This is a genomic window from Parasulfitobacter algicola (assembly GCF_013315265.1).
Lineage (GTDB): Bacteria > Pseudomonadota > Alphaproteobacteria > Rhodobacterales > Rhodobacteraceae > Parasulfitobacter > Parasulfitobacter algicola.
Genome location: NZ_JABUFE010000002.1, coordinates 225357 through 283027 on the forward strand (window position 1 = coordinate 225357; position 57671 = coordinate 283027).

60 protein-coding genes and 1 tRNA gene (1 of these 61 only partly in view) are annotated in these 57671 nt (G+C 52.6%); 28 read left to right on the forward strand and 33 right to left on the reverse strand.

Features of this window, described 5'->3' with window-relative positions; genetic code table 11:
• Positions 1-48 precede the first annotated feature (48 nt).
• The 3 genes from HRQ87_RS04885 to HRQ87_RS04895 all read left to right on the forward strand — a co-directional run bounded on the left by HRQ87_RS04885 (position 49) and on the right by HRQ87_RS04895 (position 1373).
• Positions 49-249: an HWE histidine kinase domain-containing protein gene (locus HRQ87_RS04885; RefSeq protein ID WP_174135837.1), complete on the forward strand. Its 201-nt coding sequence runs from the start codon at positions 49-51 to the stop codon at positions 247-249.
• 24 nt (positions 250-273) lie between these two features.
• Complete coding sequence (locus HRQ87_RS04890) at positions 274-891, forward strand: leucine-rich repeat domain-containing protein (protein ID WP_174135839.1); 618 nt, start codon at positions 274-276, stop codon at positions 889-891.
• A gap of 62 nt (positions 892-953) precedes the next feature.
• Entirely contained in the window at positions 954-1373 is a 420-nt protein-coding gene (locus HRQ87_RS04895; RefSeq protein ID WP_174135841.1) for a hypothetical protein, read from the forward strand.
• A 22-nt stretch (positions 1374-1395) separates the two neighbouring features.
• Here HRQ87_RS04895 and HRQ87_RS04900 read toward each other — a convergent pair whose 3' ends face one another.
• On the reverse strand, positions 1396-2040 hold the full coding sequence (locus HRQ87_RS04900; RefSeq protein ID WP_174135843.1) for an outer membrane protein: 645 nt from the start codon (positions 2038-2040) through the stop codon (positions 1396-1398).
• 254 nt (positions 2041-2294) lie between these two features.
• Here HRQ87_RS04900 and petA point away from each other — a divergent pair, with 254 nt between their 5' ends.
• Genes petA through HRQ87_RS04915 form a run of 3 tightly spaced genes read left to right on the forward strand, consistent with a single transcriptional unit; the run spans position 2295 to position 5090 of the window.
• Positions 2295-2873 (forward strand): ubiquinol-cytochrome c reductase iron-sulfur subunit, encoded by a 579-nt coding sequence (gene petA / locus HRQ87_RS04905; protein ID WP_174135845.1) that lies wholly within the window; start codon positions 2295-2297, stop codon positions 2871-2873.
• A 3-nt stretch (positions 2874-2876) separates the two neighbouring features.
• On the forward strand, positions 2877-4223 hold the full coding sequence (locus tag HRQ87_RS04910) for a cytochrome b (protein WP_174135847.1): 1347 nt from the start codon (positions 2877-2879) through the stop codon (positions 4221-4223).
• Between the two features lie 15 nt (positions 4224-4238).
• Entirely contained in the window at positions 4239-5090 is an 852-nt protein-coding gene (locus tag HRQ87_RS04915; RefSeq protein WP_174135849.1) for a cytochrome c1, read from the forward strand.
• A gap of 125 nt (positions 5091-5215) precedes the next feature.
• On the opposite strand, the gene uvrA is transcribed toward HRQ87_RS04915, so the two are convergent.
• Positions 5216-8074 carry an excinuclease ABC subunit UvrA gene (gene uvrA, locus HRQ87_RS04920; RefSeq protein ID WP_174135851.1) on the reverse strand — a complete coding sequence of 953 codons (2859 nt, stop codon included), beginning with the start codon at positions 8072-8074 and terminating at the stop codon, positions 5216-5218.
• Positions 8075-8163: 89 nt separating this feature from the next.
• Positions 8164-9342, reverse strand: coding sequence for an MFS transporter (locus HRQ87_RS04925; protein ID WP_174135854.1), 1179 nt, complete (start codon positions 9340-9342; stop codon positions 8164-8166).
• Between the two features lie 52 nt (positions 9343-9394).
• On the opposite strand from HRQ87_RS04925, the gene HRQ87_RS04930 reads away from it, so the two are divergent.
• The 3 genes from HRQ87_RS04930 to HRQ87_RS20430 all read left to right on the forward strand — a co-directional run bounded on the left by HRQ87_RS04930 (position 9395) and on the right by HRQ87_RS20430 (position 10683).
• Complete coding sequence (locus HRQ87_RS04930; protein ID WP_174135857.1) at positions 9395-9760, forward strand: DUF6152 family protein; 366 nt, start codon at positions 9395-9397, stop codon at positions 9758-9760.
• On the forward strand, positions 9757-10197 hold the full coding sequence (locus HRQ87_RS04935) for a hypothetical protein (protein ID WP_174135859.1): 441 nt from the start codon (positions 9757-9759) through the stop codon (positions 10195-10197). The genes HRQ87_RS04930 and HRQ87_RS04935 overlap by 4 nt, the downstream gene beginning before the upstream one ends.
• A 234-nt stretch (positions 10198-10431) precedes the next feature.
• Positions 10432-10683, forward strand: coding sequence for a Hint domain-containing protein (locus HRQ87_RS20430; RefSeq protein WP_343035140.1), 252 nt, complete (start codon positions 10432-10434; stop codon positions 10681-10683).
• 126 nt (positions 10684-10809) lie between these two features.
• On the opposite strand, the gene HRQ87_RS04945 is transcribed toward HRQ87_RS20430, so the two are convergent.
• The 3 genes from HRQ87_RS04945 to HRQ87_RS04955 all read right to left on the reverse strand — a co-directional run bounded on the left by HRQ87_RS04945 (position 10810) and on the right by HRQ87_RS04955 (position 12225).
• Entirely contained in the window at positions 10810-11499 is a 690-nt protein-coding gene (locus HRQ87_RS04945; RefSeq protein ID WP_174135863.1) for a hypothetical protein, read from the reverse strand.
• Positions 11492-11845: a hypothetical protein gene (locus tag HRQ87_RS04950; protein WP_174135866.1), complete on the reverse strand. Its 354-nt coding sequence runs from the start codon at positions 11843-11845 to the stop codon at positions 11492-11494. The genes HRQ87_RS04945 and HRQ87_RS04950 overlap by 8 nt, the downstream gene beginning before the upstream one ends.
• A gap of 179 nt (positions 11846-12024) precedes the next feature.
• Entirely contained in the window at positions 12025-12225 is a 201-nt protein-coding gene (locus HRQ87_RS04955; RefSeq protein ID WP_174135868.1) for a hypothetical protein, read from the reverse strand.
• Between the two features lie 362 nt (positions 12226-12587).
• Between HRQ87_RS04955 and HRQ87_RS04960 the strand changes: the two genes are divergently transcribed.
• Positions 12588-13253 (forward strand): hypothetical protein, encoded by a 666-nt coding sequence (locus tag HRQ87_RS04960; protein ID WP_174135870.1) that lies wholly within the window; start codon positions 12588-12590, stop codon positions 13251-13253.
• Positions 13254-13359: 106 nt separating this feature from the next.
• Here HRQ87_RS04960 and lpdA read toward each other — a convergent pair whose 3' ends face one another.
• Positions 13360-14757, reverse strand: a complete 1398-nt coding sequence (gene lpdA, locus HRQ87_RS04965) for a dihydrolipoyl dehydrogenase (RefSeq protein ID WP_174135872.1) — start codon at positions 14755-14757, stop codon at positions 13360-13362.
• A gap of 185 nt (positions 14758-14942) precedes the next feature.
• Here lpdA and HRQ87_RS04970 point away from each other — a divergent pair, with 185 nt between their 5' ends.
• Together HRQ87_RS04970 and HRQ87_RS04975 are read left to right on the forward strand one after the other, a co-directional pair.
• Positions 14943-15572, forward strand: a complete 630-nt coding sequence (locus HRQ87_RS04970) for a LysE family translocator (RefSeq protein ID WP_174135873.1) — start codon at positions 14943-14945, stop codon at positions 15570-15572.
• A 162-nt stretch (positions 15573-15734) separates the two neighbouring features.
• The gene (locus HRQ87_RS04975; RefSeq protein WP_174135874.1) at positions 15735-16952 is read left to right on the forward strand and encodes a hypothetical protein; all 1218 of its coding nucleotides are present in this window, start codon (positions 15735-15737) and stop codon (positions 16950-16952) included.
• A gap of 240 nt (positions 16953-17192) precedes the next feature.
• On the opposite strand, the gene HRQ87_RS04980 is transcribed toward HRQ87_RS04975, so the two are convergent.
• Entirely contained in the window at positions 17193-18560 is a 1368-nt protein-coding gene (locus HRQ87_RS04980) for an aminotransferase (protein ID WP_174135875.1), read from the reverse strand.
• A 116-nt stretch (positions 18561-18676) separates the two neighbouring features.
• Between HRQ87_RS04980 and HRQ87_RS04985 the strand changes: the two genes are divergently transcribed.
• Entirely contained in the window at positions 18677-19621 is a 945-nt protein-coding gene (locus HRQ87_RS04985) for a LysR family transcriptional regulator (RefSeq protein ID WP_174135876.1), read from the forward strand.
• A gap of 100 nt (positions 19622-19721) precedes the next feature.
• Here HRQ87_RS04985 and HRQ87_RS04990 read toward each other — a convergent pair whose 3' ends face one another.
• The 6 genes from HRQ87_RS04990 to HRQ87_RS05015 all read right to left on the reverse strand — a co-directional run bounded on the left by HRQ87_RS04990 (position 19722) and on the right by HRQ87_RS05015 (position 25686).
• Entirely contained in the window at positions 19722-20822 is a 1101-nt protein-coding gene (locus HRQ87_RS04990) for a serine hydrolase domain-containing protein (RefSeq protein WP_174135878.1), read from the reverse strand.
• Between the two features lie 3 nt (positions 20823-20825).
• Positions 20826-21377 (reverse strand): polyhydroxyalkanoate synthesis repressor PhaR, encoded by a 552-nt coding sequence (gene phaR / locus HRQ87_RS04995; RefSeq protein ID WP_174135880.1) that lies wholly within the window; start codon positions 21375-21377, stop codon positions 20826-20828.
• A 490-nt stretch (positions 21378-21867) separates the two neighbouring features.
• Positions 21868-22365, reverse strand: coding sequence for a hypothetical protein (locus HRQ87_RS05000; RefSeq protein ID WP_174135882.1), 498 nt, complete (start codon positions 22363-22365; stop codon positions 21868-21870).
• Positions 22366-22437: 72 nt separating this feature from the next.
• Entirely contained in the window at positions 22438-22977 is a 540-nt protein-coding gene (locus tag HRQ87_RS05005; protein ID WP_174135884.1) for a DUF2147 domain-containing protein, read from the reverse strand.
• 308 nt (positions 22978-23285) lie between these two features.
• Positions 23286-23723 carry a phasin family protein gene (locus HRQ87_RS05010; protein ID WP_174135887.1) on the reverse strand — a complete coding sequence of 146 codons (438 nt, stop codon included), beginning with the start codon at positions 23721-23723 and terminating at the stop codon, positions 23286-23288.
• 133 nt (positions 23724-23856) lie between these two features.
• The gene (locus HRQ87_RS05015) at positions 23857-25686 is read right to left on the reverse strand and encodes a PHA/PHB synthase family protein (RefSeq protein ID WP_174135889.1); all 1830 of its coding nucleotides are present in this window, start codon (positions 25684-25686) and stop codon (positions 23857-23859) included.
• Between the two features lie 105 nt (positions 25687-25791).
• Between HRQ87_RS05015 and phaZ the strand changes: the two genes are divergently transcribed.
• The 3 genes from phaZ (at position 25792) to HRQ87_RS05030 (ending at position 28833) form a co-directional block, all read left to right on the forward strand.
• Positions 25792-27063 carry a polyhydroxyalkanoate depolymerase gene (gene phaZ, locus HRQ87_RS05020; RefSeq protein WP_174135891.1) on the forward strand — a complete coding sequence of 424 codons (1272 nt, stop codon included), beginning with the start codon at positions 25792-25794 and terminating at the stop codon, positions 27061-27063.
• Between the two features lie 246 nt (positions 27064-27309).
• Positions 27310-28296 carry a cobaltochelatase subunit CobS gene (cobS, locus tag HRQ87_RS05025; protein ID WP_174135894.1) on the forward strand — a complete coding sequence of 329 codons (987 nt, stop codon included), beginning with the start codon at positions 27310-27312 and terminating at the stop codon, positions 28294-28296.
• 162 nt (positions 28297-28458) lie between these two features.
• A complete protein-coding gene (locus HRQ87_RS05030) occupies positions 28459-28833 on the forward strand; it encodes a hypothetical protein (protein WP_174135896.1) in 375 nt (124 codons plus the stop codon).
• Positions 28834-28838: 5 nt separating this feature from the next.
• Here the strand turns inward: HRQ87_RS05030 and HRQ87_RS05035 are convergent, their stop codons facing one another.
• Positions 28839-29531 (reverse strand): D-lyxose/D-mannose family sugar isomerase, encoded by a 693-nt coding sequence (locus HRQ87_RS05035; RefSeq protein ID WP_174135898.1) that lies wholly within the window; start codon positions 29529-29531, stop codon positions 28839-28841.
• An 81-nt stretch (positions 29532-29612) separates the two neighbouring features.
• Between HRQ87_RS05035 and nthA the strand changes: the two genes are divergently transcribed.
• The 6 genes from nthA to HRQ87_RS05065 all read left to right on the forward strand — a co-directional run bounded on the left by nthA (position 29613) and on the right by HRQ87_RS05065 (position 34775).
• Positions 29613-30221 (forward strand): nitrile hydratase subunit alpha, encoded by a 609-nt coding sequence (nthA, locus tag HRQ87_RS05040; RefSeq protein WP_174135900.1) that lies wholly within the window; start codon positions 29613-29615, stop codon positions 30219-30221.
• A complete protein-coding gene (gene nthB, locus HRQ87_RS05045; RefSeq protein ID WP_174135902.1) occupies positions 30218-30877 on the forward strand; it encodes a nitrile hydratase subunit beta in 660 nt (219 codons plus the stop codon). Before nthA ends, nthB begins: the two co-directional genes overlap by 4 nt.
• Positions 30867-31199: a nitrile hydratase accessory protein gene (locus HRQ87_RS05050; RefSeq protein WP_174135904.1), complete on the forward strand. Its 333-nt coding sequence runs from the start codon at positions 30867-30869 to the stop codon at positions 31197-31199. The genes nthB and HRQ87_RS05050 overlap by 11 nt, the downstream gene beginning before the upstream one ends.
• Before the next feature lie 2 nt (positions 31200-31201).
• Entirely contained in the window at positions 31202-32350 is a 1149-nt protein-coding gene (locus HRQ87_RS05055; RefSeq protein WP_174135906.1) for a YARHG domain-containing protein, read from the forward strand.
• 84 nt (positions 32351-32434) lie between these two features.
• On the forward strand, positions 32435-34312 hold the full coding sequence (gene cobT, locus HRQ87_RS05060; protein WP_174135908.1) for a cobaltochelatase subunit CobT: 1878 nt from the start codon (positions 32435-32437) through the stop codon (positions 34310-34312).
• Between the two features lie 7 nt (positions 34313-34319).
• Positions 34320-34775, forward strand: coding sequence for a GNAT family N-acetyltransferase (locus HRQ87_RS05065; protein WP_174135910.1), 456 nt, complete (start codon positions 34320-34322; stop codon positions 34773-34775).
• A 108-nt stretch (positions 34776-34883) separates the two neighbouring features.
• On the opposite strand, the gene HRQ87_RS05070 is transcribed toward HRQ87_RS05065, so the two are convergent.
• Positions 34884-35258 carry a hypothetical protein gene (locus tag HRQ87_RS05070; protein WP_174135912.1) on the reverse strand — a complete coding sequence of 125 codons (375 nt, stop codon included), beginning with the start codon at positions 35256-35258 and terminating at the stop codon, positions 34884-34886.
• A gap of 308 nt (positions 35259-35566) precedes the next feature.
• Here HRQ87_RS05070 and HRQ87_RS05075 point away from each other — a divergent pair, with 308 nt between their 5' ends.
• Both HRQ87_RS05075 and HRQ87_RS05080 read left to right on the forward strand, forming a co-directional pair.
• Positions 35567-37357 carry an aminopeptidase P family protein gene (locus tag HRQ87_RS05075; protein WP_174135914.1) on the forward strand — a complete coding sequence of 597 codons (1791 nt, stop codon included), beginning with the start codon at positions 35567-35569 and terminating at the stop codon, positions 37355-37357.
• A 49-nt stretch (positions 37358-37406) separates the two neighbouring features.
• Complete coding sequence (locus HRQ87_RS05080; RefSeq protein ID WP_174135916.1) at positions 37407-37745, forward strand: DUF427 domain-containing protein; 339 nt, start codon at positions 37407-37409, stop codon at positions 37743-37745.
• Here the strand turns inward: HRQ87_RS05080 and HRQ87_RS05085 are convergent.
• The 15 genes from HRQ87_RS05085 to ftsW all read right to left on the reverse strand — a co-directional run bounded on the left by HRQ87_RS05085 (position 37742) and on the right by ftsW (position 53612).
• A complete protein-coding gene (locus HRQ87_RS05085) occupies positions 37742-39430 on the reverse strand; it encodes a chloride channel protein (RefSeq protein WP_174135919.1) in 1689 nt (562 codons plus the stop codon). The genes HRQ87_RS05080 and HRQ87_RS05085 overlap by 4 nt on opposite strands.
• A gap of 120 nt (positions 39431-39550) precedes the next feature.
• A complete protein-coding gene (gene recN / locus HRQ87_RS05090; protein ID WP_174135921.1) occupies positions 39551-41200 on the reverse strand; it encodes a DNA repair protein RecN in 1650 nt (549 codons plus the stop codon).
• Between the two features lie 25 nt (positions 41201-41225).
• Positions 41226-42062, reverse strand: coding sequence for an outer membrane protein assembly factor BamD (locus HRQ87_RS05095; RefSeq protein ID WP_174135923.1), 837 nt, complete (start codon positions 42060-42062; stop codon positions 41226-41228).
• A 129-nt stretch (positions 42063-42191) separates the two neighbouring features.
• Positions 42192-43112, reverse strand: a complete 921-nt coding sequence (gene lpxC / locus HRQ87_RS05100) for a UDP-3-O-acyl-N-acetylglucosamine deacetylase (protein WP_174135925.1) — start codon at positions 43110-43112, stop codon at positions 42192-42194.
• A gap of 211 nt (positions 43113-43323) precedes the next feature.
• Positions 43324-44838 (reverse strand): cell division protein FtsZ, encoded by a 1515-nt coding sequence (ftsZ, locus tag HRQ87_RS05105; protein WP_174135927.1) that lies wholly within the window; start codon positions 44836-44838, stop codon positions 43324-43326.
• Positions 44839-45011: 173 nt separating this feature from the next.
• The gene (gene ftsA, locus HRQ87_RS05110) at positions 45012-46346 is read right to left on the reverse strand and encodes a cell division protein FtsA (protein WP_174135929.1); all 1335 of its coding nucleotides are present in this window, start codon (positions 46344-46346) and stop codon (positions 45012-45014) included.
• A complete protein-coding gene (locus HRQ87_RS05115; RefSeq protein WP_174135931.1) occupies positions 46343-47236 on the reverse strand; it encodes a cell division protein FtsQ/DivIB in 894 nt (297 codons plus the stop codon). The genes ftsA and HRQ87_RS05115 overlap by 4 nt, the downstream gene beginning before the upstream one ends.
• Positions 47224-48102 carry a D-alanine--D-alanine ligase gene (locus HRQ87_RS05120; RefSeq protein ID WP_174135933.1) on the reverse strand — a complete coding sequence of 293 codons (879 nt, stop codon included), beginning with the start codon at positions 48100-48102 and terminating at the stop codon, positions 47224-47226. The genes HRQ87_RS05115 and HRQ87_RS05120 overlap by 13 nt, the downstream gene beginning before the upstream one ends.
• A gap of 99 nt (positions 48103-48201) precedes the next feature.
• Positions 48202-49125 carry a UDP-N-acetylmuramate dehydrogenase gene (murB, locus tag HRQ87_RS05125; protein WP_174135935.1) on the reverse strand — a complete coding sequence of 308 codons (924 nt, stop codon included), beginning with the start codon at positions 49123-49125 and terminating at the stop codon, positions 48202-48204.
• Complete coding sequence (locus HRQ87_RS05130; RefSeq protein ID WP_174135937.1) at positions 49112-49432, reverse strand: hypothetical protein; 321 nt, start codon at positions 49430-49432, stop codon at positions 49112-49114. The genes murB and HRQ87_RS05130 overlap by 14 nt, the downstream gene beginning before the upstream one ends.
• Positions 49410-49667 (reverse strand): DUF2484 family protein, encoded by a 258-nt coding sequence (locus tag HRQ87_RS05135; protein WP_174135939.1) that lies wholly within the window; start codon positions 49665-49667, stop codon positions 49410-49412. The genes HRQ87_RS05130 and HRQ87_RS05135 overlap by 23 nt, the downstream gene beginning before the upstream one ends.
• Complete coding sequence (locus tag HRQ87_RS05140) at positions 49664-49951, reverse strand: DUF2484 family protein (RefSeq protein WP_217430382.1); 288 nt, start codon at positions 49949-49951, stop codon at positions 49664-49666. The genes HRQ87_RS05135 and HRQ87_RS05140 overlap by 4 nt, the downstream gene beginning before the upstream one ends.
• Entirely contained in the window at positions 49915-51312 is a 1398-nt protein-coding gene (gene murC / locus HRQ87_RS05145) for a UDP-N-acetylmuramate--L-alanine ligase (protein ID WP_174136305.1), read from the reverse strand. Before murC ends, HRQ87_RS05140 begins: the two co-directional genes overlap by 37 nt.
• Positions 51313-51329: 17 nt before the next feature.
• Complete coding sequence (gene murG / locus HRQ87_RS05150; protein WP_174135941.1) at positions 51330-52436, reverse strand: undecaprenyldiphospho-muramoylpentapeptide beta-N-acetylglucosaminyltransferase; 1107 nt, start codon at positions 52434-52436, stop codon at positions 51330-51332.
• Between the two features lie 9 nt (positions 52437-52445).
• Entirely contained in the window at positions 52446-53612 is a 1167-nt protein-coding gene (gene ftsW, locus HRQ87_RS05155) for a putative lipid II flippase FtsW (RefSeq protein ID WP_174135943.1), read from the reverse strand.
• Positions 53613-53745: 133 nt separating this feature from the next.
• Between ftsW and HRQ87_RS05160 the strand changes: the two genes are divergently transcribed.
• Together HRQ87_RS05160 and HRQ87_RS05165 are read left to right on the forward strand one after the other, a co-directional pair.
• Entirely contained in the window at positions 53746-54942 is a 1197-nt protein-coding gene (locus tag HRQ87_RS05160; protein WP_174135945.1) for a BaiN/RdsA family NAD(P)/FAD-dependent oxidoreductase, read from the forward strand.
• Positions 54943-55069: 127 nt separating this feature from the next.
• A tRNA-Gly gene (locus tag HRQ87_RS05165) sits at positions 55070-55144 on the forward strand.
• A gap of 138 nt (positions 55145-55282) precedes the next feature.
• On the opposite strand, the gene HRQ87_RS05170 is transcribed toward HRQ87_RS05165, so the two are convergent.
• Entirely contained in the window at positions 55283-55594 is a 312-nt protein-coding gene (locus HRQ87_RS05170) for a hypothetical protein (protein WP_174135947.1), read from the reverse strand.
• Between the two features lie 485 nt (positions 55595-56079).
• Between HRQ87_RS05170 and hisB the strand changes: the two genes are divergently transcribed.
• Together hisB and hisH are read left to right on the forward strand one after the other, a co-directional pair.
• Positions 56080-56667, forward strand: coding sequence for an imidazoleglycerol-phosphate dehydratase HisB (gene hisB / locus HRQ87_RS05175; protein WP_174135949.1), 588 nt, complete (start codon positions 56080-56082; stop codon positions 56665-56667).
• A 4-nt stretch (positions 56668-56671) separates the two neighbouring features.
• Positions 56672-57310, forward strand: coding sequence for an imidazole glycerol phosphate synthase subunit HisH (gene hisH, locus HRQ87_RS05180; protein ID WP_174136307.1), 639 nt, complete (start codon positions 56672-56674; stop codon positions 57308-57310).
• Positions 57311-57367: 57 nt separating this feature from the next.
• Here hisH and HRQ87_RS05185 read toward each other — a convergent pair whose 3' ends face one another.
• Positions 57368-57671, reverse strand: the 3' portion of a protein-coding gene (locus HRQ87_RS05185) for an imm11 family protein (RefSeq protein WP_174135951.1). 305 nt of this gene lie beyond the right edge of the window; 304 of the gene's 609 nt are visible here — the last part of the coding sequence; its start codon lies off the right edge, out of view; the stop codon is at positions 57368-57370.

Sequence of the window (57671 nt, forward strand, 5' to 3'; positions counted from 1 at the left end):
GAAAGCGTCACAAACAGCATCAAAAATCGAGAATTGCGCAATACCCTGATGGTGGAATTACAACACAAAGTTAGCAATCTGTTCGCTGATGTCGGGGATGTCGAACGGCAAACCGCCAGGGCAACAGGGGATATTCCCAGTTTTCTGTCAGCGCTTGAAAATCGCATTGCATCCTTCGTAAAGGTGAACCGGCATTTGACTGGCGATGTCGACGAAAGTGAACCCATACAATCGATACTTGATCATTAACTTTCGATTTTTGCGAAAGATGTATTGGATCGCATACACATCGATGGGCCCGATTATTCGCTTTCGATGCTTCAGGCCCAAGCGATTTCAATGGCCGTTCATGAGTTGGGAATGAATTCGACAAAGTACGGCGCAATTAGCCGTGCGAACGGAAAGCTGTCGATACTTGGAATATGTTGCCAAACGGCGGGTGCCTGTTTCAATGGCAGGAAATCGGCATCCCTGGGCAGCCTTGAATACCTGGATATGCAAGAATTGCGCGGCGATGGCGTTCTTGATCTGTCGCCGCTTGCCAATCTGAAAAACCTGCGTCATCTGGACATATACGACAATGCCATCACGGATATCTCGGCACTGGCCGCTTTGGATGAACTAGAAACCCTGAACGCATTCGGAACCGATATCACCGACCTGAGCCCACTTCAAAACATAACGGCATTGAACACCATACACATTCAGGCAACGCCCGTTTCTGATGTGACCCCCTTGGCGCAAATAACAAGCCTGACGGCCGTGTATCTGAACGGCACAGATATCAAAGACATCTCGCCTCTGATCGGTCTGCCAAGGCTGAGTTTCCTTGACCCGCCCAGTGGCCCTGGCATTGTGGGCCATGAAAATATTCAGAACTTTCTGCGATAGCACCGATGCGGTGCCAATAAAGTCCTGTATAATTGATCTGAAACATATCGAGTGTAATGCATATGACAAAACCTATTTTTAAAGTCATCAGCGGCCCCAGCCCAACAATGGACGGCATCGCCAAGGCAATAACCTGGGGGCTGGCGCCCGTTTTATCTGCGGGAAGTAAAGCCGCAGATCAGTTACCACATGACAGCGAAGGTCTGTTGCAAATCCTGCACTTTCGCAATCAGACTGCAAAGTCTGCGCACCAAAGAAGTGGCTGGATTGGCGGAAGACTGTTCAATAAATTTTCCGGTGAAGACGCCAATTATATTCCAATATCAGGAATGCATCTGCGCCAAACACTGACCGTTGTCGGAATCGAACCGCCGGATTTTGTTATATCATCTGGCCAATATCAACTTCGCACAGATATCTCACAGGATGCAGTTGCAATTCTGTCTAAGGTACTCAACATATCGATGCCAGCACAGCCATAGGAAATTGGCAAATGATGCTTGCTTAGAAATTAAAGCTTAGACCCAGATTAAGCGCGTTGGTGACAATATCAGTCTGCAAATCACCCCCGCCATCAAGATCGACGGTGTTTGACGAAAAGCTGCCTTTGTATTCGCCAAATACAGACCACGTATCAGTGATCTCATAATTGACGCCCGCCATTGCAACAACCGCAGGCCCGGTGATCTGATATCCGAATGTGTCATTGGACCCGACCTGAATATCCACATGTGGAATAGCCAGGCCAACCCCTGCCCCAACATAAGGCGTCCAGCGGCTGTCGTCCTGTTGCCAGCGGCGAAAACCGTTAATTGTTACCAGATTAAGACCATCGGTAAATTCAAGATCGGTAAATCCGCTGTCGCGCAAAGTGTCATCATCGGCATAAACCTTGGCATGGTTCATTTCGACGCCATAGCCCCATTTTTCGTTTTGCCACCACGTCAGTCGCAATCCGTAATAAGGTGGCGCATCACCTGAACGACCTTCCCATTCGACGCCAAAGTCGAATGGCACACCGTTATTATTGCCTTCAACACTGCTGTGCGGGGCTGTTTGAACACCGGTATATACGCTTATCTCTAATTCGGCCAAAGCCGGGCTTGCCGCCAAAAACATAAGCGCTGCCAAGGGCATACGAAAAGACATCTATAAAACCTGTGAAACTGCGATAGGATATTTTTACTGTTAACCTTTACGTAGGGATACGACCCAAAATCGTAAAGAGGGGGCCGTTCAACTATCTGCGACAAACTTGTCAAATTCGCGATATGCGCGAATGTCTGCTGGACGCGGGGCACGTTGGGGGCTAAATACCCGCAAAAGGCCATTTTCAAATGGTGAGTAGCCTGTGTGGACATCAAACATGGTTCGCACGCAAAATCCGAGAGGAGATGTCACTCGTGTCTCATGCAGACGATCATGAAAGCACCCGCCGCGATTTTATCTATTACGCGGCCGCAGGTGGCGGCGCAGTTTTGACCACAGTGGCCGTTTGGCCATTGGTTAACCAGATGAACCCAAGCGCCGACGTTCTGGCTTTGGCCTCAATTCGTGTTGATGTCAGTGGCATTGCGCCGGGTACACAGCTGACACAGTTGTGGCAGGGCAAGCCTGTTTTCATCCGCAGACGTACATCTGCCGAAATCGAAGAAGCACGTGCGACCGATGTCAGCACACTGCCCGATCAGGTTGCCCGTAATGCGAATACCGGCGAAGACGTCATTGCAACCGATGAAAACCGTTCCATCGGGGAAGATGGCGAATGGCTGGTCATGATGGGTGTCTGCACCCATTTTGGCTGTGTGCCACTGGGTGACGCTGGTAACTTTGGCGGCTGGTTTTGCCCCTGCCATGGATCGCACTATGATATTTCCGGACGTATTCGCCAAGGCCCGGCACCAGAAAATATGCATGTTCCGGTGGCAAAATTCGTGGATGAAACGACCATCCTAATCGGTGAAGAAGAAGAGGAGGCCTAGACAATGGCTGGAATCCCACACGATCACTACGAACCCACGTCAGCCAAGGAAAAATGGCTGCATCAGCGTCTGCCTATCGTTGGTTTGATGTATGACACGCTGATGATCCCCACACCCAAGAACCTGAACTGGATGTGGATCTGGGGCATCGTTCTGACCTTCACGCTTGTGCTGCAAATTGCCACCGGTATCGTTCTGGTTATGCATTATGTACCGCATGTAGACATGGCCTTTGCCAGTGTTGAACACATCATGCGCAACGTAAACGGCGGTCACATGATCCGCTATGTGCACATGAATGGCGCATCCCTGTTCTTTGCAGCCGTCTATGCGCATATTTTCCGCGGTCTTTACTATGGCTCATACAAAGCCCCACGCGAAGTGACGTGGATCATCGGTATGCTAATCTATCTTCTGATGATGGGTACGGCCTTTATGGGTTATGTACTGCCTTGGGGTCAGATGTCATTTCACGGCACCGCGGTGATCACCGGCCTGTTCGGCGCGATCCCGGTTATCGGCGAATCGATCCAGACCTGGTTGCTGGGTGCCTCTGCCGTTGGACAGCCTGCGCTGAACCGCTTCTTTTCGCTGCATTATTTGTTGCCCTTCATCATTGCAGGTCTTGTGATCCTGCATATCTGGGCCTTTCACACGACTGGTAACAACAACCCGACCGGTGTCGAAGTGCGCCGCACATCCAAAGAAGAAGCCGAACGCGATACTTTGCCCTTCTGGCCCTATTTCGTGATCAAAGATCTGTTCGCGTTGACGATCATTTTGCTGATCTTCTTTGCAATCGTGGGCTTTATGCCAAACTATCTGGGCCACCCCGATAACTATATCGAGGCAAACCCATTGGCGACCCCTGCACACATCGTGCCCGAATGGTACTTCCTGCCGTTCTACGCGATCCTGCGTGCGTTCGATGGGGATGTCTGGCTGGTGATCATCGTAGACTTCATCACATTTGGTTTCGTTGACGCGAAATTCTTTGGGGTATTGGCCATGTTTGGCGCGATTGCGGTGATGGCACTGGCCCCGTGGCTGGACACGTCATCTGTCAGATCAGGCCGATATCGCCCCATGTTCAAATGGTGGTTTGCAATACTGGTGGTGGACTTCTTTGTCCTGATGTGGGCGGGCGCCATGCCAGCCGAAGGCATCTATCCCACCATCGCCTTGATCGGATCATCCTATTGGTTCGCCTACTTCCTGATTATCTTGCCACTGCTTGGCATCATCGAAAAGCCGACGAAACCGCCGGCAACCATCGAAGATGACTTCAAGGCAATGTATAAAAAAGATCGCAGCGCATCGGGTACGCCCGCTGTGTCGCCCGCAGAATAAAAGGGATAAAGGTTAATGCTAAAAAAACTATCACTCTCTGCGGCCTTGACCCTTGGCTTGTCGGCAACAGCGGCGTTGGCCGCTGGCGGCGCTGGCCACGTCGAGGATTATGACTTTTCCTTCGAAGGCCCATTCGGAACATTTGACCAAAACCAGCTGCAACGCGGATTGAAGGTTTACACCGAGGTCTGCGCAGCATGCCACGGTCTGAAGTTTGTTCCAATTCGGACCCTTGGGGATGCAGGTGGGCCTGACCTGCCTGCAGATCAGGTGCGCGAATATGCCAAGCTGTACGAAGTCTATGACGAAGAGCTGGAAGATTTTCGCGAAGCCAAACCAGTTGATCATTTTCCAGAGTCAGCTTTGGAAAATGCGCCAGACCTTAGCCTGATGGCAAAAGCCCGCGCTGGCTTTCATGGCCCTTATGGCCTTGGCATCAACCAGCTGATGAAGGGCATGGGCGGACCGGAATATATCGCGTCACTCATGACCGGTTATGTTGATCCCCCGGCCTGTGCGCCTGATGACTTCGATGGATATTACAACCGTGCCTTCACGGCAGGTGGTATTCCGGCGGAATGCAAAGACGAAAACGGGTATTCCAAAATCGAAGGCAGCTGGATTGGTATGGCGCCGCCGCTTGATGATGGATATGTCGAATTTGACGATGGTCATGAAAACGATCTGGAAAATCTGTCTAAGGATGTTTCCGCATTTTTGATGTGGACAGCAGAACCCAAGATGATGGCCCGTAAACAGGCTGGTCTGACGGGCGTGTTGTTTCTGACTGTTCTGGCCGTTCTGCTTTATCTGGCCAACAAACGTCTGTGGGCACCGATTAAACAGCGCGCCAAAGACGAAGAATAAAATTGATAAACTGAAAAAGCCGCCCAGTGGGCGGCTTTTTTGTTTAATCGTGTCGCTTAATCAAACCCTGTACGGGTTTTCTTCGCGAAGAAGGCCGGTAAGGGCCTGTTAAGCGCGTTGAAAAATTATTCCGCAGCGACTCGCTTTACCTGCAACATAGGTTTCAGATAACGGCCTGTATGGCTGCCCTCAACTTCAGCCACCTTTTCGGGTGTGCCTTCCGCCACCACAGTTCCCCCCCCATCGCCACCCTCGGGGCCGATATCGATGATATGATCTGCGGTTTTCACGACATCCAGATTGTGTTCAATCACAACGACCGTGTTACCGCCTTCGACCAATTCATGCAGCACCTCAAGCAGCTTGCGCACATCTTCGAAATGCAAACCCGTGGTCGGTTCATCCAGAATATACAGCGTTCGGCCCGTCGACCGTTTGGCCAGTTCCTTTGACAGCTTCACGCGCTGCGCTTCGCCGCCGGATAACGTTGTCGCCTGCTGGCCAACCTTGATATAGCCAAGCCCCACACGCATCAGCGCATCCATTTTGTCGCGGATGGACGGGACGGCCTTAAAGAATACCTGCGCGTCCTCGACTGTCATATCCAGCACATCCGCGATAGACTTACCCTTGAATTTGATCTCAAGTGTTTCGCGGTTATAGCGCGCACCATTGCAGGTTTCGCAAGTCACATAGACATCTGGCAAAAAGTGCATTTCGATCTTGATGACACCGTCACCCTGACACGCCTCGCACCGCCCACCCTTGACGTTGAAACTGAACCGCCCAGGCTTATAACCGCGCGTCTTCGATTCAGGCAAGCCTGCAAACCAGTCGCGGATCGGTGTGAACGCCCCCGTATAGGTCGCCGGGTTTGATCGCGGCGTCCGTCCGATGGCACGCTGGTCAATGTCGATGACCTTGTCCAGATGCTCCAACCCCTTGATCGTCTCACATGGCGCGGGCGTCTGCCGTGCACCGTTCAACCGCATGGACGCCGTTTTGAACAGCGTTTCAATTGTCAGGGTCGACTTTCCGCCTCCCGAAACGCCCGTAACACAAATAAACTTACCCAGTGGAAAATCAACGCTCACGCCCTTCAGGTTATTGCCAGTGGCTTTCTTGACCGTCACCTTTTTCTTATTCCCCTTGCGCCGCGTCGCGGGCACTGCGATTTCGCGCGCGCCAGTCAAATATTGCCCGGTGATCGATGCAGGATCAGCCGCAATTTCAGCAGGCGTACCCTTTGCCACCACCTGCCCACCATGAACGCCAGCACCGGGGCCGATATCAAAGACATAATCTGCCTCGCGGATCGCTTCTTCGTCATGTTCAACGACAATCACCGTATTCCCCTGATCCCGCAGATTTTTTAGTGTCGTCAGTAGCCGGTCATTATCGCGCTGATGCAGCCCAATCGACGGTTCATCCAGCACATAAAGCACTCCCGTCAGGCCTGATCCGATCTGACTGGCCAAGCGGATGCGTTGGCTTTCGCCGCCCGACAACGTGCCCGCATTGCGACTAAGGGTCAGATACTCCAGACCTACATTGTTCAAAAACCCAAGCCGTTCGCGGATTTCCTTCAGGATCGCCTTTGAGATTTCGTTCTTCTGCTTGGTCAACGTGTCCGGCACCGTTTCGCACCAGTTGAACGCTTCTTTGATCGACATCTGAACGACCTGTCCCACGTGCAGCCCTGCGATTTTCACCGCCAAAGCCTCTTCCCGCAGCCGGAAACCATGACATGTGCCGCAGGACCGGTTGTTCTGATAGCGTTCAAATTCTTCGCGCACCCAGCTTGAATCTGTCTCGCGATAGCGGCGTTCCATGTTCGGCACGACGCCTTCGAACGTGCGCGTCACCTGATAAACGCGGCCCCCTTCGTCATAGCGAAACTGGATTTCTTCGTCACCGGAACCATACAGGAAAACCTGTTGCACATGGGCGGGCAGATCCTTCCAGCGGGTGTTTCTGTTAAATTCGTAATGCTTGGCAATCGCTTCAATCGTTTGTAGAAAATAAGGCGATTTGCCCTTGCGCCAGGGTGCAATCGCGCCATCACTGATCTTTAGCGTGGCATCCGGCACCATAAGGCGTTCGTCAAAAAACAACTCAACCCCAAGTCCATCACAGGACGGGCACGCACCAAAGGGCGCGTTGAACGAAAACAGGCGCGGCTCAATTTCAGGGATGGTAAAGCCGCTGACCGGACAGGCGAAATTTTCGCTGAATGTCATCCGCTCAGGCTCACCCTCGGTCGGGGCCGTTTCCAAAATCGCAATGCCATCGGCCAGATCAAGTGCGGTGCGAAAACTGTCGGCCAGACGCGTTTCAAGACCTTCGCGCACAACAATTCGGTCCACTACAACGTCGATGTCATGGCGAAATTTCTTGTCCAACGTGGGCGGTTCATCCAGTTCATAAAACTGACCGTCAACCTTGACGCGCTGAAACCCTTGCTTGCGCAGTTCCAGAAATTCTTTGCGGTATTCACCCTTGCGATCGCGAATGATCGGGGCCAGCAGATAGCCGCGCGTGCCCTCCTCCATCGTCATGATGCGATCAACCATGTCCTGCACCTGCTGCGCCTCAATCGGCAGGCCGGTCGCAGGGCTGTAAGGCGTGCCCACGCGCGCGAACAGCAACCGCATATAGTCGTAAATCTCGGTCACAGTGCCGACAGTCGACCGTGGGTTTTTAGAGGTTGTCTTTTGTTCAATCGAAATCGCAGGACTTAGACCGCTGATATGATCCACATCGGGCTTTTCCATCATGTTCAGAAACTGCCGCGCATAGGCCGACAGCGATTCCACATAGCGCCGTTGTCCTTCTGCATAGATCGTATCAAACGCCAAAGATGACTTGCCCGATCCCGAAAGCCCCGTGATCACCACCAGCTGATCACGTGGAATATCCACATCAATTGACTTTAGATTATGTTCGCGCGCGCCGCGGACTTCGATATTTTTCAACTCTGGCATGGCAGCCCTCATTAACAGATGGATAAGAGATAGCGGTCATCGCCCAAAGGGCCAACCGAAAAATGGAACATTTACGGAACATTCGCGATTTATTCGCCCATGCGCACGATCTTTTTGCGGATAATCACTAGGCACAGAATACCAGCTACACACAAAACTGTCGTCAGCACCGTCAAACCCGGAAATCCAAAGTCCGCAATCACAAGCGCATATATAGGTGTGCCTGTGCTGGTTCCAAGGTTACCCAGCTGTGCCATCGCACCGTTCGCCCGCGCAACATCGGTTTGCGTGTGGTTATAATAAGGAATGCTGGCAAAACTGGCCCCCGGCAACAGCCCGATCACGAAAAACGCAGGCAAGATGATCCATAGACTGCCGCCACTGATGCCCATCAGCACCGCCGTTCCCACAAATGAAATCACGGCGATCTGATCGGGCCGGATATAGCGGGTCAGAAACCCCACACTGAAAGTGCCGCACAGCGCAATCAACGGCAAAGCTGTTGCGACCCACGGCATATCACTGATCAGATCCGGCAAAAACGTCAAAAGCGCCACAAACATCAGGGTGTGCCAGAAAAATCCAAACGCAGGCGCAATCACTCGCGGATTGCCATACAGTGAAAGATGCAGCGCGATCCAGTTCAGCGGGATGTCTTCGCGTGCAGCCCGTGGCAATAACGGCCACAAGACCAGCGCCAGCGTCGCCATCCCGGCTGCATGTACCGCGAAAATCGCAGGCACACCACCGACGCCGTAAATCCCCGGCAAGACATAGGCCGTGGCTGCAAATCCAACACCGAAAAACATCCCCCAAAGCCCCATGACAATGGAATAATGTCGCGGCGCGCTGATCTGGATCATCAGCGTCGGGATCGCGACGACCAGCACCAGATGTGACACGCCTTCGATCAGGCGACTGACGAAAAAGATCGGTAAGGGCGGCAGGGCCGACTGCAGCAGCGACATCAGCGCCCCAAGCCCAAGCGCAAATAAAACCGCGCGCCGTGCGCCCTGACGTGCCACCAGAATACCAACGACCGCACCGAAAATAACGCCAATAACCCCCATGACAGAGACCGCAAGCGACAGCATCGTTTGCGTTTGTGCGTATACGACCGACACTTCGGCCAGCGCCAATGATATCTTGCCGAACTGCGCCGCAGCCAACAGCCCCGCCGCCCAAAGGATCAGGATCAAAATCCAATTCGTTTTAACATAGCACGTCATGGGATCTGCAGACCTGATCGTACAAGGGGCGTCAACCATCTTCTTGTCCAGGGCGTTAAAGGACCTATTTTCCTTGGCAGGAGGAATAATCATGCACCTGATCAAATACGCCGTTTTATCCCTTTTGCTGGCCGTCGTCGCCTTGCCTGCGCTTGCCCATCACGGCTGGCGCTGGACAGACAGCGGCGATTTTGAACTGACCGGAGTGATCGCAGACGCCCGTCTTGGCAACCCGCACGGAATTGTAACCATCACAGCAAATGGCGAAACCTGGACGGCCGAGGTCGGCCAACCCTGGCGCAACGAACGCGCAGGCCTGACAGATGCCATGTTTGCAACCGGGACAGAGCTGACAATTCTTGGCGAACGATCCGCCGATCCTGCGCAACTGGTCGTCAAAGCCGAAGCGATTATAATCGCTGGCGAAACCTATCTGCTTTATCCTGAACGCATGTGACCGAATTTTTCGCGGCGATCGAAGCAACCACTCTGGCCGAATACCTGCGCCGCTCGCGTTGGGTCTATCCGCTGATCAACGCCAGCCACATCCTTGGTATCGCGCTGCTGGTCGGCACCATTGTCGCGATGAACCTGCGCCTGATCGGCATTACACGCCTGTCGTCCCCGGATGATGCCATCATCCTTTTGCGGCCCGTCGCCATCGCCGGATTGCTGATCGCGCTGATCACAGGCGCTTTGCTGTTTATTGTCCAAGCGACTGAGTATGCAGCCAATCGCTGGTTTCAGGTCAAACTTCTGCTGATCATATCCGCCATTGCACATGCCATGTGGCACATACGCCTGCCGCCCGAACGCCTAAGGCTGGCCGCGACCGTATCACTTATCATATGGCCCGCCGCCCTGATCTGCGGACGTATGATTGCTTACAGCTGATGCCCTGAACAACCTATGGACAGCGGTAGGGTCAATAAGCCACGCTTGGATTTAGAACCATGGTCATCTGTGTTAGCTTCAACAGGATATAAGGAATTTTGATGCCTGATTTTGTTCTGCAGTGGGTGTATTATCCGGAAGATTTTAACACAGCCGGCCCCTTGGATGCAGTCCCAAACGAACAAGGTGCGCAGACTCATGGCAGCTTGCCTTGGCAATTACAGCTGAATGCAGGTGGTGCCCAGTCAAACCTATGAATTCACAAGCGAAGGAAATATCCGCGATAACAGTCGACCTTATGCGCAATTTGCCTGCTTTACGCTTAGAATGATGATTGCGACACCGCAGGGCAACCGGCGGATTGAAACACTGACGCCCGGTGACTTGGTCACGACACGTGATCATGGCGATCAGCCCGTCCGTTGGATAGGGCAACGCACGGTTCCGGCGATCAGACTTTGGATAATCTTGACGATGATCAGCTGAGTGAAGTGCTCGACCTTTTCCCATGCCTTATACAGTCAGATCAGGAAAGGCTCGCGTGCTGGCCGACATGATTTAGGTCAGTCGTCCATTTGGCCCAACCACGCATACCGAGGGAAACTTTGATAGCTATTCAAAGATCAGCTTCAGAACATCCACGCTTTTGTTGCGATCCGTGCATGCGGGGGCATAGGCACCAAAGATCAGCACAGCCTCAAGCCCACTTTCGATCAATCCCTGACCCGCGCGTATGTCATAAATCGTATCGATGGATACCGTCACCGTCTGATCTGATATACGGGTAAAGCGCTGATCGCTAAAAGACGCATGAGACGTCAGATCGCTTAGTAGATCGTATTCGTCCGAAACGATCAGCTCACGTTGATCATGTGCGCCCGATGCGGCCCCCGTCGCCGGCGGGAAAAGTGTGTTATGCGGGTCATCAAGGCGGGCCTGTGGTGCCGCATTAAACATCATCGCCATTAAAACCTGTGCCCGTTCGCCAACCTCGGTCCGGATGGCCAGCCCTGTGTCCGCAAGATCCACCCGATTGTCCGGCGTCCACCCACATTGCATGCGTGGAATGACCAGATCAAAGCCATCGGCCTGCAATGTCGCCTCGGCGTAATAAGGTGATCCGGGGTTGCGGCGCAGTGATACCTGTTGGCCATATTGAAATACCGACACACCATAGCGCCCCGTGCCGCCCGGGGTCGCACCCGACACTGTACCAGATTGATCGGGGCCGGGCATTGCGGTCAGAACAAATCCCGCCAGCCCCACCACTGCGACATAGGCAATCATGATATATTTAATCAAACGCCTGAACCTCGTCATTGCGACCTGTGAAAATCGCTGTCATTGCGGGCGGCACACCGAACCCGATCCAGCCAAGAATGCACAAAATACAAACCCAAGGACGCATCAGGCTTTGTTCAAAGGGCGGCAGATCATTCAGTAAAGCCGCGGCATCGTTGGCTTGCGCTGCAGGCACCCGCAAAACGGCCCCACCCATCGCCAGACTGTAATTCGCCATCACCTGATCAGTATGAAATCCATGGGCAAAAACCGGAACATCATGGGCATCCAGAAACCCCATTATATACGCCATAGGCCCCGCGCCATGCACCCGGCCAATCGTGACAAGACTATCCATTTCAGCCATGTTTACAAAACCCTGTAACACCTTGATGGGATTGAATGTTCATATTTAAAACCAGCCTTTTAGCACCAATCGAGATGATGATATCTGCCCAGTATTCGCTGAAATCCGCAAAGATACAACTGCGCTATCAGACGACACTGTAAAGCAACCTGTGTTCGTCTTAAAACATTTAGATCTAATTATGATGAACCGGCGATCCGCCAGGTCATCCAGCCAAATCCAACACCAAAAAAAACCGCGAACAAAAGCGTGATGATGTAATCGCAGGTACCGAAAACCCCATAACTGCAGCCCATAAAAAACGTCTCAAGCCCAAGCCCGAAAAACCAACCGACCACAACACCAAAACAAAATAGAACCAGGGTCAAAATAATACGCATTCAACTTACAAACCTTATCTATAATAATTATTAATCCCGTAAGTTAAGGCCCATTGGCGTTATCATCAACCTTTAAGGTTTGCCGATAAAGCCTACTCAAGCATCTTCAAGAATGCGTCGGGCAGGGCTTCAAGCGCAAAGGCGACCTGTTACAATAATCCCAAAACGGCTTCTCTCACTTTGAAATGTCTGTTTTCAATGGCGAAGTCGCGTTCTGTATATGCGATGTTGAAAGCTTGTCCGGGCGTATCCAGCCCCCATGACATACGCCATAGGTCCCGCCCCATGCACCCAGCCAATAGTGACAAGACTATCTGTTTCAGCCATGCTGACAAAATCCTGTCATGTCCTGGTGGTACTGAATGTTCAAATTTAAAACCAATCTCTTCGCTGCAATCGCAATGGCGATATCTGATCCAGTATTTGCTGAAATCCCCAAAGATACAACCGCGCGCTATCAGGTTGCACTTTACCAAAATGGCCAGAAAATTGCCCTGACCCCTGATGCTGATCATCCCTTCATCGTCCAGGGTAATCTGCAAGCTGATGCATTTGAGCTGATCATGCCCCGCTTTCAATGTGCCACAAATGATAAGTCAGACATTGATGTTGTCAAAGCAGCAGTCGGCATTCGCACTGAGACCGATGAACGGGCCAGAATTTTAAAACATATTCTGACCTCAACCGACCCCAAGATCAGGCTGAATAATCCTGACGCCACTCTTTTTCACGGCGCCACAGGCGCACCATGGTATCAAACCCCACAAACCCATCTTGTGAACCTTGAGCAATATGACCTGCTTGAACCTACCATCCACGCCTATTTCATTGATGATCGTTTTGCCAAAGCCAACGACGAAACCGCAACCATTTTGATAAATTCGATCATTCATTTCGAAGATTATTCCCAACAGGAAACCGAACTTTTGCGTCCAGGTTTGACAGCCACGCTTTTCATCAAGGTCCATGACGACCAGTGTATCAGAACTGATAAAACTGTGGATATTCTGATACTTACCTTCAGATAAATCTGATACATCTGTTTACCTGAATATATCGATCTGAAGCTCCACAAAATTTCAGCAAAAGACGTTAGACCTTTGTGAAACCACCATCACAACGCGCATGGAACCCCTAAAAATGGATCGCACGCCCATACGCATCCAATACACTTTCATGCATCATTTCTGACAAAGTCGGGTGTGGGAAAACGGTGTTCATCAGGTCTTCCTCGGTCGTCTCAAGCGTACGGCCGACGACATAGCCCTGGATCAGCTCGGTCACCTCGGCCCCGACCATGTGTGCGCCCAGCAGTTCACCCGTCTTTTCATCAAAGATCGTCTTCACCATCCCCTCGGGTTCGCCCAAGGCAATCGCCTTGCCGTTACCGATGAACGGGAACCGCCCCACCTTGATCTTATAGCCCAGCTCTTTCGCCTTAGCCTCAGAGTACCCCACGCTGGCCACCTGCGGATGGCAATAGGTGCAGCCCGCGATGCTTTCGGGTTTGACCGGGTGCACGTTGTTCTTGCCCGCGATCAGTTCGGCCACCATGACGCCTTCGTGACTGGCCTTGTGCGCCAACCACGGGGCACCCGCAATATCGCCGATCGCATAGATACCTTCGACGCCCGTGCGGCAGTATTCATCTGTGACGACATGGGTGCGGTCGACCTTGACGCCCAAGCCTTCCAGCCCCAGACCTTCAGTATTCCCGACGATGCCAACGGCACTGATCACCGTGTCAAAATCGTGCTTTTCGACCTTGCCGCCCGTTTCAATATGGGCCGTCACTTTGCCCTTGCCCCGGTCAAGCTGCTTGACCATGGCCTTTTCCATGATGGTCATGCCCTGCTTTTCGAACTGTTTTTTGGCAAAGCCACTGATTTCGGCGTCCTCGACCGGCAGGATGCGATCCATGACCTCGACCACCGTCGTATCGGCGCCCAGAGTGTTATAGAAACTGGCAAATTCGATCCCGATCGCGCCCGATCCGATCACCAGCAGCTTTTTCGGCATCCTTGGGGGGACCAGCGCGTGCTTATAGGTCCAGACCAGATCGCCGTCAGCCTCAAGCCCCGGCAATTCACGCGCGCGCGCGCCGGTGGCCAGGATGATGTTTTTCGACGTCAGCTCTTCTGTCCCTTTGTCGGTCTTCACGCTGACCTTGCCCTTGGCGGTGATCGTGGCCTCGCCCATGATCGCAGTGACCTTGTTTTTCTTCAGCAGGTGCCCGACCCCACCGTTCAACTGCTTGGCCACGGCCCGTGACCGTGCGACGACAGCGTCCAGATCATAGTCGATACCGCTGGCCTTCAGCCCGAATTCCTTGGCCCGGTGCATCAGGTGAAAAACCTCGGACGACCGCAACATGGCTTTGGTCGGAATACAGCCCCAGTTCAGGCAAATCCCGCCCATATGTTCGCGTTCAACAATCGCGACATTCAGCCCAAGCTGAGCGCCCCGGATCGCAGCCACATATCCACCGGGGCCAGCCCCGATCACGATCATATCAAAAGACTTCGTCGCCATGCCGCACCCCTTCTGCGTAAAAATATAGTTTAGTGCTAAACTATCTTGTTGTGATCATCAATGTGACAAGGGGCATAATTGCGGTTTTGTGAAAACCTAGCCAAACGCCCCTCTCAAACCCAATCCTCTATTGACTTTCAAAGCTAGGATTCCGACCCTGATCCCTGAATACTAAGGATACACACATGAATTTCGATATCTGGATGATCTATGTCGGCACCGTTTTCGCATTCATGGTGACACCCGGGCCAAGCCACCTGTTGATGTTGTCAAACAGCATGACCCACGGGTTTCGCCCGTCAATTGCAACAGCTGTTGGTGATCTGACGGCCAATGCGCTGCAAATGCTGGCCGCTGGCCTTGGATTGGCGGCCATTCTAGTCGCCTCGCAATATGCGCTGACAGTGATCAAATGGGCTGGCGTCTTGTATTTATTATGGATGGGCCTTCGAATGTGGCGCAACGCCGGGCGGTCTGGCACATCTGCAGGTCCCGCCAAGTCGGCGTCAATAAAACGACTCTGGATGCAGGGGTTTGTAACATCAGCCGCGAACCCCAAAGCCGTCGTCTTTTTTGCAGCGCTTTTTCCGCAGTTCATTGCATCCGATCATCCATTCTTTGTTCAGTTCTTTATACTGTCGATCACCTATATCGCAATTGACGGGATATTCTTGTGCAGCTATGGCGCTGGTGCTGATGCAATCGCCCGACGTCTAAAAGGGCGCGCGCGGGTCATCATTGATAAGATCGGCGCAACTTTTCTGATTGGTGCCGCAGTATTGCTAGGCCTGAAAACGCTTGGCGAAGCTAGATAGTCAATTCGCGCCCAAGCCTGCGATCCTTCATCGCGATAGCAGGCAACAAACCACCGACAGACAGCAGCGCGCGTTGATTGATGGGTATTGGCGAAATAAGATTTCGACATATTTTGATGTGCCTCGGGGGCCAACCGCCTCCAAATAACGACTGGATATATTGTGAAAAATCTTACAATCCTGACCGTCGCTATCCTTTGTTTGTTGCAGATTACCACAACACTGTCACATGCAGATACCATCACCAACCATTACGATCATTTTACACAGCTTTCGACCGAACAAGAACGACAGCTGGGTGTCATAATCCCGCCGGAAGGGACTGTGAAAGTTGGCGAAAGCAATGGTATCCCGATTTACGATACACCCAGCCGCCGCTTTACCGACCCGGAAATAGCCGAGATCATTCGCATGCTTGATCTGGTGCCTGAAAAGATGCTTGAAACCCCGCCACGCGCGATCATTGCAGCAAGCAAAGACACTGCAGGGCGTGCAATCCGACCAAACGCAGTCGCGACGGCAAGTGGCCCCTATATTTTCCTTGGCACAGCTTTTTTCCAAGGTTCCGCTGGCGGCTTCAGTGCCAAAACAACTGAAAATGATCGCAACAGTATTTTCATGCATGAATATGCACATGTTCTTCAATATTACCATCTGGACCCTGAAAAGGGCAAAATCCAAAACATGAAAGAAACGTCCTCATTGGTTTTTGATTTTGCAAAACAGGCCGGATGGAAAGCACACAGAAGACTGCACAAAGATAAAATCCTGACAGGTGATGACTTTGCCTTTGATGTCGTCCGTGATGGAAATCATCAGTGGTTTTTGCCAGAAGATCAGGAAGATGGAACCACAAAATACGGCCAGACAAACCCTGTCGAAGATCACGCCGAGGCATTCGGTTGGGTCATTGCAGGCCATCCCGGATATCTGTCAGGTGCCCGCGTGGAGCATGTTCTGACCTATCTTGGGGCCACCCGCGATGATTTCACCCAAGGCGTCCTGCCCATACACCCACGCGCCTTGCGATCACGCGGGCAACCCCGTGGATCAAAGAAATTTTTTCAGGATCTGACACCCGATGGCTTTACCAGACAGGACGGCGATCGCCAGTATTTCTGTTTTATCGACGATGACGAAGGCATCAGCTTTGACGACGCCATGCAATATTATGCTGCTGAATTCACCGACCGTGGATATGCCGCTGACATCCCGATCGAACACAAAATTCTGCCCCTGAAAGAGGACCACGCAAGTGCTGTCTATTCCTTTGATGGACAGCACGTTTTATTGCAGATCGTCGACCTGACCAACGCGGATCAATACATTGTCAAAGGGGACATGACCATCAGGATTGCACTTGGCTCTTATTCGCCATGAACCCGGATGCGGGACAGCCTAGTTCACCGGATTTCAATCAATGTTAACGCCTAAGCCGATCTTAACCCGGCGTGCGTATATTTGGTAAACAGATCCTTTAAAATTGGTCTATCTCGGCAGTTTTGTACAAAATTTTTGGTACAAAACCTGTGTACAAATTATACAAAATAGCGTGACAGTGCCCACAGCGCGACGTATCTGGCGCAACGTTCGGGGCGTTAACGCCGACCGCACGATGGGTCAGGTGATGTCTGCGAAAACCTGACCAAGTGCTGTGTGCAGTTTATCAAACATTTCGTCCATTTGCGCGTCTGTCATGATAAACGGCGGGCACAGAACAATCGCCTGCCCCAGTGGTCTGCAGATCAATCCGTTGTCGGTACAGGCATTCGCGATCCGCTCACTGACGCTTAGGTCCGCGGCAAACGGCGCCTTGGTCGGTTTGTCCGCCACTGCTTCAAGCGCGCCCATCAGTCCCTTGCTGCGCGCCTCGCCAATATGGGGATGCTGGGCCAGCTCTGCCAAGCCTGATTCAAATCGCGGCGTCAAATCACGCACGGCGTCCAATAGACCGTCGTTCAGGATAATATCAATGGATTTCAACGCAATAGCACATCCAACCGGGTGGCCCGACGCTGTGAATCCATGCGGAAATTCTTCCACCATTTCGCTGGCCACCTGCAACCTGTCAGCCAGATCAGGGCCTAAAATAACGGCTCCCATCGGAAAATATCCCGCCGTCAACGCTTTGGATGAAATGATCGCATCGGGCACAAAATCATAGGTTTGCGCGCCCCACACATTGCCCGTGCGACCAAACCCACAGATCACCTCATCCGCGATCAGGGGAATGTTATGCTTGGCCAAAACCGCTTGAATGGCCTGAAAATATCCCGCTGGCGGCGGGATCACACCCCCTGCCCCAATCACCGGTTCGGCCACAAATCCCGCAATGGTTTCAGCCCCTTCGCGTCGAATGACGTCTTCCAATTCATGCGCCAACCGCGATGTAAACTGCGCCTCACTTTCGCCCGCCATGCCTTCGCGCCAAAAGTGTGGGCAAGTCAGGTGAATGAACCCATCAAAAGGCAACCCAAACAAGGCGTTATAGGGTTTCCCGGTCATCGACGCTGACACCGCTGTCACCCCATGATACCCGTTCATCCGCGTCAAAATCTTGCGCCGTTCAGGCTTACCTTCGGCCCGTGCCAGAAACCACAACATCTTGACCAGCGTATCATTCGCCTCGGACCCGGAATTGGTGTAAAAAACCTTACCTGTCTGGAACGGCGACACCTCGATCAGCTTTTCGCTTAGCATCACGGTCTGGTCTGTCATTCGCCCAAAAAAAGCGTGATATCCCGGAAACTTATCATATTGCGCCTTGGCGGCCTCTGTTAGCCCGGGATGGTTGAAGCCTGCCACCATGTTCCAAAGACCTGAATTGGCATCAAGATATTTTTTTCCTTCAACATCAAAGATATAAGGGCCATCTCCGTGGGTTAGCACGACCGTCCCACGCTCGTGAATTGTGGGCAAATCCGTAAAGCCGTAAAACGAATGCGCATCGGCGCGCGCGTCCCAGCTGTTGGGGGTATGATCGGTCATCTCAGGGCTCCTTTGTGGGCACGCTAATCGCGGAACAGGCGCAGATCAATCCATGACATTGCGCCCGGCCGCAATTGCGCTTAGCGTCAGGTCGCAGCGGATAAGGGACACAAGGCATGGCACACACTGCCGACCGTTTTACACTTTGGGGAATCGAGGTCTTTATCGCGACCGTCGAAGAAGCATCAATCAGTGCCGCCGCCCGTCGTTTGGGTGCCAGCCCCGCGACCGTTAGTCAGCAATTGACCAACCTGGAAGCAGCCGTCGGCGCACGCCTTCTGGACCGCAATGCACGCCCTGTCCGACTGACCCAAGCCGGGGATATCTTTCGCAGACGCGCGCAATCCATACTGAACGAAGCGGCCCTGGTACGCGCAGAATTGGCGCAGGCCGACATGGCTGCCCTGACCCGCTTTCGCCTTGGAATGATTGAAGATTTCGACGCTGATGTCACACCCCGCCTGTTGTCACAGATGGCAGGCACCTTTCAAGATTGCCAGTTTTTGCTGGAAACCGGGGCCAGCCACAGGCTTTTTGATCAACTGGATGCCCGCGCGCTAGATCTGATCGTGGCGGCCGATATGGGTGCAGGCGCAGATTGGATGGAGGTCCATCCCCTGATCGAGGAACCTTTTGTCGCCGCTGTCCCCAAAGGATCCGCTAATGCCATCGAAACGCTGCCGCTGATCCAATACACACAGCGTCACCATATGGGTCGTCAGATCGCGGCACATCTGGCACGGCAGAATATGTCGCTGGCTCATAAATTCGAACTCGACAGTTATCATGCGATTATGGCGATGGTCGCCGAACGCGCAGGCTGGACCATTCTGACACCCCTTGGCTGGATGCGTGCCAAACGCTTCCGCGATCAGGTGGACCTGATCCCGCTACCGTTCGAACCGCTTAGCCGCACCATTTCCCTGAATGCGCGCAAAGGCATTCTGGCAGATATGCCCGGCGACGTTGCCAACCGCCTGCGCCCCCTTTTGAACGAACTTGTCGTAAAGCCCGCCATCATAGACTTACCGTGGCTGGCTGACCAATTGCGCATTCTTTAATATGGACCTCAACTGACCATAGAAACAGTTTTTCTGATTTTTCTATGTGTTCTGCCTGCCATTGTATGGTGCATGTTAAAAAAGCGCTAAAAACTGAAAGTCAGAGCGTTTCCAGAATGTCGACCATCAGATCTTGCAAACCATCATCCACCAGCTTTGGATTGCGCGTATTGGTCGCCATGGCGATAACAAGGTCGTATTTTGGCACCATCATAACTGCGGTGTACCACATCGTATTTGACCCATTGTGCCAAATCAAAGCGGCATCATATTCCGGCGATCGGTGTATAACCCAACCAAGCCCATAGTCTGCTGCATTTGGTGTTCGCATCGCTATACAGCTTTCCTGCGTTAGAAAATCAGGTGCACGCCCTTTGCACGCCGACAAATGCAATTGCCCCCAACGCAATAAATCGTCCATGCTTAGATGTAATCGCCCAGCAGGTCCCATCCATGCCGCGTTGTCCGACGTCACTTTGTTAGGATCCATAGCTTTTTGAAATCCCAATATCTGCCTGTGCCCCCAAGCCGCAGATGCATGCGTCGGCGCGCCAAATCCGGCCGAGTTCAAACCAAAGGGTTGCGTAACCTCAGACACAACAAGCTGTTCCCAGGGTGCTCCAGTAACATGCTCAACGATAACGCCCGCCAAAACATAGCCGACATTAGAGTATTCAAACTGTCCTGCGCGGTCATTCAAAGGTTTTGTCCAAAGCACTTTCAAGCGTTCAATACGGTCCTGTGACGGATCTGATGTTCCTGATTTTCGAAGGTGAAACACCGAAACATTTGCGGGTACTCCGGAGGTATGACTTAGCAATTGCCGCAGTGTGATCGCTTGCCAGTCTGCATGCATATCAGGCGCGATATCAATGATAATAGGCCCGATAGGATCATCAAGGCGCAGTTTCCCTTGTTCGAACAGGCGCATAACCAGAACAGATGTAAAAGACTTCGTGATTGAGCCGATATGCCAAGGCGCATCGCCCCCAACCAAACCCGCACCGCGATAGCGTTTGCCAGACACAAATGTGATCGGGGCATTATTTTCCAACGCAAACCCAGCCGCAATCGCAAAACGATCCTGTTCACGCGCAAGCTGACCGAATTTTTTCTGAAAACTGTCTTTGATACTATCAGCCAGGACATTCGTTCCGCTTATGATACAGACCATAAACAGAATGTATCTTAGCATTTCCATCCTTTATTTGCTAAGTTTCGACAGCTTTTCCTGCAGGTCGGACAACTGCTTTTTAATATCGTCCAGATCATCTTTATCTTCAGGCGCGTCTTCCTTGGCGGAGCTGGACCAACTGCCCGACATACCGCCGGTCATCGCCTTCAGAAACGCTTTTTGCTGCGCTTGCATTGCGTCGAAACCCGGCATTTGCGCCATTGGGTTTATGCTGGTCATATTTTCAACAACCTTGGACTGCCCGTCGCGTAGCATTTCAAAGCTCATCGCCAGGAATTGCGGAACAACGCTGGTCGCCTGGGTCGTGTAGCTGCGCACCAAGTCGGTCAGCACACCAAGCGGCAGCACGTTTTCTCCGCGGCTTTCGTGTTCTGCAATAATCTGCAACAGATACTGCCGCGTCAGATCATCCCCGGACTTCAGATCAACAATCTGAACCTCGCGCCCTTCGCGTATAAACAACGCGATATCCTCAAGTGTCACATAATCGCTGGTTTCCGTGTTATACAAACGACGGCTGGCATAGCGCTTTATCAGCAGCTTTTTTTCTGGCTCTGCCATGGGTTTCCTTCCCCCTTTTGCGGTACTGCAAAAAACCTTAGGCGCATGTGTCACAAAAAGAAAGAGCATTGGCTGTAATCATGGTTCGCATAAACGATCATCAAAGCCTCAGTTACTTTCGAAAGGGTTATAGACTGTAAGTGGCAGCTGTGAGCCCAACCTGTGAATTTGAGATTCTCGCTGCAAGCGCACGCAGCACGAAAAATTCTGCATATGCTCAGTTTCTCAAGCTGCATGGCTGTGGGAAGATCGGCCTTTGGTGCACGGGGCGGCAAACACTATGTAGGCAATGAGCTAGATGCCGGACAAATCACCAATTTACTGTCCTTGCACGAATGGCAGTTTCGTCAACGCTTTACGATCCCGGCAACGATCAGCATGAGTCGGCATTGCACATTTTGAACCGTTGCGACGTTTAAGAAAGCACCAGAGTGCTATTTTAGCAGACGCCCTGAATCCAAAGGCGCTAAGAGTTGCGATAAGGGGAAGATCAGTGCTCCTTCATCGCTTCTGCTCTTGCGATCGCCTCAGCCTGGATCTGAATTTGTTCCTCGCGTTCGGCGGCCGCACGTTGTTCCGCCTCATCTGCATATGCGGCCTGCAATTTGATGGCTGTTCGACGGGACCACCAAAGCATACCCAATCCAGTTGCCAGCATGATGACACCGAACATTATGCCCGCCAGGTTCGGCGCCTCGTTCGAAAGAAAGCCCATGCTGATACTGAAAAGTCCAAGCACTAAATAGAACCACGTGTAAATTCTGAAGAATACGGACCCCAATCCGCGCCCGAACATTTTGCGCGAATGCAGGTAGCAAAGGAGTACGGGGAAACCGATGCCAGCCAGCAAATTGCTGGCAATCAGATCAAACGGTTCCGGCAGGAATGACGTGAAAGAGCCAATGATACTAAAAGGTATAATCAGTGCCAGAAGCGCGCCACCAATCAATATAAACCACGTTGAAAGTGGCAATGAAACTCCAAACATTGTTACTCCTCCAAGATCGTCTTTGTCGTGATGAGTGAACCTGCATCCAATTGGTTTGTCATAATGTGCAGTCTAGTAGGACCTGCAACTGGTGAACAGCAACCGGCAACTTGCTGGTTTCCGCTCAGAGATTGATGTCATGAAGGCCTCGCAGGCGGTTCGACTTTCAAATGTGCCGCGCGTGGCGTTGACCTGCTCTTGCAATGCCTCGCAGTCTGCTTCGTCCAAAGCAACCTGCCTCAGCATTCCGTCAACTTCAGTCCGGGTTTTTTCTGCGTTAACTCGTGAATAGGTGACGTCCCCGAAAACGACGATTACATCATCTTCTGCGCGATACAGTACGGGAAGCGGACCGCGCGGCAAGCCAATGCTAACTGTACCGTCTTCGTATGTGGCCGGATATTCGGCCTTTTCAAAGGTGCTATAGACTGCAGATGGTCGATAGACCGTTGCACGATAGACTCCGTCATTTTCGGAAATTTCTATAAAGTTTTTGTCATCGGCCTTCCAAAAACCAACCGCATCCGCTTGGTCCTCATTGCACGCCACTAACAGAAAACTTGTCAAAACAAAAAGCAGACAGAATTTCAGGGTTGAAAGGGTGTTGCTCATCTGATGCTCCTTATAGAAATTTTGTTTGCAAGACTCTTAGGCGAAATCGGCGCCCCTTGAAAGACCGGTCTGGCGACATTCGCTGCGACACAGCGATGAACGTGCCGCACCTGCGAACTAATGATGCATCAGCGAAGGTGTAAAAACGAATGTCGGAAAAGTCCCGCACAGCTGATATTTTAAATATCATTATGCCGACTGCAATGCCAACAACAGTATAGACAAACAGAAAGAGCGAGCTCCGCGAAGAGCCCGCTCTACTATTCACACCGATTAGGGAGGAATGCGGCGTGTATCTGATCAGTGACTTATTTAGCGGCCGCTTTTTTCGCAGCAGCTGTCACGTCGTTTGTGGCTTTTTTCATGACTTTAGTTGTTTCTTCACCCATGTCTTTGCCAGCAGCCAGAACCAGTTCAACTGTTTCCATTTGAACTTTTTTCGCGATTTCAGCGAAAGCGGCCATGTGCTCAGCAGCAGCTTCAGCAGAGGCAGATGCGAAATCTGTCATTGCTTTTGAATAATCTGCCGGATCTTCTTTTACTTTTGTGATCGCAGACATTTTTGTGATGGTGTCTTTTGTCCACTTGGACGAAAGTTCGGCTGATTTACCAGCAGCTTCCAAAGCGACAGATGACATCTTTTCGCTTAGCGATGCTTGCGTTTTGAACGCGTCTTGCATTGCTTTCGTATCTACTGGAAATGCGCCCATCATGTCTTTCATGATCGCTGTAAAATCTTGTGACATTGTCTTCTCCTTACGCTAATGCGCGGGCCCACCCCGTGCTGTTCTTGCGTCTGACAATGAATATAAATGCTGCAGCGCAGCAAATCAAGTATTTTTCTGCACTGCAGCATAATTTTTATAAAGTCTAAATTTATCAATTATTTGGATCAGCCAAAACATATGTTCCTGGGGCGGGGCACAACACTTTGTGCGTCGAATCGCCCGGGGTTCGGGCCGGGACCTGCTTGCCAGACCGGGTTCCAAGCCATTTGCCCCACGTTGGCCACCAAGACCCTTCGTTATAGTCTGCCGCGGCAAGCCAGCTGTCCGCATCGCCCTTTGGGCCGCCATTGGTATAATGACCGTATTTCTTCTTGGACGGCGGATTGATGATGCCCGCAATATGACCGGATTCCGATACGATAAATGTTTTACTGCGACTGCCCATTTGGGCCACACCGTCATAGCTGGTCTTCCAGGCAGCGATATGATCGGTTTGGCAGGCAATCGCACACATCGGAACAGTGACATCCTTTAATGACAGCTTTTGGCCAAACAGCTTAATCTGGCCTTTGGCAAACAAATTGTCCTGACACAGCCACCGCAGGTATTCGATTGCCATCCGCGCGGGCAGATTTGTGCTGTCACCATTCCAGAACAAAAGATCAAACGCCGGCGGGGCTTCGCCCAGCATATAGCTTTTAATCGCGGGCCCATAGATCAGATCGTTCGAGCGTAGAAAGCTAAAAGTGCGCGACATGAAATAACTATCAAGATAGCCGTCGTTTTTCACCTGCTCTTCGATCCCATCAACAAAATCATCGGTCAGGAAAACGCCGAATTCCCCCTGTTCTTCGAAATCGGTCAGTGTCGTAAAGAACGTGGCGGATTTCACAGATTTATCACCGCGATGCTTCAGAAAGGCCAATGTCATGCTAAGCGTCGTGCCGGCGATACAATACCCAACGGCATTCACCTGCGGCACATCACAGATCTGCTTCACCTGTTCAATCGCTGTCAGATACCCTTCGTCAATATAGGTCTCAAGCCCCACATCGTGATAGCTGGCATCCGGATTAACCCAACTGACCACAAACAGCGTTACCCCCTGATCCACGATCCATTTGATCAGTGAATTCTTTTCCTTCAGATCCATGATATAGAATTTGTTGATCCACGGCGGAAAGATGATCAGCGGGGTCGTGTGCACCGTCTCGGTCGTGGGTTTATATTGGATCAGCTCAAACAAGCGATTGCGAAAGACAACCGATCCTTCGGTCACACCCAGATTTTCACCGACCTTGAATGCCTTGCGGTCGGCAAGCGTGACCAGCAGATCACCTTCGTTTGCCTCAAGATCAGCGACCAGGTTTTCAAGCCCTTTAACCAGCGACGCGCCATCCGTTTCCACAGCCTTTTCCAACGCATCGGGATTGGTCGACAAGAAGTTGGTGGGCGACAACATATCCACGATTTGTTGGGTAAAGTATTCGACGCGCTTGCGTTCAACGGCATCAAGACCTTCGATGTCTGATACCGTTTGATGCAGCGCTTTTGCATTCAGCTGATATTGCTGCTTGATATAATTGAAATAGGGATGCGTGGTCCACAGGGGGTTGGCAAAACGACGATCTTCGGGGCCATTATCGGGCGGGGCGGTCAGATGACCCGATGCCAATGCGGCTTGTGCATCGATATAATGTTTCAAGGATGCCCCCCAAAATGACACCTGATGTTCCAGTAATTTGCTGGGATTATGCATCAAATCGTTCATGTAAGCCGTGGCCGCTTTGACCATCAGACCCTGTCCGGGGCCTTCTAATGCTGGGTTTACGGGCTTTTTGTGCGACATCGCTGCAACAAGACGTTGCGACAATGTTTCCAGTTTTGCCAGGTTTTCATTGAGTTTTTCTGCATTTGCAGCATATTCCTGCGCCGCATCTTCGGCCGACGGCGGAGCTTTGCCAGAATCTGTTGTTGTCATTTTAATATCTCCCCCCTAATGATCTTACTCAGATTATCGTCGCTGTCACGGGGGAGAAACACGCGATGACCTCGCCGTCACCCGGCGAAAACCAAGGAGACGCCCGTGAAATATATGCTTTCATATGACTTTATGGAAACCATGCGCAACACCAACCAATGGCTTGGTGCGACAGCAAAAGCGATGACGTCCTATCCCATGACCAGTGCGATTCCAAATCCTGCGCTGGATTGGATGCGTGGTTGGGGCGAAGTCACAGAACGTGCTTTTTCCCGCATGGTTACGAAGCCCGACTGGGGCATCAGTTCACTGCCGTGTGCAGACGGGCGTGATCATCTGGTCGAGATTGAAACAATGATCGAACGCCCCTTTGGCGATTTGGTTCACTTCAATGTTCAGGGCCGTCCTGAAAAAGATCGCAAGGTCTTGCTGGTTGCACCGATGTCCGGCCACTATGCAACGCTGCTGCGATCAACCGTGACCAGTCTGCTGCCCGATTGTGAATTATACATCACCGATTGGCACAATGCGCGCGACATTCCCGTGTCTGAAGGCAAATTCGATATCGAAGATTACACACTATATCTGGTCGACTTCATGAAAGAACTGGGGCCCGATATACATGTGATTGCGGTTTGTCAGCCCGTTCCACTGGCTTTGGCAGCAACCGCCTATCTTGCCGAAGATGACCCCAAAGCGCAGCCCAAAACACTGACGCTGATTGGCGGTCCTGTGGACCCCGACGCAAACCCGACCGAGGTGACCGATTTCGGTAACCGCGTCACGATGTTCCAACTGCATGAAGCCATGATCCAAAGGGTTGGCTTTAAATATCCCGGCGTGGGGCGCAAGGTCTATCCTGGGTTATTGCAGCTGTCGTCGTTCATTTCGATGAACTCGGAAAACCATATGAATGCGTTTTCTGATCAGATTATGCGTGCCTCAAAAAGGGAAACCGGTGATCATGACCGTCATAATCGCTTTTATGACGAATATCTGGCTGTGATGGACATGACAGCAGAATTTTATCTATCTACGGTCGAGCGTATTTTCAAAGAACGTGAAATCGCAAAGAATGAGTTCACGATCAACGGACGCCTTGTGGATATCTCCAAGATCACAACAGTGGCCGTGAAAACAGTCGAAGGTGCCAATGACGATATTTCAGCGCCCGGCCAATGTGTCGCTGCCCTTGATCTGCTGACCAGCCTGCCCGATGAGAAAAAGGCAAGCCATGTGGAACCCGGTGCAGGGCATTATGGCATCTTCGCCGGCAAAAGCTGGCGGAACAATATTCGGCCGTTGGTTCTGGATTTCATCGACGCCAACAGCGGTAGCAAAAAGCGTAAAGCTGCTAACAAAAACGCAGCGGCCTGACTGGGCCGCTTATCAACCCCTGACGGGCTTTCTTCGCGCGACGATCACTGCAATTCCTTTGTGACAAAAGCAAAAGCTGATCTTGATACCCTCAAGATCAGCTTAGCCGTACCCGTGAGCGGCGAATATAATTTAGCCATACAACTTATACTATAGCACAAACTGTCGTATTGTCGCGCCTCTTCCTCTTGCACCGCCGATTGATATGTTGCACCACGGCAGTTGGGCAAAAGCAGGAAAATCACGATGGCGGACGGAATGATGGATATTGACGCAAAACCAACCGAAGAAATCTCTGTCCGCGATGTATTTGGCATCGACACAGATATGAAGGTCAAAGGCTTTGCTGACAAAACCGACCGTGTTCCTGAATTTGATCCAACCTACAAATTCGATCCCGATACAACACTGGCGATCCTTGCGGGCTTTAGCCACAATCGTCGCGTGATGATCCAAGGGTATCATGGCACGGGCAAATCGACCCATATCGAACAGGTCGCCGCCCGGCTGAACTGGCCCTGCGTGCGCGTGAACCTTGACAGCCACATCAGCCGGATTGATCTGATCGGCAAAGATGCGATCAAGCTGAAAGACGGCAAACAGGTCACCGAATTTCAAGAAGGTATCCTGCCCTGGGCGCTGCGCAACCCAACTGCAATCGTGTTCGATGAATACGACGCAGGCCGCGCCGATGTGATGTTCGTGATCCAGCGCGTGCTTGAGGTCGACGGCAAATTGACCTTGCTGGATCAGAACAAGGTGATCACCCCACACCCCTATTTCCGCATCTTCGCGACCGCCAATACCGTGGGTCTGGGCGACACGACCGGCCTTTATCACGGCACCCAGCAAATCAACCAGGGCCAGATGGACCGGTGGAGCCTGGTGGCCACGCTGAATTATCTGTCCCACGATGCCGAGGCGGCGATCGTTCTGGCCAAAAACCCGCATTACAACACCGAAAAAGGCCGCAAAACTGTGGGCCAGATGGTCACCGTGGCTGACCTGACCCGGACGGCGTTCATGAACGGAGATCTGTCGACGGTGATGAGCCCCCGGACCGTCATCGCCTGGGCGCAAAATGCCGAAATTTTCCGCGACGTGGGCTACGGCTTTCGACTGACCTTCCTGAACAAATGCGATGAACTGGAACGCCAGACTGTTGCTGAATTCTATCAGCGGTGTTTTGATGAAGAACTGCCTGAAAGCGCCGCAAGCATGAGTTTGGGGTGACACTTGCGTTGCGCGCAATTGGGGCTTTGCCTCAAACCCAGAGTACTTGGCCCTAGAAAAAGATCATATTCTGTCCGCTACCAAGTCAGGCTTGCCAAAAAACAACTTTTAGATGTATTATGTCGTTGATGAATCCGTAATTGCATATATTGGATGATCAAAATGCGTTGGATTATAGCCTTGACTGCATTTGCACTGGTCGCTTGCGATCTGCCGGAACCATCTGAAACGATGATATCAGACAGATCCAATACATCTGCCAGTTACCGTGCAGGTTTCGATGACGGATGCCATTCTGGACGACAAGCTGCCGGTGATCTGTTCGAACAATTTCGCAAAGACCAGACACGCTTCAATTCTGACCGCGACTACGCCCAGGGCTGGTCCGACGCTTTTCGTCAGTGCGAAACCCAATCCGAGGCACAAATGCGTCAGATGCGATCTGCTGCAACCATCAATGCCATCAAGTCCCGTGAACCCGACAAATTTGATCGCGTCCTGCGGAATATCGACTACTCAGGCCTAGAAGGCTTGTAATAACTTTACCTTCTTTCATTATTATCAAAATCCGCGCTTGGGTAATCCGACACCAGCAAATACAGGGGGGCTTCGTCTTCATCAATATCAGAAAACCGCCCTATATCATCACGAAACCAGTTATCCGTGCGATCATCGTTCACGGTTGACACCTCGCCGATCAGCACATCGCCGCCCTCGCCCCAAAACGCGTGCCAATCGCCAGGCATCAGCGTTACACTTTCGCCAGGTTGCAGGACAATCACCTCGCCCGGCTCAAAATCGCGCAATTGACCATCGCACAGCAGCTGACCGCCCGCATGCGCATCAAAACTGCCATCGTCAGCGGACCCGAATAGCTCAATCGCCAGACATGCGCCGCCGCGGTTGATAATATCTTCGGCTTTCACATAATGTCGGTGCATCGGGCTGATCTGATTATGCCGCGAAATCATAATCTTTTCAGCATAACACATGCCCCCGCCACGGGTCAGATCAGCCTGTCGACCGTTGCGCGTAGTGAATAAAAACAGACCCAGATCGTCAAACTGCCCCTGACCGTAATCTGTAATATCCCAGCCCAGACCGGCTGTCATAACACCGTCGGCAGCACGCACCTGATCGGGCGTCCAATATGCAAAGGGCGGCAGCACATAGCCAAAAGACCGGATAAAGACATCGGCCTCGGTCATAATGCGATTGATCTCAGAACGTTTCATGCCGCGACATTAACCAGCTTTCTGGACAGCCGCCATCTTCATTCCTATGCTCACCCAACAAAATCCGCAAAGGCATTCGCAATGCACGACCACCCCCATGATCACGACAACAACCTGGATCCGATGACCGCTCGGGTCCGCGCTCTGGAAACGATCCTGACGGACAAAGGGCTGGTCGATCCAAAGGCCATTGATGCAATCGTCGACACCTATGAAACCAAGATCGGCCCACGCAACGGCGCAAAGGTTATCGCCAAAGCCTGGACCAATCCCGACTATGCGGACTGGCTGGCAAAAGACGCAACCGCTGCCATTGCCGATCTGGGCTTTACCGGTCGTCAGGGTGAACATATGCAGGCGGTCTTTAACACGCCCGATCAACATAATGTCGTCGTTTGCACGCTGTGTTCATGCTATCCTTGGTCGGTTCTGGGCCTACCGCCGGTGTGGTATAAATCACCGCCCTACCGATCCCGCGTTGTGTTGGAACCACGCGCTGTGCTGGCCGAGTTCGGCCTGACACTGCCTGAAACAACAAAAATCCGCGTCTGGGATTCCACGGCCGAAGTCCGATATCTGGTCATCCCCATGCGCCCCGAAGGGACTGAAAATATGGACGAAAGCGCGCTGGTTGATCTTGTTACCCGCGATGCAATGATTGGCACGGGCCTGCCACAGGTCGCGTCATGAATGGCCCACACGATCTGGGCGGTCGCGCGGGCTTTGGTTCCATAGCCCCCGAAGCAGATGAACCCATTTTTCATGCAGAATGGGAAAAACGCGCCCTTGGGCTGACCCTGTGCTGCGGCGCATTGGGATATTGGGGGATTGACGAAAGCCGCCATGCCCGCGAAAGCCTGCACCCCCACGATTATTATGGCTCAAGCTATTACGAGATTTGGGTCAAAGGACTGGAACGCTTGCTGATCCGGCACGGTGAAGTTCATCCAGACGAACTGTCAAAGGGGCACATGAATACCCCAGGTCATGCCACCGCAAAGCGTCTTGATCCACAAGATGTTCCTGCTGTTCTGGCACGTGGCGGCCCCGCAGATCGTCCTGCCACGACAAAGCCCGCCTTTCAGATCGGTACAAAAGTCAGAACGCAAAAAACGCTGCCTGCGGGTCACAGCCGCCTGCCCAATTATGCCCGCGACAAGCAGGGTACCATCATCGCGCTGCCCGGCCATCATGTTTTCCCTGATACCAACGCCAAGGGCGTGGGCGAAGCACCACAATGGCTTTACACGGTTGAATTCGATGCCCGTGACCTGTGGGGGGATGCGGCTGAACCTGGGACATCTGTCACAATCGACGCATGGGAAAGTTATCTTGATGCAACCTGATCCACGTCCCTTTGACGAACCCTGGCAGGCGCAAGCCTTTGGTTTGGTTGTTCATTTGCACGAAAGGGGCCTGTTCAGCTGGACTGAATGGGCTGGCACCCTGTCCAATGTCATTGCTGCCGAACAGTCCGACACGCCCACAAATGCTGAATACTATCGCTGTTGGCTGACCGCGTTGGAACAGATATTGGCCCAGAAAAAGATCGCCACACCCGATCTGATCGATATCACCACCCAAGCCTGGCATCGCGCAGCCCACGCCACACCGCACGGGCAACCGATTATGCTGGAAAGTGATCCAAAACGTATCGAAGTTAAATAACAATGGCTTATGTAGAAAATACATACCACGTCATTATAGCACTTGTCGTTGTCACATTGCTGATGATGATCCCTGCCAAAGCCAATGATGGCGCCTATTATACGTCTGGCAATCAGCTGATCCCAATGGTGGAAACTGATATCCGGATCACGCATGAACGGCTGACATTGATCCGGAATGGCGGCCGAATGAATGTCACTGTCGATTACATTTTTGACAACCCCGGCCCCACAAAAACGCTGGTCGTCGGGTTCGAAGCCATGCCGCCCCAAGGCGATGTCAATACAACCCCGATCAGCGGCCGGCACCCTTATATGCATGACTTCACGGTTCAGATGAACGACCGCGATTTGCCTTATCAGGTCACGATCACCAGCAAAGACCCTTATTATGAAAAAGGCCAGATCATTACAGAAACCATCCTGCCAGATGAATTTAACCGGCTTTATGTCTATCATTTCGACGCGGTTTTTCAGCCCGGAACCAACAGAATTCTTCACACATACAGCTTTGATCTGTCCGGGTCAGTCGTCACAAAGCATGACTTCGAATACGTCCTGACTGCCGCAAACAGATGGGGCGCGAATGGTATTGAGAATTTCGAACTCAGCATCGACATGGGCGAGATGATTGAATTCAACATTCGCAACAGCTTTTTCAAAGATGCGCAAGATTGGCAGATATCGGGTATTGGCACAGCTTATCCATCCCCCGACTATTACGATGATTATGACTCATATAATCCCAATCTCGACACGCCCCCTGACTATACAACATTCGCGATGCGGGATGGTAAAATCACTATGGAACAAACGAATTTCAAACCTGCGGGGGAACTGTATCTTTGGGTGCCAAGCATCGCACGCTTTTCGAATTATTCTAATTTCAACGATGCGCGTTTTGATGCCAGCAAAGATCAGTTGCCCTTTAACCTACTATACATGATCCCCACAAACGGGGTTGATGATGCTTCAAACAAGGTGCTGCGCAATTATCTGTTTGCGCGCCGTGGCTATGTCTTTGCGAATGCCAACCTGCAAAACTATTTCAGTAAATTGCCGTGGTACATTCCAGATCCGATTTATGTCCCGGACCTGTCCGCGTTAAGTGCCACCGAACAAGCCTGGTACAAACGGTTAACAGATCAATAATCACCACCGCCGCAGGACATTTTGTACAAAAATATTTGTACAAAACCCATGTACAAATTATACAAACTCGCCGAAAAAGAACGTATGAGCCAATCTGACAATCCCGCCGATCCGTTTAAAAAAGCCTTGGCTGAGGCGACAAAAGTCATGGCCGACGATCCCGAACTGTCGGTCAGCTATACCGTCGACCCACCGGGGCAAACGGCCGACACGATCAGGCTGCCCCAGGTCAGTCGCCGCATGACCCGTGATGAGGTTCTGTTGGCACGCGGTACTGCCGATGCCTTGGCGCTGCGGCACAAGTTTCATGACACCGGAACCCACGCCCGTTACGCCCCACAAGGGCAGATGGCGCGGGATCTGTATGAAGCTATGGAAACGGCCCGCATCGAAGCCGTTGGTGCGCAGCATATGCCCGGCACAGCAGGAAATATAGACGCCAAAATCGGGTCCGAGGCTATGCGGCGCGGCTATGACCAGATCAAACAACCTGCCGAGGCACCACTGGCCACTGCTGCGGGCTATCTGATCCGTCACCTTGCCACGGGTCGCGATTTGCCCAAAGGGGCCGATAACGTGATGGAGCTTTGGCGCGGTTTTATCGAAGACCGCGCAGGCGGCACATTAGAAGATCTTGAGATAACCCTTTCTGATCAAAAGAGTTTTTCTAAATTTGCCCGTCAGATTATCAGCGATTTGGGCTATGGTGATCAATTGGGTGATGATCCTGATCAGCTGGACGAAGATCAGGAAGATCAGGCCGAAGAAGGCGCTGATCAGGAACAGGAACCCGACAGCACGGGCCAGGACGACCAAGATCAGGAAGACGATACAGAAGCTTCGCCAGAGCAGTCTCAGGAACAACAGCAGGATGCAGCGCAGGCCAGTGTGACACTGGATGACATGGCCGATGCAGAAATGGGGGACGAGGCTGATATGCCCGAGGGCGAGGCCCCGCTTGAGCCTCCCGCCCCGCAGCCCGTGTCCGACGCTGATCCGAATTACCAGGTTTTCAACACGGAAAACGATGAAGAAATCGCCGCCGAAGATCTGGCCGAACCCGCCGAACTGGAACGCCTGCGCGCCTATCTGGACCAGCAGTTGGACCCTCTGAAAGGCGCCGTCAGCCGCTTGGCGAATAAACTGCAGCGTCGCCTGCAGGCGCAACAAAGCCGCAGTTGGGAATTCGATCTTGAGGAAGGCATTCTGGACGCAGGCCGGCTGGCCCGTGTGGTCGCCAACCCCACGACACCACTTAGCTTCAAGGTCGAAAAAGATACCGAGTTCCGAGATACTTGCGTGACGCTGTTGCTGGATAACTCGGGGTCCATGCGCGGGCGTCCAATCAGCATCGCAGCCATCTGCGCCGATGTTCTGGCCCGCACGCTGGAACGCTGTCAGGTCAAGGTCGAAATTCTGGGCTTTACCACCCGCGCGTGGAAGGGCGGGATGTGCCGCGAACAATGGCTGGCCGACGGGCGTCCGCAACAGCCCGGCCGCCTGAATGACCTGCGCCACATCGTCTATAAATCCGCCGATGCCCCCTGGCGGCGATCCCGCGACAATCTGGGCCTGATGATGAAAGAGGGTCTGCTGAAAGAAAACATCGACGGCGAGGCGCTGGAATGGGCGCATCGCCGGATGGAGCGCCGTGTCGAGGCCCGCAAAATCCTGATGGTGATCAGCGACGGCGCGCCGGTCGACGACTCAACCCTGTCTGTTAACCCCGCGAATTATCTGGAAAAACACCTGCGTGACGTGATTGCCATGGTTGAAAAGCGGAAAGCCGTCGAACTGATCGCCATCGGCATCGGCCACGACGTCACCCGCTATTACGACCGCGCCGTGACGATCACCGACGTCGAACAACTGGCCGGCGCCATGACCGAACAACTCGCCAGCCTATTCGACAGCGATCCCAGGGCGCGGGCGCGGGTCATGGGGCTGAAGAAGGCGGGGTGACGTCAGGGTGCATATTCGCCAGGCCATTCGTACAGACCTAGAAAACCTGCTGGACCTCTATCGCCACCTTATGCCAGAGGACCGGCGCCCCTCAAAAACACGGGCCGAGACGGTTTTTGATGCCTTTCTGAAGTACGACGGCAGTTGCATTGTTCTGGGTGAGATTGACGATCAACTTGTCGCATCCTGCACTCTGGTCGTCGTACCAAATCTGACACGCGGTGGCACACCGTATGGTTTGATTGAAAATGCTGTCACCCATACGGATTTCAGACGGCGCGGTTTGGGTAAGATGATCCTTGATGCGGCAACCGAGCATGCGTGGCAAAATAACTGCTATAAGATTATGCTGCTGACGGGATCAAACCGCTCTGATGCTATCAATTTCTATCATCAGGCAGGCTTCGACCAGACAAAAACCGGATTTCAAAAACGGCGCATTCCACCAAGGTCAGGTTTGTGATCGGAAGAGTAAATCAGACTCAAACTCTTACTCCACCGGCTATTGCAGCGACGAGTGATCGATTTATAGTCTTGCTGGTTCAACATCTTAAGAACAGACGCACAGAAATTAGTACTCTTTCTCGTCAATGAGGATTATCTGAATATCCCGCGGCTCGGGTGCGGTTACCGGAATGCCGTATCTTTTCAAAGCCTTCTTTGCGCTATCCCGTACCTCATGCCAAAACTCAGAGTCGCGTAGTGCCTCAATTGTCCAGAACTCCTCAATACCCGATTTACGCAGAAGCAACTGGTCGAGTACTGAAATCTCGGGGTGTTTGTCCAAGACGTCATTATGCAGTTCTCTGAGCGCCAATTCGTAATCCGATGCCAGGTCATCTGCGGTATTCCAGAAGCCGCCGTAAAGCCGCAACTGTGTTTCGGCGTCTTGCGCCAAGGCGCGTAGTGACCAGTCAAAATCCTTTGAGAAAACATATTCAGTCATAGGTGTTCTTTTTCCATTTCCACTATGACCAATTAATCAGAGTGATGACGAATGATGAAATAAAAACCTTGATGTTTGTATATGGCTTTTTTTCGGCTGCAAACCACCCGGTCGGCACCACCGGGCAGCGACCGACCCGCCCCCGTCACGCCAAAGGCGTGCTTTCAGCACGACGGCGGGCGCTTTCAGCACCCATCATCGGGCCGGTCGCTACCCTCTGGTCAAAATAACATGAATCGAAACCTGCCCCCCTCGACATCCCCTGCGCCAGCGGGCACAACATCTGAAACCGCAAACGGGGACCGCGCATGTTTCAAACCTTTGATCCCACGACGACACCGGAACAGGGGCCTCCGCGTTTGGCGAAACTGCGGGGCGCGATGGCTGATCAGGGGCTTGATGGCTATATTATCCCCCGTGCGGATGTGCATCAGGGCGAAAATGTCGCCCCGCGGGATGAACGCCTGGCGTGGCTGACGGGGTTCACGGGCTCGGCCGGGTTCTGCATTGCCCTGAATGATATCGCGGGCGTTTTCATTGACGGGCGCTATCGGTTGCAGGTGCGCGATCAGGTGGCCGATGTCTTTACCCCCGTCAACTGGCCCGAGACGAAACCGGGCGACTGGCTGAAGGACCAATTGACCAGCGGCATCATCGGCTTTGACAGTTGGCTGCATACCCAACATGAGATTGAGCAGATTGAGAAAGCGCTGGCGGGCACCGATATCACCCTGCGCCCCGATCCGGCGAACCTGATTGACCACATATGGGATGATCAGCCCCCTGCCCCCGATGGTAAAACCATCATCTATCCCGCTGATTTAGCGGGCAAAACGCATGACGAGAAACGCAGTGAGGTCGCGCAAACACTAAAAGACGCGGGCCAGAATTGTGCCATCCTGACCCTGCCCGACAGCATCGCCTGGCTGCTGAATATCCGTGGCAGTGACATTGATCGGATGCCGGTCGTGCAGGCTTTTGCCATTCTGCGCGCCGATGAGACCGTGGACCTGTTCAGCAACAACTCCAGCTTGGGCGACCTGACGGATCACCTTGGCGGCGACGTGCGGCTGCACCCGATCACTGATTTCACCGATCACCTGAACCAACTGACCGGCACCATTCGTGTTGATCCGAAATCGGCCCCGCTTGAAGTCACGCGGCAGGTGACGAAGGCTCAGATTGCCTATGACGAAGACCCCTGCATCCTGCCCAAGGCCTGCAAAACTGACGCCGAGATTACAGCCACCCGCGAGGCGCATCTGCGTGACGGGGCCGCGGTGGTTGAGTTTCTGGCCTGGCTGGACCGGCAAGACCCCGAAACCCTGACCGAGATCGACGTGGTCAAAACGCTGGAAGGGTACCGCCGCGCCACGAACGCCCTGCGCGATATCAGTTTTGAAACGATCAGCGGCACCGGCCCCAACGGTGCGATTGTGCATTACCGCGTGACAACCCAAACCAATCGGCAGATCCGCGACGGTGATCTGTTGCTGGTCGACAGCGGCGGGCAATATATCGACGGCACCACCGATATCACCCGCACCATCGCCATGGGTGACCCCGATGAAGAGCCACGCAGATGCTTCACCCGCGTGCTGCAGGGGATGATCACGCTGAGCCGCGTGCGGTTCCCCAAGGGGCTGGCGGGCCGCGATCTGGACGCGCTGGCGCGCTTTCCACTGTGGACCGCGGGCTTGGACTTTGACCACGGCACGGGCCACGGCGTTGGCGTTTATCTGGGCGTGCACGAAGGCCCGCAACGGATCAGTCGCGCGTCCGAGGTGCCGCTGAAACCCGGTATGATCCTGTCGAATGAACCGGGCTATTATCGCGATGGGGCCTTTGGCATTCGCATAGAAAATTTGATCGTTGTGCAACCCGCGCCCGAATTGCCCGGCGCGGATGACCGTCAGATGTTGTCTTTCGAAACGCTGACCTATGTTCCTATTGATCGCAATCTGATTGTCACAGACATGCTGGACGTCAATCAACGTCAGTGGATCAATGACTATCATACGGATTGCCTTGCTAAGCTGGGGGACCGGCTTTCAACTGACGCGAAAGCATGGTTAACAGAAGCGACGCGCCCCCTTTGACATCTGTTTGTCATACGGCGCATTCAGAATTAATTTCTGGGGGAACGATATGTCTGATTATATTACGATTCAGAAAGCGGATGGCAAATGGGTGGTTCGCGCTGGTGGTGCCGTATTGGGCGAAACGGCTGATGCACTTGAACTAACCGAAGGCGGCCACAAGACAATCTACGTGCCGCGCAAGGACATGGCGATGGCATTTCTTGAACCGACGGATACAACGTCCCATTGCCCGCACAAGGGCGATGCCAGCTATTTTTCGATTGTCACAAAAAGCAACACGATCAAAGACGCCGTCTGGAGTTATGAAGCCCCCAAAGATGACGTGGCCCAGATCAAAGATCATTTGGCCTTTTATACCAACAAAGTCACGGTCGAACAACTTTAGGAATGTTCTTCCGCGGCTGTCGCGGCAAGGGCACGGTTATAGGCTTTTAAAGCATCCACTTGAAACAAGGCCCCCATCAATTCGGGCGGTTCACCTTCGCCTTTTAGTGTGACGACCGGAATAAAAGCGATATTCGCTCTATCAAACAAAGGCATAGCTTGCTCTAGGGTTGCATTTCCGTCGATGTATGTGCCCTGTTCAACCAGCGCCCAACAGTCGTCTTCCGATGCCGCCTTATCATCTGTGAATGACCGCATGATGTTTGAAACTCGAAACATGGCCAGTAAATAAGCCTGTGGTCCCGCAGCCAGATGGATATTTCGACGTTCAAGCTGTGTCAGGAAAAAAGATCGATCCACCAGCCGGGACGATAGTGCTGTGGACAAAGACACCGCAACCATCACCGCCAGACCCGTTTGCCAGTCCCCGGTCAATTCAAACACAATCAATGTGGTCGAAATCGGCGCCCCCAAAACTGCAGCCGCCACAGCACCCATGCCAGCCAGGGCATAAATCGTGGGCGATCCGCTGACGGTTGGGAAAAGTCCCGTTGCAATTAAACCAAAGGTCAATCCGGTTAACGCACCGATCATCAAAGACGGCGAAAACACCCCGCCCCCCATACGACCCCCGATGGTGATCGCAACCGCAACGACCTTTAGAATGGCAAAGACAAGCGCCTCGTGCCAGATCAATTCTCCAGTCAGTGCAGCCGATGTCGTTTCATATCCAACGCCGATAATATGTGGAAAAAAGATCGCCAAGGCCCCCAACCCCATACCCGCAATCGCCGGGCGCAAATATCTTGGGATAGAGTATTTATTCTGAACATAATCGCCAATGTCATCTGCCCAGAAAATCGCCCGCATCAGCACAACAGCAACCACGCCGCAGATCAACCCAAGGATCAAGAATGCAGGTAATTCGACATAGAACGCCAGCGCACCACCTGTTGCCAGCGTGAACTCAGTCACGTCACCGAACGCCAAACGATTGATCACAGTTCCTGCAACTGATGCAATAACAATTGGTGCAAACGCATGAACCGCGAAGTGGCGCAAAACAACTTCAAGCGCGAACAAAGCCCCGGCAATTGGTGCGTTAAACGATGCGCTGACAGCCGCCGCCACAGCACAGCCCAGCAAATCGCGACCAGTGATTCCATCCGCACGGATAACATTCGATACCCAGCTTGATATGACAGCGGCCAAGTGAACCACTGGCCCTTCCCGCCCGCTGGAACCGCCAGATGACAGCGTGATCAGAGATGCAAAAGCGGATGCCAAGCCTGCCCGCTTTTCGACCCGTCCATCTTTTAACGCAGCCCCTTCGATGACATCAGCGACCGATCTGGCCCGCGCATCGGGGGTAAACCAATGCAGGATAAAACCGACGACTAAGCCGCCAATTACCGGGATGATAAAAATCAGATACCAAGGCAGCGTTTCGGCAAAACTATGGATTGTGCGGATATCAGGCACGCCATAAAGCCAGCTTTGCAAGGTCGTGATCCCTTTGCGAAACAGCAGCGCTGCAAACCCGGCGGCGATCCCGATCAAAAGGGCAATAAACCAGAACTGTATCTGGCTGGGGCCGCGATGTTTCATCACGCTCCAACCGTTGCGACACACAACGTAAAGATCGTCCAGCTGTTGCCCGATCAGTGTCTTGTCTTGCTTGGCCATCTGGGGCGTCCGGTGCGGGCCATAAAGCTCAGCCAATCTGACACCCGCGCTGTCAGGACTGTTTTCATGTTCACAATGTCTTAGGCGAAAGTGCGGGCCCGTCCAACCCCCGTGCCAAGACTAACCCGCCAACAGTGCCCGCGCTGCACCGCGTGCCTGATCCGTGATTGTATCGCCAGACAACATGCGTGCAATTTCATCAACACGTTCATCCGCATTCAACGGCACCACGGTCGATGTTGTCATATTTTCCTGAACACGCTTTTCTACACGCCAATGATGGTGCCCAAGGGCGGCCACCTGCGGTGAATGGGTGACGACCAACACTTGTCCAGTCTTGGCAATTTCACCCAAACGACGCCCAACGGCATCAGCGGTTGCACCGCCCACACCGCGATCAATTTCATCAAAAATCAGGGTTAAACCGTCAGTGTCACTGGTCAGACAGACCTTCAACGCCAAAAGAAAGCGGCTTAGTTCGCCCCCAGATGCGATCTTATCCAATGGCCCCGCAGGCGCGCCGGGGTTGGTGGCGACGGTGAATGCAACATGATCATGCCCATCCAACGACGGTGGCGCTGGCTCGATCTGTGTTTCAAATACAGCGCGTTCCATTTTTAACGGGGCCAATTCGGCCGCCATAGCCTTGTCCAATCCGGCAGCGGCTAATTTACGTTTTTTGCTCAACATATTGGCGGCTTGATCAAAGGCATCTTGTGCCGCCTGAACCGCTTGTTGCAGCGCTTTCAAGTCATCTGCGCCGCCATCCAATGCCGCCAGTTTATCACGCATTTCTTGGGCAAATTCGCCAAGATCATCTGGCTGAACATTGTGTTTCCGTGCCAGACCGCGAATGGCGAACAGACGTTCTTCGGCGTCTTCCAGTTCGTGCGGATTAAATGACAACGTATCCAAAAACGATTCAACACCGTGTTGCGCTTCACTCAACTCAAGTGCTGCGCGTTCCAGTGCGGCCAAGGGCTGTTCCAACGCACCCTCGGCTTGATCGACAACATCTTCCAACCACCGGGATGCATCCTGCATCGCACCGTCAGCGCCATCATTTCCAAGGGCTTTGAGGGCTTTGGACACATCTTCGCGAATGCGCTCTGCCCCTTGCATCAAACGGCGACGGGTATCCAATGTTTGTTCTTCGCCAGGCTGCGGATCCAAGGCATCCAGTTCCTGCATCGCATGGCGCAGAAAATCTTCTTCGGCCCTGACTTCATTCAGCTTGGCTTCTGCGGCTGTCACATGGGCTTTGGCGTCAGACAACGCGCGCCACGCAATTTTACATGTCTCTAGCTCAGGTCCTGCGTTGGCATAATCATCCAATAACGCGCGGTGACCACGGGCATTCAGCAGACCACGGTCATCATGTTGGCCATGCAGTTCAACCAATGTGTCAGATAAGGCGCGCAATATCTCACCACTGGTGCGGCGGTCGTTCACATAAGCTGTCTTGCGGCCATCCTTTGTATTGACCCGGCGCAGCAGCAGTTCGTCACTGGGATCAAATCCGGCATCTTGCAAAACGGCTTGCGCAGGATGATCCGCCGTTAGATCAAACCAGGCGGTAACTTCCCCCTGATCAGCACCGGCGCGCACCAGTTCTGCACGTCCCCGCCAGCCAAGTACAAAGCCCAAGGCATCCAGCAAAATCGATTTACCCGCTCCAGTTTCGCCGGTTAAAACATTAAGGCCCGGCTGGAACTCAAGTTCCAACCGGTCGATTATCAGCATATTCCGGATATCCAATCCCCGAAGCATGGCTGACCTTACTTACAAAAACGGATCAGAGCCATCGCCCCTGAACCACCTGACGATAAACCTGCCGCAGCCAGCTGTCGCCTGCCGCCTCTAGTTCAAGCCCGCGCCCGGTCAACAGCTTATAGCTGTCATCATACCAATCTGTGGATCGATAGTTGTATCCCAGAATGGCGCCTGCTGTCTGTGCCTCGTTCGTCAGACCAAGAGACAGATAGCTTTCGACAAGCCTGTGCAGTGCCTCGGGTGTGTGTGTCGTAGTTTGAAATTCCTCAACCACGACGCGGAACCGATTGATTGCAGCGCCATAATGACCGCGTTTCAGGTAGTAACGCCCGATCTCCATCTCTTTTCCAGCAAGATGATTAAAGGCCAGATCAAATTTCAGAATTGATGATCGCGCATATTCGCTTTCGGGATAACGTTCGATGACAGTGCGCAAAGATTGCAACGCCTGAAAGGTCAGCCCTTGGTCGCGCCCTACATCGTCGATCTGATCATAATAGCTAAGCGCCAGAAGATATTGCGCATAGGCAGCATCTTCGTCTGCTGGATAAAAATCGATATAACGTTGCGCTGTTGCCCGGCTGTTTTCGTAATCCCGGTCGCGATGATAGGCGAAGGCCTGCATGATCAATGCGCGCTTGGCCCAATCAGAATAAGGATAAAGCCGTTCAACTTCACCAAACAGTCGTGCAGCTTCATCTGCATTACCATCTTCAAGTTCGAATTCAGCCTTGTTGTAAATTTCTTCGGCGGTGAAACTTTCCAGTGGCTGTTCACGACCGCCACCACCAGCCCCGCAGGACGCCAAAAGTGCGATGGCCAGAATCGCCACACAGCCCTTTAGTCGAAGCCCCTTCATTATGTATAACCTCTTGAATAGACCGTGCACCCGGTAAAAAGGCGCCAATATCGAAATGGGTCTAGCATAGAAAAATCTGGGGCAAAACGGCTAAGCGCGGATTTTCACGCATCCGCTATCAGTTTTCAGTTATGCGATCAGCGGAAGATCTTCTTGGTGAAGATCAAAGCCCGGCAAACGCGCAATATCTGCAGTACCACATGTGATCACGCGAAACGCTGTGGTATCCGAGAAAAGCGCACGAAGTAGACGGTTTGTCATGGCGTGACCCGCACGCAGGCCCGTGTAACGCCCCATAATGGGATGGCCAGCCAAGGACAAATCCCCAAGCGCATCCAGCATTTTATGACGCACCGCTTCATCACGATGGCGGAAACCGCCCGGGCTTAGGATATCATCACCATCCACAACAACAGCATTTTCCAAAGTGCCGCCCAAGGCCAGACCTTGTGCATGCATTGCGTCCACATCGGATTGACGGCAAAATGTACGGCTGTCACACAATTCACGAACGAATGTGCCATTGGACATATCAAGTGATTTATGTTGCTGGCCAATCGCCTGATCCACAAAATCAATCGCAAAATCGATGTGCAGTGAATGTGCGGGTTCAAAGCGGGCAGTTGATGCACCGTCATGAACTTCGACAGTTTTCAAAACCTCGACCATACGCACGGGGCTGGACAATGTTTTTATACCACGGTTCAGAAACGCTTTGACAAACTTTGCTGAGCTACCATCAAGGATCGGCACTTCAGGACCGTCGATTTCAATCAGGGCATTATGAATACCACAACCCGCCAAGGCAGCCATGATGTGTTCAATTGTTGAAACACTGACGCCTGCGTTATTTACAATCTTGGTGCACAAAGGTGAGATTTCAACAAAATCCCAGCGCGCGGGGATCATCGTATCGCCAATCTCAATATCCGTTCTGCGGAACCATATACCATATTCGGCAGACGCAGGGTGAACTGTGACACGTACAGTCGCGCCGGAATGCAGGCCAACGCCGGAAAAGCTCACGGGTGATTTTAGCGTTGTTTGCACAGAGACCATCCTTTGGGCATCTAAACGATCAGTTAATATTTGCTGAAGGATAGGTAATTCGCCATGCGCATAAGGACAATTCACTCTTTGCAACGGTCTGAAACACTGCGACCGAAAATATGCTTATTCTGAAATATAAGAATGTAACGCTTTGATATAATAGAAAAAGCCGCCCATAATTTGAGCGGCTTTTGTTACATTTTAATGTGTATTAATTCGCTTGTCGGCGCAGGAATGCAGGAATTTCGATGCGATCCTGGTCTGAATGACCATCCTGTTCGTCATCATAGCCTTGATGAACAGGGGGTTGTTGACGAAGCGGCTGTGGCTGATTGCGCTCCGTTCCAGCTTCATGTGCACCAGTCATACGCCCGATCAATGAATTGATACCAAAGCGTGGTTTTTCATCTGATGGCGGTGCCGTTGGCGACATCGCTTCGCGAGGCGGCGCCTTTTGAACAGCGGCCTGCAAGCGCTGCATCGCCTGTGGCGAAGGTGTACCGGGTGCGGCCGCAACATATGGCTCTTCTTGTTGTTCCTGCGTAACTTCGGGCTGAGGCTCGAACGTTGCAGCCTCCGGTTGATATGCGGGTGGTGGCAGATCGTCCGTAGCGACTGTTTCAGGCTCTGGTTCAAACTCTGGAAACAATGTGGGTTCTTGTGCAACGGCCTCTTGCACCTCAGGCTCAGCCTGAGCAGTTTCCACCGGCCTTAGAGGCTCGGCCAAACTGCGGCGGGGTACTGGAACTTCACCAACTTCAGCGGCATCAATACCGGTTGCAACAACGCTGACCCGCATTTTGCCTTCCATTTCGGTATCCAAAGTCGACCCAACGATGATATTCGCATCGGCATCCACTTCTTCGCGGATCCGGTTAGCGGCTTCGTCCAGTTCAAACAATGTCAGATCATAGCCACCTGTGATGTTGATCAGCACGCCATTTGCACCGCGCAGGCTGATTTCATCCAGCAGCGGATTGGCGATGGCTTTTTCGGCAGCCTGAATGGCGCGATCTTCGCCTTCAGCTTCGCCTGTGCCCATCATCGCTTTGCCCATTTCGTCCATGACAGCACGGACATCGGCAAAATCAAGGTTGATCAAACCGGGACGAACCATAAGGTCCGTTACACCCTTAACACCTTGATAAAGCACATCATCTGCCATGCTAAACGCTTCGGTAAAGGTCGTCTTTTCATTGGCAAGACGGAACAGGTTCTGATTTGGAATAATGATCAGCGTGTCGACCATTTTCTGCAAGGCTTCGACGCCTTCTTCCGCCTGACGCATGCGCTTCCCGCCCTCAAACTGGAAGGGCTTGGTCACAACACCGACCGTCAGAACACCCAATTCGCGAGCAGCCTGCGCGATAATCGGGGCTGCACCTGTGCCTGTACCACCGCCCATACCGGCCGTGATGAAACACATATGCGCACCAGCAAGCTGATCAACGATCTGCTCAATGCTTTCTTCAGCAGCGGCGGCACCAACAGACGGGCGCGCGCCGGCGCCCAAACCTTCGGTGACTTTGACGCCAAGCTGCACCTTGACCGGAGCTGTAGATTGCTGAAGGGCCTGTGCATCGGTGTTTGCGATCACAAACTCGACACCATCAAGCTGTTTTTCAATCATATTATCGACGGCATTGCCGCCTGCGCCGCCTACACCAAATACGGTGATACGGGGTTTCAATTCTTCATGCCCGGGCACTGAGAGATTCAATGTCATCGTAAATCCGCCTGCTTTTACTGCGCCCATTTTTTGGGCTTTTTTGCCTACTCTGCACTTAACCTACTGGGTTAGCTTACAAAGGTCACGAAAAAAACGCAAAAAACACACAAAATATAGCAGTTTTTCAGCGTCTTTCCGCTTGGTATCCATATTAGGGGCAGATTTTGCGCTTACCAGTTGTCTTTGAACCATTTCAAAGCGCGTTTTAGGGACCGACCGGAATATTTATCCATCGGAATATCGAAATCCCACCATTCGTCTTGGGGATGCGCTGCAAACAGACTAAGACCAACCGATCCTGCAAATGCAGGTCCCGTTGCGGCTTGTGGCAAACCTTGTACACGCAACGGACGGCCAAGGCGCACCTGCTGGCCAAGGATTTTACTGGCCAATCCATCAAGGCCAGGAATTTGACTGGCCCCACCGGTCAGAACAATCTGCTGGCTTGGCAAATGATCAAATCCAGCGGCATCCAGACGGCTGCGAACTTCTTCCAGAATTTCTTCGACACGCGGGCGCATAATGCCGATCAATTCCGCCCGGCTGACACGGCGACGATCATGTTCCCAATCGCCTGTATCGCCACCGATATCAATCATCTCGCGATCATCCATGCCGGTCGCTACGACACCACCATAAAATGTCTTGATGCGTTCAGCCACGGCCATCGGCACCTGCAAACCCATCGAGATATCGCTGGTCACGCTATCACCGCCAAGTCGAACGCTGTCGGTATAAATCATGTGCTTTTTAATAAAAATGGACACACCCGTGGCGCCACCACCCATATCGATGCAAGCGGACCCAAGTTCTTGTTCGTCTTCAACCAGTGAAGAAACACCTGCCACATAAGCCGATGACGCAAGACCTGCCAATTCAAGATCGCAACGTTTCAGACAGTATAACAGATCCTGAATGACATTTGCATCCACCGTGACCATGTGCATATCGGTGGCCAGCTGATTGCCCATCTGACCGCGGGGATCCGCCAGACCTGTACGGTGGTCCAAGGCAAAATTCACCGGCTGCGCATGCAGAATTTCACGACCATCCCCATAATCTGGCACATCACAGGCCGCGAGAACGCGGGCAATATCATGTTCAGTCACAGTGTTTTCATGCAACTCAACCACACCGTCCAAACCATAAGACCGGGGCCGTGCACCAGACAAACAGGCGATCACATGATCAACACGCTGATTGGCCATCTTTTGGGCTGCCTGCACTGCCGTGCGAATGGCGCGCTCGGTTTCGCCCATAGTAGCGATTTCACCAAATTTCACCCCCCGGGACCGGGTTGTTGCAGCACCGATCACACGAAACGAACTTTGCCCCGCCATTGACCCGATACCTTCTTGTTCGCGAAATCGCTCAGGACCGTCAAAGCGTAAAATGAGGCAGGCAATCTTGGATGTACCAATATCCAAAATCGCTATAACACCTCGCTGCATGGCAGCTTTACGCATATTTCGCATGGCGCGCTGCATTCCATAAAGATCGGTCATTCCTGCGTCACTCCAATTTCAGATACTCGAATACGTCTCAACCCATCAGCGGCATCGTGTTGAAGGCGAATGGTCGGGCGATAGCCAAGGCGCATATCAACAACAGACAAATCCCGCGCCAGCATGTCTTGCGCGTCGTCCAGAGTTATAATCCTTGCCATGGCAAGAATAGGGTCATCAGCGGGCAATAAAATGCGCTGATTGCGATCAAGCACGATATCCCAACGACGTTCGCCAATCCGGACCAGGCCTTTGACACGGTCCATGATGGGGGCAGCGGCTTGTAACAGATCAAGCGCCTCTGGGATGTGATCCTGCGCGCCTTCGCCAGCAACCAAGGGCAAATCGGCGCGATCCATCCGCGTTTCAACAGGACCAACCAAAACGCCCGCAGCGTCCAAAAGCACAGTGCCTTGGTTGTTGCGCCAAACGATGGCGGGGATGCGTTCCATCACCAAAATCTGCAAAACACCGCCCGATTGGATACGTAATTGTGCAGATTTCACAGCATCCAGTGTTTCAACTTGCGCTTTCATCGCCTCAAGATCCAGATCAAACGAACTGACGGGGAAGTCTTGCGACAGCACTTCGCGTATATCAGCAGCAACTGGCACCGTAGCCCCATCAATCGCCATAAGTTTAACCATGAATTCATCACGCGTCTCGATTGCGGCGCGGAATTCGCGCGCGATATTATTCATGCGTTCCCGATTTTCGGCATCTGATACATAAAGCCCGATCAACATAATCACAGTGAAAGATGGCAGACCAACCCGCAACAAAGCGCGAAACAACGGCGTCAGCCACAGGCGATGTATCCGGTATGCTGCGCGCGATGGGGCTGGATCACGTTTGATCCGATCTGGTCGTTGGGCATTCATCTGTTGCATGATGCGTCCTCGACCATCCAGCGGCACAGGGCACCAAACTCGACCCCAGATTTTTCCGCCTGTTCGGGCGTCAGAGATGTGGGGGTCATACCAGGTTGCGTGTTCGTCTCAAGCAGAACCAAACCGTCCAGCCCACGCGTTTCATCCCACCGGAAATCAGTGCGGCTAACACCACGACACCCCAGCACCTGATGGGCGCGCAGGGCATAATCCAGACACGCGTCAAAGATATCGCCCGGAATGTCGGCAGGGACCACATGGCGCGAACCGCCTTCAACATATTTGGCGTCATAGTCGTACCAACCATCCGTCAGAATATCCGTGACCGTCAATGCACGATCGCCCATTACGGTCGTCGTCAATTCCCGACCTGGTACAAAGGCTTCGACCATCACATGAGCCGGCATTGTGTCAGCCAGTTTTGGGGGGCCATTGGCGCCTTCTTGCACAAGATATACACCAACACTGGACCCTTCGGCATTGGGTTTTACAACGTAAGGCGGCGCCATGACATGGCCGCCCTCGGCCTCGGCCCGTGTGACGATGGTACTGTCCACAACAGGCAACAAGACCGAGCGATAAAGATCTTTGCTGCGTTGCTTGTCCATCGCCAAGGCCGAGGCAAGAACACCTGAATGCGTATAGGGGATCTGCATCCATTCAAGGATGCCTTGCACACAGCCGTCTTCCCCCCAACGACCGTGCAATGCGTTAAATGCTACATCGGGCTGAATATCGGCAAGTCGCACGAAAAGATCGCGGTCGGCATCCACCGTTACCACGTCAAATCCTTCTGCCCGCAAAGCAGCCGCACATTCACGACCTGACGATAGCGATACCTCGCGCTCAGCCGAGGGTCCGCCCATCAGAACAACTACTTTGAGGGGATGTCTGCCCGACTGTCCCACTCTCTGCCTCAAATTTCCGGCACATTGGCCGATTCTTATTGCCCCTTTTCGGGGTGATTATTCCGGGGCCGGTTCACCAACCCTCATGATTTCCCACTCTAGCTTTATTCCGCTGGACGCGTAAACCTTTTTTCGAACCTGTTCGCCCAAATTTTCCAAATCCGCGGCTGTTGCATCACCGGTATTCACCAGAAAGTTGGAATGCTTGGGCGACATTTGCGCCCCACCAAGCGTTGCACCACGCATTCCGGCGTCATCAATGACCTTCCAGGCTTTCAAATCATGGGTATCATCGGCACGACCCGTACTGGAAAATCCAGCCGGATTGCGAAAGGTGCTGCCAGCCGTGCGATCCTTGGTGGGTTGGGTTGCATCCCGCTTTGCCAGTTGATCATCCATTCGCGCCACCAGTTCATCGGGATCGACTTTGGGCCCTGTGAATGTGGCCTCAGCCAGAACCCAGCCTTCGGGCAAATCCGTTTGGCGATAGCGAAAATTCAAATCTTGCGCAGTCAGTGTCACCAGATCACCGGCACGTGTGACTGCTTTTGCACTGACGAACGCATCGGCAACATAGGACCCATAACACCCTGCATTCATCCGCACCGCCCCACCAATGGCACCGGGAATTGTGCGCAGAAATGTCAGATCGACGCCCGCCTCAGCCGCCTTGCGCGCCACATGTGCATCCAACGCAGCAACACCAGCGGTCACCTGCTGACCTTCGATCGTGATCTGGTTAAACCCACGCCCCATGCGAATGACTACAGCACGCAAGCCGCCATCGCGCACGATCAGGTTCGACCCTACACCCATCGGAAAGACGTCAACGTTAGTGGGCAATTGTCGTAAGAAATCCTGCAAATCCTGAGCATCGGCAGGCTGAAACAGGTAATCCGCAGCCCCCCCGACACGCAACCATGTCAGGTCAGACAAAACACGATTTGGCGTCAAACGCCCTCGAACCTCAGGCAGTATCATGTGTGGCTTTCTGATCTATGAAGCGGTGCAAAAGAAATCCAAACGCCCCAAAACCAAACGCAAGCAAATTTACCAATATGCAAAGCTGTATCAGGTTTTCCCAAATGCCATGATCGTGCCAGTTTACAAAAAACCACGTTGAAATACCCAAAGTTAAAAAGACACATGATCCGGATGCAAGCACAATCCAGCGCTTATAAGCACCGAAAGCCGCATGTTGCATCAGCTTCAATCCGACACCCAGGCTTGTTCCAATCAAGATCAAAACGATAAATTCAGAACCTTCAATCACTTTGCTTTTTCTCAAACTTGCGCCTGATCCAGCGCCACAGGTAAATAGCCGGCCATCGCAGCACCGACATCGCAGCAACCAAAAACAACAGACCAACCCATGGCCCATTTTGATAGATCACATATCCCAACAACGGTGCCCCGATTGCAATCAGAAAATAAGCGCGCGTCCAGTGATTATCTTTGCTGGGGATCATCGCCAATACATTCGCCACGACAACCCAGATACAGCACAGCAGTAATGAAATCATTCCGGTCCGTCCCAAGGTAACCCGCGCCATTTACGATAAAAATAGATCAGAGGGTTTCTGAACATCGACGCAAAAGCGAAAAGTCCCACAAAGAATATCCATGCCCCATGCTGATACGCCACAAATCCCAGTAAAAAGGGTGCTGCGATCAACAACATGATGCCTGGCGGATATTGATATCGCATGGGCAAAAACGCAACAAAAGTGCCGATCATTACCCAGATCGCACCCAGGAACAGGGAAAGACTTATGCCTTCAATCGCTGTGGTAATCCATTCGCCCATGCGCTGATTGTACCAGCCCCAAGGCAAACAACAATATCCCCTGGCTTGGCTTGTTCACGAACCAGTCGTTCCAAATCGTCTTCGCTGACAATCGCGCGGGCGTGGCGGTGACCATGGCGGATCAAACCGGCGACAAGATCGTCACGGCCTGCGCCGTCGATGGGATCTTCGCCCGCGCTGAAAACCTCGGCGATGGCAACAACATCGGCATCATTAAAACACGCGCAGAAATCGTCAAACAGCGAAGACAGACGCGAATACCGGTGGGGTTGATGCACAGCGATCACGCGACCTTCTGTTGATTGGCGCGCGGCTTTCAGAACCGCTGCGATTTCAACGGGGTGATGACCGTAATCATCAATGATTGTGACGCCACCAACCTCGCCCACTTTGGTAAAGCGGCGATTGACACCTGCGAAATTCGCCAAAGCCTCGCGGATTTCATCCATTTTCATGCCCAAATACCGCGCGACAGCCACAGCCGAAAGCGCATTTGAGACATTGTGGTCCCCTGGCATCGGCAGACTGCAGCCTTCAATCACCTTGCCTTCGGCCTGCAGCGCAATATCGAAAAGCGCAACGCCTGCCTTGTAAGTCAGGTTCACTGCCCGCACATCAGCCTGCGCGTTAAAGCCAAACGTGACCACCCGGCGGTCAGATATCTTGCCAACTAAAGACTGAACTTCAGGGTGATCGGTGCAACAGACAGCCAGACCATAGAACGGAATATTCGATACAAAATCCAAGAACCCCTGTCGCAGCGTATCAAAATCACCCCAATGCTCCATGTGCTCTGGGTCGATATTTGTCACAATCGCAATGGTGGCAGGCAAACGGTTAAAGGTGCCGTCGCTTTCGTCGGCTTCGACCACCATCCATTCGCCCTGCCCCATCCGCGCGTTCGATCCATAGGCGTGGATAATCCCGCCATTGATCACGGTCGGGTCGATGCCGCCCGCATCCAACAGCGTTGCAACCATCGTGGTGGTCGTGGTCTTACCATGCGTACCTGCCACCGCGATATTTGACTTCAGGCGCATCAGTTCGGCCAGCATTTCAGCCCGGCGCACAACGGGCAGGCCCGTCAGCCGCGCCTGATCCAGTTCGGCGTTACCCGGTTTGATTGCGCTGGATATCACGACAACCTCGGCCCCTTGAAGGTTTTCAGCCCGTTGTCCTTCAAAAATCGTGGCGCCCAAAGCTTTCAAGCGTTCCGTAATTTTTGTGGCCTTCAGGTCAGATCCTTGAACGCGATAACCGTGGTTCAGCAGCACCTCGGCAATGCCTGACATTCCGATGCCACCAATGCCCACAAAGTGGATTGGTCCCATTTCGGTTGGAAGTTTCGTTGCCGCGTTCATCAGAGCCCCACCATCCATCATGCGTTGTGTCCCGCCTTTTGTGCCAATTGTTCAACCATGTCCACCAGCGCGCCTGTTGCATTAGGGCGTCCAACTGTGCGTGCGCCCGCTGCCATCGCAACGGCAGCCTTGTCTTGTGTCAAAATTGCACTGATGTTTTCGGCCAGACTTTCAATTGTCAGCTTGGATTCCGGGATCAATACAGCCGCTTGCGCATCGACAAGCCCGCGTGCGTTTGCCGTCTGATGATCACCTGCTGCAACTGCATACGGAATCAAAATCGAAGGTCGCCCAATCACACTGATATCGGCAATTGATGATGCCCCGGCCCGGCTGATTACCAATTGCGCATCCGCCATACGGCTTGGAATATCATCGAAAAAAGCCCGCACATCAGCATCAATACCATGATCAGAATAGAACTCGGCCACGCGATGCCCGTCTTCGTCACGTGCTTGGTGCGAAATGCGGATATTACGCAGGATATCTTCGGGCAGCTTCGTGATTGCGCCAGGGACCACATCAGACAAAATGCGTGCTCCTTGCGATCCGCCAATGACCAAAATGCTCATCGGGTAATCGCCGGGCGGAATATAGGGCGCACCTTCACGTTCTAGCACGGCCGCGCGAACGGGGTTACCTGTGTCAAACGCCTGCACACCAGCAGGCATCGGCGTGGGCCATATACCGCAAGCGACCGCATCGACCCGCTTTGCAAAAACCTGATTAACACGCCCAAGAACGCCGTTTTGTTCATGGATCATCCGCGGGCGTCGCAAAATCCAGGCAGCTGACAGCGCGGGAATACTGGGATAACCCCCAAAACCCACCACAACCGTTGGCTTATCTGACAGCATTTTGACCTTGGCGCTGATGATCCCGCCCAGAATACGAAATGGCACCAGAAGTTTCGCAGCAATTCCGCCCCGCGCAAAGGTTGCACTGGAAATCTGTTCAATCTCGACCGCATCCGGAAAACCGCTGATATAGCGTGCACCACGCGCGTCAGTTGACAATTTTACGCGCCAACCGCGTGCCAACATCTGTTCAGCAAGGGCCTGTGCGGGAAACATGTGCCCGCCCGTACCGCCTGCCGCCATGACTAAAAGTGGCTTTTTACTCATCACATTCTCCTACCGGGTACGCCTGAGAAGGATATCCCCGATCTCGCCCTGTGGTCTTGTCCGCGTGAATGCCAGCAACATTCCAACCGCAATCCCGCCTGCAATCAGAGACGACCCACCATAACTGACAAAGGGCAACGTCATGCCCTTGGCCGGCAGCATACGCACCGCCACACCCATATTGATCATCGCCTGAATACCAAAAATACAGGCCAATCCTGTGCCCGCCAAACGAATAAAGGGATCACGTTCCCGCATCAGTCGCACTAGCGACCGCACCACAATCACAGCATAAAGCATAATGATGCACAGCACCAAAATCAGGCCATATTCTTCTGCAGCCACAGCAATGATGAAATCCGTATGTGCGTCAGGCAGCGATTGTTTCACTTGACCTTCCCCCACACCCACGCCCAAAAATCCACCCTCACGGATGGCGTTTGTAGCATAGCCAAGCTGGGTGTTCGGATCCACATCAGGGGCCAGAAATCCGTCAATCCGGCGCGCAAAGTGTTCAGAACTGTTATAGGCAATCATGCCAGCAAAGATCACAACAACGGCCATACAGGCCAACAGCAAAATCGGTGCACCTGCGATAAACCACATCACACCCCATGCAAATAAAACCAACGCCGCTTGCCCAAAGTCAGGTTGCGCGGCCAGAAAGGCAACAATCATCATCGCCAGAAAAAATGACATGGTCTTGCCGGGGGGACCATTCACCTCTTGACTGGCGGAAATCATCCAGGCGGTTATCACCACAAAGCCGGGTTTCAAAAATTCTGATGGCTGCAGCGACGCAAAACCAAGCGAATACCAGCGAACCGCCCCTTTGCCGAAGTCAGTACCAAAGATCGGCAACAACATGACCGCAAGCAAAGCACATAAGAAACCCAGCACCGCCAAGCGTCGCACCAGGTTCGGCGCCATCATTGATGTCAAGAACATCGACACCAGCGCCAACCCGCCAAAAAAGGCCTGACGCTGCACGTAATGAAACGGTTCAAACCCGTTTTTGGCCGCCAACGGGGGCGATGATGCCAAACCCAGCAACAAACCTATGCCAAATAAAATAAGGATGCAGGACATCGACAACTTGTCGATTGTCCGCCACCAGCGTGGAAGAATTGGCTCTCCGTCCCGCGCGGGGACTGCGCCATAGACCATTTCCGTCATGGATTACCGCTTTACTGCCTCTTGTTTCGCCTCTTTCCGAGGTCTGATATTGTCTGTAACGCGATTTGCCACTCGTTTCCAGAAAAATAGCATACGCTTGCCAAATCCGCCGAAAAGCGCCAAGTCGCACATTATGCAATTGGATACATTGATCATCGGCGCAGGTGCAGCGGGCATGATGTGTGCCGCCCATTCCGGCGGACGCACATTGGTGATTGATCATGCAAAATCAGCAGGCGAAAAGATCAGAATTTCGGGGGGTGGGCGGTGTAATTTCACCAATATGTATGCTGCCCCCGAAAACTTTTTGTCGCAAAACCCGCATTTTTGCAAATCAGCACTTAGCCGTTATACACAGTGGGATTTCATTGATCTGGTCGCACGCCATAACATCTCGTATCACGAAAAAACTCTGGGCCAGCTGTTTTGTGACACATCTGCCAAAGACATCATCCGTATGCTGCTGGATGAAATGACAAAAGCAGGCGCGGATCTTTGGTTGCAGACATCGGTTACAGATATACGCAAACAAGATACAGGGTTTAAAGTCGATCTGGAAACAGATGGCACACGCAAAACTGTCAACTGCCAAAACCTGGTGATTGCCTGTGGCGGTAAATCCATTCCCAAAATGGGTGCCAGCGGGTTCGGCTATCAAGTCGCACGCCAATTCGACCTGACCATGACCGATACGCGCCCCGCGCTTGTTCCCCTGACCTTTGGCGATGACGTATTGTCCGATCTGAAGCAACTTGCCGGCCTGTCTGTACCTGCGCGTGTGTCTTGCAATGGCACCAGTTTTGACGAAGGCCTTCTTTTCACACACAGGGGCCTTTCCGGGCCATCTATCCTGCAAATCAGTTCCTACTGGCGGGAAAAAGACGCTATCTCCATTCATCTTGATCCTGCTCAAAATATTGATACCGAACTTAAAAGCAGGCGCACAACATCCGGGCGACGCAACCTTTCCACGACGCTGGCCGATCTGCTGCCCGCGAGATTGGCGCAGCATATGATCGCGCTGTCGGGGCTTTCAGGCAATCTGGCAGATCAATCGGATCAGACATTGTCTTTACTGAATAAGTTGCTGACCAATTGGCAACTGACCCCCATCGGATCCGAAGGATACCGCACCGCCGAAGTGACCCTTGGCGGTGTCAGTACAAACATGCTGTCTTCTAAAACGATGGAAGTCAAAACAGTACCAGGCCTTTATTTCATTGGTGAAATCGTTGATGTCACCGGCTGGCTTGGTGGGTATAATTTCCAATGGGCCTGGTCATCAGGCTGGGCCGCAGGTCAGGCAACTTCAAGTCGTTTAAAACAATGAAACCAAATGCTGTAGACAATGCGCGCAGCAGCTACCGCGACGGCAAGAACGTTTTTTTCTGCATTTCGGTGAAATTTCCTCTTGCAGGCTGGCGGCATAGTTTATATCTGACGCCTTACCCAAGGAAGCGGGCGTAGCTCAGGGGTAGAGCATTACCTTGCCAAGGTAAGGGTCGGGCGTTCGAATCGCCTCGCCCGCTCCAAAACAAATCATTAAATCACTGACCTGACATACTGGATTTACCAGTATGATTGGGTTTTTGTGACTGATGGCCCCATCGAAAAACGGGGCCCAGCATTTCAGCGGGCCCCGTTGTTTGTCACCGGTGACGGTTGTTGGATTATTCTGAACGATCGCTTTCCAGACGGTCTTTCAGCATTGCCAGTTCGCTCAGCGACAGGCCTTGGCCTTCGACACCCAGGGAACGGGCCAGCTGGTTGTCGGTGGCGACACTTTGTGTTGAGACGATATCGTTGCTTGTGCGTTCAAAACCGATGCGCTCGTCGCTGTCGTTGGCAGCTTTGATGGCGGCCAGTTGGTTTGTGGTGAACACGCCGGGTTCAACTCCGGCCGAGCCTGCCAGCTGTGTATTCGCGAATGCAGGGGCAGCGATGGCGAGGGTCAGGGCGGCAATTGTTGCTTTAACGTACATGGTTTTGGTCCTTTATGTTTGCCCACTGGGGCGTTTTGGGTATGGCCGTTTGGGCCGGTGGGTGGCGGTTGGACTGTTTCAAGTCCGCTCGTCGGATGAGATTGATTTAGGGACGATGTGCGGGGTTTGACATTGGCGAAACCGGCCATGGATTATGTGCGCAAATGCACATCACTGCGGCGTGAGCAGGTCTTGCCCTGCCTGCACGCGCGATCCCGTTTGTTTATTAGGGAAACGATCCCACCGCAGCACGGATGTTACAACACCCACCCAAACACCCGCCAAATCCTCACGAACGGTGTGAGGCGTGAAATATTTGGGGAAGGGTGTTTTTTTGTAAATCATGCTTGCCAAGTGCAATTTGGCACGGGTGTATTGGGAAGATAACAATCATAATTGTCATCCATTTCATTCCAAAATAAAAAAGAGAGCTTTGAATTTCGGACCCTTTGTCATTAAAGACGCCGTGACAGAAGGAATGGACTATGCGCACAGCCACGATCACTCGTAAAACCGCTGAGACTGATATATCGGTCAGTATCAATCTTGATGGCACAGGAACTTATGACAATAAAACCGGCGTTGGGTTTTTCGATCACATGCTTGATCAGCTGGCGCGTCATGCTTTGATTGATATGAAAATCAGCGCGACGGGGGATCTGCACATTGATGATCACCACACAGTCGAAGATACAGGGATCGCTTTGGGTCAGGCTTTGACCGAAGCCTTGGGTGAAAAACGTGGCATCAATCGCTATGGTGAATGCAGTTTGCCGATGGATGACGCACAAGTCCACTGCGCACTGGATCTGTCAGGTCGGCCATTTCTGATCTGCACCCTTGATCTGCCCACTGCCAAAATCGGTACATTTGACACCGAACTGCTGCGTGAATTCTTTCAGGCTTTCGCGACCCATGGCGGGATTACATTGCACATTGATCAAATCCATGGGTTCAACAGCCACCATATTGCAGAAGCCGCATTCAAGGCGGTCGCGCGTGCATTGCGGCAAGCGGTGGAAACAGATCCGCGCAAGGCAGATGACATCCCATCGACCAAAGGGACATTGTGACACTGTGCTGACAGTTATTGTTGATTACGACAGCGGCAATCTGCATTCGGCCGAAAAAGCCTTTCAACGGATTGCAGCAGAAACGGATGCCGGGCAGGTCATTGTCACATCTGACCCTGACCAGGTTGCAGGGGCCGACCGCGTTGTGCTGCCCGGTGATGGCGCCTTTCCGGCGTGTCGCGATGCACTTTTTGCGCAAACAGGCCTGTTCGATGCCATTGAACAGGCCGTTACGCAGCAAGCCCGGCCGTTTTTAGGCATTTGTGTCGGTATGCAGATGATGGCGACGACGGGTCATGAATATCGCCCGACACCGGGTTTTGATTGGATATCGGGCGATATTCGCCTGATTAAACCCGACAACCCGAATATGAAGGTGCCACATATGGGCTGGAATGATCTGATTATTGATCAGCACCACCCGATCGTTGACGGCATCAAAACCGGTGATCACGTCTATTTCGTGCATTCCTATCACATGCAGGTAATGCACACCCGGGATATGCTGGCCCATGCGGATTACGGCGGGCCGATCACAGCCATTGTCGGGCATGAAAATCGGGTTGGCATGCAGTTTCACCCGGAAAAAAGCCAGCAGGCCGGATTGCGGATGATTGCAAATTTTTTGAAATGGCGGCCGTGATTTTCTTAAATCATGACATCTTTGAATAACTTATATGCTTTTCAAATCGCGCAGATATTATACAATTTTACACTTTGTTAGCCCGAATATCTTATGAACATTTTCAGCTTTCAAGGCCTTGGCCAATGCATCGCTAAGGAAAAAAGCCTGAAATAGTCTGGGGTCCATCCAGATATCGCCAGGCTCGTATACCTCAGGCCCCACAACAACATCATTATCTTTCGGAACAAATCGAAGACGCCAAATATCTCTTTTTTCATCTACAGATACCAAGTTACCGCCACTGTCTGTTCGCAAGGCATTTTTCTGTAACCCAAAAACCAAGCATCGATACGCGCCAGGCATCGGCGTTACCTGGTCT

Excerpts from the sequence above, each read along its gene's own strand:
- HRQ87_RS04885 (WP_174135837.1), top strand. The coding sequence starts at position 49 with ATGGTGGAATTACAACACAAAGTTAGCAATCTGTTCGCTGATGTCGGG.
- HRQ87_RS04895 (WP_174135841.1), top strand. The coding sequence starts at position 954 with ATGACAAAACCTATTTTTAAAGTCATCAGCGGCCCCAGCCCAACAATG.
- HRQ87_RS04900 (WP_174135843.1), bottom strand. The coding sequence starts at position 2,040 with ATGTCTTTTCGTATGCCCTTGGCAGCGCTTATGTTTTTGGCGGCAAGC.
- HRQ87_RS04910 (WP_174135847.1), top strand. The coding sequence starts at position 2,877 with ATGGCTGGAATCCCACACGATCACTACGAACCCACGTCAGCCAAGGAA.
- HRQ87_RS04915 (WP_174135849.1), top strand. The coding sequence starts at position 4,239 with ATGCTAAAAAAACTATCACTCTCTGCGGCCTTGACCCTTGGCTTGTCG.
- uvrA (WP_174135851.1), bottom strand. The coding sequence starts at position 8,074 with ATGCCAGAGTTGAAAAATATCGAAGTCCGCGGCGCGCGCGAACATAAT.
- HRQ87_RS04925 (WP_174135854.1), bottom strand. The coding sequence starts at position 9,342 with ATGGTTGACGCCCCTTGTACGATCAGGTCTGCAGATCCCATGACGTGC.
- HRQ87_RS04930 (WP_174135857.1), top strand. The coding sequence starts at position 9,395 with ATGCACCTGATCAAATACGCCGTTTTATCCCTTTTGCTGGCCGTCGTC.
- HRQ87_RS04950 (WP_174135866.1), bottom strand. The coding sequence starts at position 11,845 with ATGGCTGAAATGGATAGTCTTGTCACGATTGGCCGGGTGCATGGCGCG.
- HRQ87_RS04955 (WP_174135868.1), bottom strand. The coding sequence starts at position 12,225 with ATGCGTATTATTTTGACCCTGGTTCTATTTTGTTTTGGTGTTGTGGTC.
- HRQ87_RS04960 (WP_174135870.1), top strand. The coding sequence starts at position 12,588 with ATGTTCAAATTTAAAACCAATCTCTTCGCTGCAATCGCAATGGCGATA.
- lpdA (WP_174135872.1), bottom strand. The coding sequence starts at position 14,757 with ATGGCGACGAAGTCTTTTGATATGATCGTGATCGGGGCTGGCCCCGGT.
- HRQ87_RS04970 (WP_174135873.1), top strand. The coding sequence starts at position 14,943 with ATGAATTTCGATATCTGGATGATCTATGTCGGCACCGTTTTCGCATTC.
- HRQ87_RS04980 (WP_174135875.1), bottom strand. The coding sequence starts at position 18,560 with ATGACCGATCATACCCCCAACAGCTGGGACGCGCGCGCCGATGCGCAT.
- HRQ87_RS04985 (WP_174135876.1), top strand. The coding sequence starts at position 18,677 with ATGGCACACACTGCCGACCGTTTTACACTTTGGGGAATCGAGGTCTTT.
- HRQ87_RS04990 (WP_174135878.1), bottom strand. The coding sequence starts at position 20,822 with ATGGAAATGCTAAGATACATTCTGTTTATGGTCTGTATCATAAGCGGA.
- phaR (WP_174135880.1), bottom strand. The coding sequence starts at position 21,377 with ATGGCAGAGCCAGAAAAAAAGCTGCTGATAAAGCGCTATGCCAGCCGT.
- HRQ87_RS05000 (WP_174135882.1), bottom strand. The coding sequence starts at position 22,365 with ATGTTTGGAGTTTCATTGCCACTTTCAACGTGGTTTATATTGATTGGT.
- HRQ87_RS05005 (WP_174135884.1), bottom strand. The coding sequence starts at position 22,977 with ATGAGCAACACCCTTTCAACCCTGAAATTCTGTCTGCTTTTTGTTTTG.
- HRQ87_RS05010 (WP_174135887.1), bottom strand. The coding sequence starts at position 23,723 with ATGTCACAAGATTTTACAGCGATCATGAAAGACATGATGGGCGCATTT.
- HRQ87_RS05015 (WP_174135889.1), bottom strand. The coding sequence starts at position 25,686 with ATGACAACAACAGATTCTGGCAAAGCTCCGCCGTCGGCCGAAGATGCG.
- cobS (WP_174135894.1), top strand. The coding sequence starts at position 27,310 with ATGGCGGACGGAATGATGGATATTGACGCAAAACCAACCGAAGAAATC.
- HRQ87_RS05030 (WP_174135896.1), top strand. The coding sequence starts at position 28,459 with ATGCGTTGGATTATAGCCTTGACTGCATTTGCACTGGTCGCTTGCGAT.
- HRQ87_RS05035 (WP_174135898.1), bottom strand. The coding sequence starts at position 29,531 with ATGAAACGTTCTGAGATCAATCGCATTATGACCGAGGCCGATGTCTTT.
- nthA (WP_174135900.1), top strand. The coding sequence starts at position 29,613 with ATGCACGACCACCCCCATGATCACGACAACAACCTGGATCCGATGACC.
- nthB (WP_174135902.1), top strand. The coding sequence starts at position 30,218 with ATGAATGGCCCACACGATCTGGGCGGTCGCGCGGGCTTTGGTTCCATA.
- HRQ87_RS05050 (WP_174135904.1), top strand. The coding sequence starts at position 30,867 with ATGCAACCTGATCCACGTCCCTTTGACGAACCCTGGCAGGCGCAAGCC.
- HRQ87_RS05055 (WP_174135906.1), top strand. The coding sequence starts at position 31,202 with ATGGCTTATGTAGAAAATACATACCACGTCATTATAGCACTTGTCGTT.
- cobT (WP_174135908.1), top strand. The coding sequence starts at position 32,435 with ATGAGCCAATCTGACAATCCCGCCGATCCGTTTAAAAAAGCCTTGGCT.
- HRQ87_RS05070 (WP_174135912.1), bottom strand. The coding sequence starts at position 35,258 with ATGACTGAATATGTTTTCTCAAAGGATTTTGACTGGTCACTACGCGCC.
- HRQ87_RS05075 (WP_174135914.1), top strand. The coding sequence starts at position 35,567 with ATGTTTCAAACCTTTGATCCCACGACGACACCGGAACAGGGGCCTCCG.
- HRQ87_RS05080 (WP_174135916.1), top strand. The coding sequence starts at position 37,407 with ATGTCTGATTATATTACGATTCAGAAAGCGGATGGCAAATGGGTGGTT.
- HRQ87_RS05085 (WP_174135919.1), bottom strand. The coding sequence starts at position 39,430 with ATGGCCAAGCAAGACAAGACACTGATCGGGCAACAGCTGGACGATCTT.
- recN (WP_174135921.1), bottom strand. The coding sequence starts at position 41,200 with ATGCTTCGGGGATTGGATATCCGGAATATGCTGATAATCGACCGGTTG.
- HRQ87_RS05095 (WP_174135923.1), bottom strand. The coding sequence starts at position 42,062 with ATGAAGGGGCTTCGACTAAAGGGCTGTGTGGCGATTCTGGCCATCGCA.
- ftsZ (WP_174135927.1), bottom strand. The coding sequence starts at position 44,838 with ATGACATTGAATCTCTCAGTGCCCGGGCATGAAGAATTGAAACCCCGT.
- ftsA (WP_174135929.1), bottom strand. The coding sequence starts at position 46,346 with ATGACCGATCTTTATGGAATGCAGCGCGCCATGCGAAATATGCGTAAA.
- HRQ87_RS05115 (WP_174135931.1), bottom strand. The coding sequence starts at position 47,236 with ATGCAACAGATGAATGCCCAACGACCAGATCGGATCAAACGTGATCCA.
- HRQ87_RS05120 (WP_174135933.1), bottom strand. The coding sequence starts at position 48,102 with ATGGGCGGACCCTCGGCTGAGCGCGAGGTATCGCTATCGTCAGGTCGT.
- murB (WP_174135935.1), bottom strand. The coding sequence starts at position 49,125 with ATGATACTGCCTGAGGTTCGAGGGCGTTTGACGCCAAATCGTGTTTTG.
- HRQ87_RS05135 (WP_174135939.1), bottom strand. The coding sequence starts at position 49,667 with ATGATTTCATTACTGCTGTGCTGTATCTGGGTTGTCGTGGCGAATGTA.
- HRQ87_RS05140 (WP_217430382.1), bottom strand. The coding sequence starts at position 49,951 with ATGGGCGAATGGATTACCACAGCGATTGAAGGCATAAGTCTTTCCCTG.
- murC (WP_174136305.1), bottom strand. The coding sequence starts at position 51,312 with ATGAACGCGGCAACGAAACTTCCAACCGAAATGGGACCAATCCACTTT.
- murG (WP_174135941.1), bottom strand. The coding sequence starts at position 52,436 with ATGAGTAAAAAGCCACTTTTAGTCATGGCGGCAGGCGGTACGGGCGGG.
- ftsW (WP_174135943.1), bottom strand. The coding sequence starts at position 53,612 with ATGACGGAAATGGTCTATGGCGCAGTCCCCGCGCGGGACGGAGAGCCA.
- HRQ87_RS05160 (WP_174135945.1), top strand. The coding sequence starts at position 53,746 with ATGCAATTGGATACATTGATCATCGGCGCAGGTGCAGCGGGCATGATG.
- HRQ87_RS05170 (WP_174135947.1), bottom strand. The coding sequence starts at position 55,594 with ATGTACGTTAAAGCAACAATTGCCGCCCTGACCCTCGCCATCGCTGCC.
- hisB (WP_174135949.1), top strand. The coding sequence starts at position 56,080 with ATGCGCACAGCCACGATCACTCGTAAAACCGCTGAGACTGATATATCG.